37 protein-coding genes and 1 pseudogene are annotated in these 43,466 nt (G+C 59.1%); 24 read left to right on the top strand and 14 right to left on the bottom strand.

Annotation, left to right across the window (positions count from 1 at the left end; genetic code table 11):
• Nucleotides 1-267 precede the first annotated feature (267 nt).
• Genes F0169_RS16660 through F0169_RS16650 form a run of 3 tightly spaced genes read left to right on the top strand, consistent with a single transcriptional unit; the run spans nucleotide 268 to nucleotide 5,734 of the window.
• Entirely contained in the window at nucleotides 268-1,509 is a 1,242-nt protein-coding gene (locus F0169_RS16660; RefSeq protein WP_152747116.1) for an exonuclease SbcCD subunit D C-terminal domain-containing protein, read from the top strand.
• Complete coding sequence (locus F0169_RS16655; RefSeq protein WP_152747115.1) at nucleotides 1,506-5,144, top strand: AAA family ATPase; 3,639 nt, start codon at nucleotides 1,506-1,508, stop codon at nucleotides 5,142-5,144. The genes F0169_RS16660 and F0169_RS16655 overlap by 4 nt, the downstream gene beginning before the upstream one ends.
• Entirely contained in the window at nucleotides 5,141-5,734 is a 594-nt protein-coding gene (locus tag F0169_RS16650; protein WP_172979462.1) for a glutathione S-transferase N-terminal domain-containing protein, read from the top strand. The genes F0169_RS16655 and F0169_RS16650 overlap by 4 nt, the downstream gene beginning before the upstream one ends.
• A 32-nt stretch (nucleotides 5,735-5,766) precedes the next feature.
• Here the strand turns inward: F0169_RS16650 and F0169_RS16645 are convergent, their stop codons facing one another.
• From F0169_RS16645 to F0169_RS16625, 5 genes are all read right to left on the bottom strand, one after another.
• On the bottom strand, nucleotides 5,767-5,946 hold the full coding sequence (locus F0169_RS16645) for a hypothetical protein (protein ID WP_058411243.1): 180 nt from the start codon (nucleotides 5,944-5,946) through the stop codon (nucleotides 5,767-5,769).
• A 156-nt stretch (nucleotides 5,947-6,102) separates the two neighbouring features.
• Nucleotides 6,103-7,278, bottom strand: a complete 1,176-nt coding sequence (locus F0169_RS16640) for a lactonase family protein (protein ID WP_152747114.1) — start codon at nucleotides 7,276-7,278, stop codon at nucleotides 6,103-6,105.
• Nucleotides 7,265-7,561, bottom strand: coding sequence for a DUF5629 family protein (locus F0169_RS16635; RefSeq protein WP_099238320.1), 297 nt, complete (start codon nucleotides 7,559-7,561; stop codon nucleotides 7,265-7,267). The genes F0169_RS16640 and F0169_RS16635 overlap by 14 nt, the downstream gene beginning before the upstream one ends.
• 117 nt (nucleotides 7,562-7,678) lie before the next feature.
• Nucleotides 7,679-10,054, bottom strand: a complete 2,376-nt coding sequence (locus tag F0169_RS16630) for an efflux RND transporter permease subunit (protein ID WP_152747113.1) — start codon at nucleotides 10,052-10,054, stop codon at nucleotides 7,679-7,681.
• Entirely contained in the window at nucleotides 10,032-11,117 is a 1,086-nt protein-coding gene (locus tag F0169_RS16625) for a WD40/YVTN/BNR-like repeat-containing protein (protein WP_241679135.1), read from the bottom strand. Before F0169_RS16625 ends, F0169_RS16630 begins: the two co-directional genes overlap by 23 nt.
• Before the next feature lie 321 nt (nucleotides 11,118-11,438).
• On the opposite strand from F0169_RS16625, the gene F0169_RS16620 reads away from it, so the two are divergent.
• The 4 genes from F0169_RS16620 (at nucleotide 11,439) to F0169_RS16605 (ending at nucleotide 15,124) form a co-directional block, all read left to right on the top strand.
• Nucleotides 11,439-12,554 (top strand): Gfo/Idh/MocA family protein, encoded by a 1,116-nt coding sequence (locus tag F0169_RS16620; protein WP_152747112.1) that lies wholly within the window; start codon nucleotides 11,439-11,441, stop codon nucleotides 12,552-12,554.
• Nucleotides 12,555-12,648: 94 nt separating this feature from the next.
• Nucleotides 12,649-14,076 carry a nucleobase:cation symporter-2 family protein gene (locus F0169_RS16615; RefSeq protein ID WP_152747111.1) on the top strand — a complete coding sequence of 476 codons (1,428 nt, stop codon included), beginning with the start codon at nucleotides 12,649-12,651 and terminating at the stop codon, nucleotides 14,074-14,076.
• A 12-nt stretch (nucleotides 14,077-14,088) separates the two neighbouring features.
• Nucleotides 14,089-14,550: an LEA/WHy family protein gene (locus F0169_RS16610; protein ID WP_058411250.1), complete on the top strand. Its 462-nt coding sequence runs from the start codon at nucleotides 14,089-14,091 to the stop codon at nucleotides 14,548-14,550.
• A gap of 16 nt (nucleotides 14,551-14,566) precedes the next feature.
• The gene (locus F0169_RS16605; RefSeq protein ID WP_152747110.1) at nucleotides 14,567-15,124 is read left to right on the top strand and encodes a GNAT family N-acetyltransferase; all 558 of its coding nucleotides are present in this window, start codon (nucleotides 14,567-14,569) and stop codon (nucleotides 15,122-15,124) included.
• A gap of 290 nt (nucleotides 15,125-15,414) precedes the next feature.
• On the opposite strand, the gene F0169_RS16600 is transcribed toward F0169_RS16605, so the two are convergent.
• On the bottom strand, nucleotides 15,415-15,669 hold the full coding sequence (locus F0169_RS16600) for a hypothetical protein (protein WP_017848398.1): 255 nt from the start codon (nucleotides 15,667-15,669) through the stop codon (nucleotides 15,415-15,417).
• Nucleotides 15,670-15,832: 163 nt separating this feature from the next.
• Between F0169_RS16600 and F0169_RS16595 the strand changes: the two genes are divergently transcribed.
• Nucleotides 15,833-16,153 carry an ElaB/YgaM/YqjD family protein gene (locus tag F0169_RS16595; RefSeq protein WP_058411252.1) on the top strand — a complete coding sequence of 107 codons (321 nt, stop codon included), beginning with the start codon at nucleotides 15,833-15,835 and terminating at the stop codon, nucleotides 16,151-16,153.
• A 57-nt stretch (nucleotides 16,154-16,210) separates the two neighbouring features.
• Here the strand turns inward: F0169_RS16595 and F0169_RS16590 are convergent, their stop codons facing one another.
• Nucleotides 16,211-17,248 (bottom strand): Ldh family oxidoreductase, encoded by a 1,038-nt coding sequence (locus F0169_RS16590; RefSeq protein ID WP_152747109.1) that lies wholly within the window; start codon nucleotides 17,246-17,248, stop codon nucleotides 16,211-16,213.
• Between the two features lie 170 nt (nucleotides 17,249-17,418).
• On the opposite strand from F0169_RS16590, the gene F0169_RS28190 reads away from it, so the two are divergent.
• Both F0169_RS28190 and F0169_RS28185 read left to right on the top strand, forming a co-directional pair.
• On the top strand, nucleotides 17,419-20,727 hold the full coding sequence (locus tag F0169_RS28190) for a dermonecrotic toxin domain-containing protein (RefSeq protein ID WP_341869104.1): 3,309 nt from the start codon (nucleotides 17,419-17,421) through the stop codon (nucleotides 20,725-20,727).
• 5 nt (nucleotides 20,728-20,732) lie between these two features.
• A complete protein-coding gene (locus tag F0169_RS28185; RefSeq protein ID WP_341869103.1) occupies nucleotides 20,733-22,562 on the top strand; it encodes a hypothetical protein in 1,830 nt (609 codons plus the stop codon).
• A gap of 19 nt (nucleotides 22,563-22,581) precedes the next feature.
• On the opposite strand, the gene F0169_RS16580 is transcribed toward F0169_RS28185, so the two are convergent.
• Nucleotides 22,582-22,851, bottom strand: coding sequence for a PepSY domain-containing protein (locus F0169_RS16580; RefSeq protein ID WP_058411255.1), 270 nt, complete (start codon nucleotides 22,849-22,851; stop codon nucleotides 22,582-22,584).
• Nucleotides 22,852-23,003: 152 nt separating this feature from the next.
• Between F0169_RS16580 and F0169_RS16575 the strand changes: the two genes are divergently transcribed.
• The 7 genes from F0169_RS16575 to F0169_RS16545 all read left to right on the top strand — a co-directional run bounded on the left by F0169_RS16575 (nucleotide 23,004) and on the right by F0169_RS16545 (nucleotide 29,022).
• A complete protein-coding gene (locus F0169_RS16575; protein ID WP_152747108.1) occupies nucleotides 23,004-23,999 on the top strand; it encodes a FecR family protein in 996 nt (331 codons plus the stop codon).
• Nucleotides 24,000-24,365: 366 nt separating this feature from the next.
• Nucleotides 24,366-24,818, top strand: coding sequence for a hypothetical protein (locus tag F0169_RS16570; protein WP_172979461.1), 453 nt, complete (start codon nucleotides 24,366-24,368; stop codon nucleotides 24,816-24,818).
• Between the two features lies 1 nt (nucleotide 24,819).
• On the top strand, nucleotides 24,820-25,383 hold the full coding sequence (locus tag F0169_RS16565) for an adhesin (RefSeq protein WP_152747107.1): 564 nt from the start codon (nucleotides 24,820-24,822) through the stop codon (nucleotides 25,381-25,383).
• A gap of 80 nt (nucleotides 25,384-25,463) precedes the next feature.
• Nucleotides 25,464-26,132, top strand: a complete 669-nt coding sequence (locus F0169_RS16560) for a heme utilization protein (RefSeq protein ID WP_241679134.1) — start codon at nucleotides 25,464-25,466, stop codon at nucleotides 26,130-26,132.
• Between the two features lie 62 nt (nucleotides 26,133-26,194).
• On the top strand, nucleotides 26,195-26,872 hold the full coding sequence (locus F0169_RS16555; protein ID WP_152747105.1) for a C39 family peptidase: 678 nt from the start codon (nucleotides 26,195-26,197) through the stop codon (nucleotides 26,870-26,872).
• A gap of 37 nt (nucleotides 26,873-26,909) precedes the next feature.
• Nucleotides 26,910-27,659: a hypothetical protein gene (locus F0169_RS16550; protein ID WP_152747104.1), complete on the top strand. Its 750-nt coding sequence runs from the start codon at nucleotides 26,910-26,912 to the stop codon at nucleotides 27,657-27,659.
• A 52-nt stretch (nucleotides 27,660-27,711) separates the two neighbouring features.
• Complete coding sequence (locus tag F0169_RS16545) at nucleotides 27,712-29,022, top strand: hypothetical protein (RefSeq protein WP_152747103.1); 1,311 nt, start codon at nucleotides 27,712-27,714, stop codon at nucleotides 29,020-29,022.
• 63 nt (nucleotides 29,023-29,085) lie between these two features.
• On the opposite strand, the gene F0169_RS16540 is transcribed toward F0169_RS16545, so the two are convergent.
• Nucleotides 29,086-30,411, bottom strand: a complete 1,326-nt coding sequence (locus F0169_RS16540) for a sigma-54 dependent transcriptional regulator (RefSeq protein ID WP_152747102.1) — start codon at nucleotides 30,409-30,411, stop codon at nucleotides 29,086-29,088.
• A 344-nt stretch (nucleotides 30,412-30,755) separates the two neighbouring features.
• On the opposite strand from F0169_RS16540, the gene F0169_RS16535 reads away from it, so the two are divergent.
• On the top strand, nucleotides 30,756-31,016 hold the full coding sequence (locus tag F0169_RS16535) for a hypothetical protein (protein ID WP_058411264.1): 261 nt from the start codon (nucleotides 30,756-30,758) through the stop codon (nucleotides 31,014-31,016).
• Nucleotides 31,017-31,107: 91 nt separating this feature from the next.
• Here F0169_RS16535 and F0169_RS16530 read toward each other — a convergent pair whose 3' ends face one another.
• The 3 genes from F0169_RS16530 to gnd are packed head-to-tail and all read right to left on the bottom strand — an operon-like array spanning nucleotide 31,108 to nucleotide 34,432.
• Entirely contained in the window at nucleotides 31,108-31,932 is an 825-nt protein-coding gene (locus tag F0169_RS16530) for an HAD family hydrolase (RefSeq protein ID WP_152747101.1), read from the bottom strand.
• Nucleotides 31,929-33,452, bottom strand: coding sequence for a glucose-6-phosphate dehydrogenase (zwf, locus tag F0169_RS16525; protein ID WP_058411266.1), 1,524 nt, complete (start codon nucleotides 33,450-33,452; stop codon nucleotides 31,929-31,931). Before zwf ends, F0169_RS16530 begins: the two co-directional genes overlap by 4 nt.
• Complete coding sequence (gene gnd, locus F0169_RS16520) at nucleotides 33,449-34,432, bottom strand: phosphogluconate dehydrogenase (NAD(+)-dependent, decarboxylating) (protein WP_152747100.1); 984 nt, start codon at nucleotides 34,430-34,432, stop codon at nucleotides 33,449-33,451. Before gnd ends, zwf begins: the two co-directional genes overlap by 4 nt.
• Before the next feature lie 283 nt (nucleotides 34,433-34,715).
• Between gnd and F0169_RS27920 the strand changes: the two genes are divergently transcribed.
• The 4 genes from F0169_RS27920 to F0169_RS16505 all read left to right on the top strand — a co-directional run bounded on the left by F0169_RS27920 (nucleotide 34,716) and on the right by F0169_RS16505 (nucleotide 39,518).
• Complete coding sequence (locus tag F0169_RS27920; RefSeq protein ID WP_162839866.1) at nucleotides 34,716-34,877, top strand: DUF6026 family protein; 162 nt, start codon at nucleotides 34,716-34,718, stop codon at nucleotides 34,875-34,877.
• Nucleotides 34,878-35,042: 165 nt separating this feature from the next.
• Nucleotides 35,043-36,785: a phosphoethanolamine transferase CptA gene (locus tag F0169_RS16515; protein ID WP_122251630.1), complete on the top strand. Its 1,743-nt coding sequence runs from the start codon at nucleotides 35,043-35,045 to the stop codon at nucleotides 36,783-36,785.
• Between the two features lie 128 nt (nucleotides 36,786-36,913).
• A complete protein-coding gene (locus F0169_RS16510) occupies nucleotides 36,914-39,154 on the top strand; it encodes a TonB-dependent siderophore receptor (RefSeq protein WP_152747099.1) in 2,241 nt (746 codons plus the stop codon).
• 142 nt (nucleotides 39,155-39,296) lie between these two features.
• On the top strand, nucleotides 39,297-39,518 hold the full coding sequence (locus tag F0169_RS16505; protein ID WP_122251591.1) for a hypothetical protein: 222 nt from the start codon (nucleotides 39,297-39,299) through the stop codon (nucleotides 39,516-39,518).
• A gap of 101 nt (nucleotides 39,519-39,619) precedes the next feature.
• On the opposite strand, the gene F0169_RS16500 is transcribed toward F0169_RS16505, so the two are convergent.
• Together F0169_RS16500 and zapE are read right to left on the bottom strand one after the other, a co-directional pair.
• Nucleotides 39,620-40,111, bottom strand: coding sequence for a GNAT family N-acetyltransferase (locus tag F0169_RS16500; RefSeq protein ID WP_152747098.1), 492 nt, complete (start codon nucleotides 40,109-40,111; stop codon nucleotides 39,620-39,622).
• 164 nt (nucleotides 40,112-40,275) lie between these two features.
• On the bottom strand, nucleotides 40,276-41,379 hold the full coding sequence (gene zapE / locus F0169_RS16495) for a cell division protein ZapE (RefSeq protein ID WP_152747097.1): 1,104 nt from the start codon (nucleotides 41,377-41,379) through the stop codon (nucleotides 40,276-40,278).
• A gap of 366 nt (nucleotides 41,380-41,745) precedes the next feature.
• On the opposite strand from zapE, the gene F0169_RS16490 reads away from it, so the two are divergent.
• Together F0169_RS16490 and F0169_RS16485 are read left to right on the top strand one after the other, a co-directional pair.
• The gene (locus F0169_RS16490; protein WP_152747096.1) at nucleotides 41,746-42,519 is read left to right on the top strand and encodes a hypothetical protein; all 774 of its coding nucleotides are present in this window, start codon (nucleotides 41,746-41,748) and stop codon (nucleotides 42,517-42,519) included.
• A gap of 11 nt (nucleotides 42,520-42,530) precedes the next feature.
• Nucleotides 42,531-43,466: pseudogene (locus F0169_RS16485) on the top strand (lipase family protein); the annotation flags it as partial.

The following is a 43,466-nucleotide window of genomic DNA, read 5'->3' as shown; positions in this document are numbered from 1 at the left end:
CGGCGATGGCAGTGGTTCAGTCAATACAGTTGTCGACTGGCACACAGCCATCGGGAGCAAGCCCCTCCCACATTTGACCTGCAGTGTTAAAACCAGCACTCAATCTACCTGCACACCGCATACCCCCTGTGGGAGCGGGCTTGCTCGCGATGGCAGTGGTTCAGTCAATACAGTTGTCGACTGTTACACCGCCGCCAGGAGCAAGCCCCCTGTCACAGGTTTACAGGTAAACTACCCGTTCTTTTCATCTTCTTCACGGAGTTCGCCTTGCGTCTGTTTCACACCTCCGACTGGCACCTTGGCCAGAACCTGCATGGCCAGGAACGCGACTTCGAACACGCCTGTTTCCTCGAATGGCTGCTCGGCCAGCTAAAAGCCCAGTGCCCGGATGTATTGCTGATCGCCGGCGATATTTTCGACACGGTCAACCCGCCGCTCAAGGCCCAGGAGCGCCTGTACGATTTCATCATCAGCGCCCACGAACAAAACCCAAAACTCACGATTGTGATGATCGCCGGCAACCACGATTCCGGCTCACGCATCGAATTGCCTGCGCCGTTGATGCGCCACCTGCGCACCCATGCGCTGGGCCGGGTGCTGTGGCTGGATGACGGCCAACTGGATGCCGAACGCTTGCTGATCCCGCTGCCCGACGCCAAAGGCAAGGTCGCTGCGTGGTGCCTGGCGCTGCCGTTCTTGCGCCCGGCAGAAGTCACTGGCGCGCACTTGGGCGATGATTACCTGCGCGGCATTGGCCAAGTGCACGAATGGCTGATCGCCGCTGCGAATGCCAAACGCAAAAAAGGCCAGGCGTTGATTGCCATCAGCCACGCGCACATGGCCGGTGGTTCGGTGTCGGAAGATTCCGAGCGCAGCCTGATCATCGGCAATGCCGAGGCGCTGCCGGCCAAGCTGTTCGATGCGAGTATCGGCTATGTCGCCCTTGGCCATTTGCACAAGCCGCAACGGGTGAATGGCGAGGAACGCATTCGCTACAGTGGCTCGCCGATTCCGCTGTCGTTTTCCGAAATCGGCTACAAGCACCAGATTCTCGATGTGACGTTCGAGGGCGAAAAACTGCTCAGCGTCGAGCCGCGCCTGATCCCGCGCTCGGTCAACCTGCAACGCCTTGAGGCCGCACCGCTGGCGGATATTCTTAAACAACTGGGCGACTTGCCCGACATCGACTTGCTCGCCGACACCCAGCGCCAGCCGTGGCTGGAAGTGCGCGTGCGCCTTGATGAGCCGCAGCCAGATTTGCGCCAGCAAATCGAAACCGCCCTGCAAGGCAAAGCCGTGCGCCTGGTGCGCATCGCCGCCGAATATGCCGGCAAACGCGGCAACGAAGCCACCGACGAAGAGCGCCTGATCGAACTCGACCAGCTCACGCCGCAGGAGCTGTTCAGCCGCGCCTGGCAGGACAGCTACGGCAGTGAAGTGGATGAACAGACCTTGAAGGATTTCGCCGTGCTGCTCCAGGAAGTGCAACAGGGAGCTGAACAGCCATGAAAATTCTCGCCATCCGCCTGAAAAACCTCGCCTCGCTGGCGGGGCCGTTTGACATCGACTTTACCGCCGAACCCTTGGCCAGCGCCGGGTTGTTCGCGATTACCGGGCCGACCGGCGCGGGTAAAAGTACCCTGCTCGATGCGCTGTGCCTGGCGCTGTTTGGCGCCGTGCCGCGCCTGGGTGATACCGGCCAGGCGAAAATGCCGGATGCCGACAGTGATATTTCTATCGGCGACCCACGCACCCTGATACGGCGCGGCACGGGCGGCGGTTATGCCGAGGTCGATTTTGTCGGTGTCAGCGGCCGCCGCTACCGTGCGCGCTGGGAAGCCAACCGCGCACGCGACAAGGCCAGCGGCAAGTTACAGAACAGCCGGCAAAGCCTGATCGACCTCGACAGCGACCAACTGCTGGCCAGCCAGAAAACCGAATACAAAACCCAGTTGGAATTGGCGCTGGGCTTGAATTTCGAGCAGTTCACGCGTGCGGTGTTGCTGGCGCAAAGCGAGTTCAGCGCGTTCCTCAAGGCCAACGACAATGAGCGCAGCGAGTTGCTCGAAAAGCTCACTGACACCGCGCTTTACACCCAGCTTGGGCGCCGCGCCTTCGACAAGGCCAAAGACGCCAAAGACGCGCACAAACACCTGCAAGACCAGGCCACCGGCGTGGTGCCGTTGGCGCCCGAAGCGCGTGCCGAACTTGATCAACAACTGGCCGATGCACAACAACAGCTCAAGACCCAGCAGGCCCAGCTCAAGCAGTTGGAGCTTCAGCACACCTGGCTCAAGGAACTGCGCGAATGGCAGGAACGCCAGCAGAACGCGGTTGAGCAGCTGCAACAGGCCCAACAGCATTGGCACGGCCAGGGCGCGCAACGCCAGGACTTGAGCCTTCTGGAGCAACTGGCGCCGCAACGCCATCAGTTTGCACGGCAGGCTGAACTCGGCACGTTGCTGACGCCGCTCGCCGCGCACATTCAGCAACACATCGAGCAGCAAACCGCCCTGCATGCCCGTCAGGAACAGGCGCAACAACAGCAAGCCGCCGTCCAGGCGGCACTCGCCGACGCGCTGAAAAACCAGGCCGACGCCCTGCCATTGCTGCGTCAAGCGTTTGAAGAACAAAGCACCCTCGCCCACCTGACCAAAGACTTGGCCAAACGCAGCGACGACCAACAGCAGCAGCACACCGCTTGCAGCGAAGGCCAGGTGTTACTGCAAGGCTTGCAGGAAAAACACCGCCAGGTCGCCGAGCGCCTGCAACGCCTGGCCGCCGAGCTGGAGCGCAGCGCCGCGCTTGCGCCGCTGAGTGACGCCTGGAGCGCCTACCGCGACCGCCTGCAACAGCTGATGCTGATCGGCAACCGCTTGAACAAGGGCCAGGCTGAGCTGCCGCAGCTTGAGCAGCGCGCGACCACCGCCGCCGAGAAATTCGCCCAGCAACGCGATGCGTTGGACCTGTTGTATCAGGAAGCCGGTGCCGAACCGCACGCTGTCGCCGAGCAGATCCAGTTACTCGCCAGCCTGTTGCAAGAGAATCGCAAGCAACAGCGCGCTTTCGAAGACTTGACGCGCCTGTGGGACAGCCAGCAGCAACTTGATCAACAGGCCGCCAGCCTCACGCAAAAACTTGCTGAAGCGCAGCAGCAACGCGACCAACTGAACCAGACCGGCCTGCAAACCAAAGCCGAACTCAGCGTGGCCGAACATACCCTGACAGTGACCCGGCAATTGCTCGAACGCCAGCGCCTGGCCCGCAGCGCCAGCGTCGAGGAATTGCGCGAACAGTTGCAGGATGAGCAGCCATGCCCGGTGTGCGGCAGCCATGAGCATCCGTATCACCAGCCCGAAGCCTTGCTGCAAAGCCTCGGTCGCCATGACGAGAACGAAGCGGCCAGCGCGCAGAAAGCCGTGGACACGCTCAAGGAAAAACTCACCGAGCTGCGCGGCGAAGTGGGTGGGCTGATTGCCCAGCAAAAGGAATTTTTGCAGCAGCAAGAGCAATTGGCGACGCAGCAACAAGGCCTGACACCGAGCCTGGAGGCACACCCACTGTCGGCCTCGCTGTTCAATCAGGACGCCGCCAAGCGCAGCGCCTGGCTGGCTCAGCAACTGGCCCAACTGACGCAAAGCATCACTGCGGACGAACAACGCCAGGGCGCCCTGCTCAACCTGCAACAAAATGCCGGGCGTTTGCAGCAACAACTGCAAGCCGCGCAGGACGCCAGCCAAAAAGCCCGGCAATTGCTGGTGGACCAACAGCGCGAGCTGTCCAACGACCGCGAGCGGCTGGACGAGGAACTCACTGCGTTTGCCAGCCTGTTGCCCGCTGAAACCCTGGAAGGTTTACGCCGCGAACCGGCGGCAACCTTTATGCAGTTGGACCAGCAGGTGAGCCAGCGCCTGGAACAACTGGGCCATCAGCGCGATGAAGTGGCCGAACAGCAAGAGCGCCAGCAGGCCATCGAGAAACAACAAACCCACCAGCAACATCGCCAGCAGCAGTTGGACGCGCTGCAGCAACAGGTCAGCGAGTTGGCCACGCAACAGCAGGCCGCCCAGGAAAAACTCAGCGCCCTGTTGGGTGATCACGCGAGTGCCGAGCAGTGGCAACAGCAACTCGAAAGCGCGGTGCTGCAGTCACGCCAAAGCGAGGCCGACGCCAACCAACAGTTGCAAGACCTGCGCAACACCCTGACCCAATTGGCCGCCGATCTAAAGGCGCAGCAAGAGCGTCAACACGCACTGGCGGCCGAGCAGCACAGCCTCGACGCGCGCCTGGCTGAGTGGCGCGCGCAGCACGGCGAACTTGATGACGACGGGCTGACGCGCTTGTTGGCCTTTAGCGACAGCGGCGTCAGCCAATTGCGCCAACAGTTGCAGCACAGCGAAAAAGCCGTTGAACAAGCCAAGGTGTTGCTGCAAGAACGCGAGCAACGCCTGGCCGAGCATCAGGCGTTGCACAACGGCAACCTGGAAGCCGAAGCGCTCGACAGCACACTGGCCGCACTCAACCAGCAACTCACCGAAGGCGAGAAACACTGCGCCGAATTGCGCGCGCGCCAGGCCGAAGACCAACGCCGCCAGGACGCCAACCATGCGCTGGCCGAGCAGATCAGCAAAGCGTACGAAGAATGGCAGCGCTGGGCACGCCTGAATGCGCTGATCGGCTCGGCCACCGGCGACACCTTCCGCAAGATCGCCCAGGCCTACAACCTCGACCTGCTGGTACACCACGCCAACGTGCAATTGCGCCAACTGGTGCGTCGCTACCGCCTTAAACGTGGCGGCAGCATGCTCGGGTTGTTGGTGATGGACACGGAAATGGGCGATGAATTGCGCTCGGTGCACTCGTTGTCAGGTGGCGAAACGTTTCTGGTTTCGCTGGCACTCGCCTTGGGCCTGGCGTCGATGGCGTCGAGCACGCTGAAGATCGAGTCGCTGTTTATCGATGAGGGCTTTGGCAGCCTCGACCCCGAATCGCTGCAACTGGCGATGGACGCGCTGGATGGTTTGCAGGCGCAGGGCCGCAAAGTCGCGGTGATCTCCCACGTGCAGGAAATGCACGAACGCATCCCGGTGCAGATCCAGGTTAAACGCCAGGGCAACGGGTTGAGTACTGTGGAGGTCAAGTGAGCGAAGCGCTGCTGTATTCGTTCCGGCGCTGCCCCTACGCGATGCGAGCGCGGCTGGCGTTGCGCTACAGCGGCGTGCCGGTGCGCATCATTGAAGTGAGCCTCAAGGCCAAGCCGGCCGACATGCTCGCGCTGTCGCCCAAAGGCACGGTGCCGGTGTTGAGCATGGGCGGCCGGGTGATTGATGAGAGTTTGCAGATCATGCAATGGGCCTTGGCGCGGCACGACCCTGAGGATTGGTGGCTGCAAGGCGACCCGACGGTGCTGGCGCTGATTGCCGAGAATGACCAGTCGTTCAAACATCATTTGGATCGATACAAGTACGCCGAGCGCTACCCCGAACAGCCGATGGAAGATTATCGGGCCGAGGGCGAGGTGTTTTTGCAAAAGCTGGAGGGGTTATTGGCCGGACGGGAGTATTTGCTGGCCGAGCATATGACCCTGGCTGATGCGGCACTGGCGCCGTTTGTGCGGCAGTTCGCGCATGTTGATCGGGCGTGGTTTGCAGCCACGCCGTATCACCGTCTGCAAGCGTGGCTACAGCGCTTTCTGGAGTCGCCGCTGTTCATCGCCATCATGGCAAAGCCCTGAGATCCACAGTTGAACGGTCGACCCGCTCAAGCTCAGTGTTGGGTTTTGTGGTCGAGGGCGGCGTAGAAATTCGCGCTTTGTTGCAGGTATTTCTGGGTGTAGGCGCTGGTGCTGGATTTTTTACCGACAACGTCAACGCTGGCGGCGGCCGGCAAGGCCACGGTGGCAGACACTGCGGAAGCGGCGATGATCGAGAAGAGATTGAAGTTCATGGCGGTGACCCTTGTGTTCGTTGGGTTGGATGGCCGGGGAAGGCCTTGGAACCCAACTTACGCCCGAGGGCTGCACCTTAGAAATACATTGAAACATTAGCTGCTATTAATAGAATTAATACAACGAGTCAGGCCCCGCAATGCGGGGCCTGTGGCTTATTGACGGAGCAAAAACTTGAGGTCGCTAGGCGCATCGATCGGCAATTTCTGCACGGTTTTACCCAGCAGGCCGGTGTTCGGGTCACGTTCGATCACCACAATTTCGTTGCTCTTCTGGTTGGCGATCAGCAAAAACTTGCCGCTCGGGTCCAGGCTGAACTCGCGTGGGTGGTCGCCTTCTACGGTACGGCGCTGCAGTTCCGTGAGGTGCGCGGTGGCCGGGTCGATGCTGAACACCAGCATCTGGTTGGCGGTGCCACGGTTGCTCACGTAGAGGAATTTACCGTCGCTTGAAGCGTGCAACGCGGCGCCAGCCTTGTCGGACACGGGTTGCCCGGCAGCAAAGTCGACCATTTGGGTTTGCGTCAGCTTGCCGTCGTAGTAATCGAATACCGCGACCTGCGCGCTCATCTCGGTGGTCAGCCAGGCGTGCTTGCCGTCAGCGCTGAACAGCAAGTGACGCGGGCCGCTGCCACCCGGCAACTGCACCGACGCTGGGTCGGCCGGGGTGAGTGGCTGCTCGTGATTGGCGTTGGGGTTGTAACGGTAGGCGAACAGCTTGTCTGCGCCCAGGTCTTGCACAAATACATACTTGCCGTCCGGCGACGACACCACCGAATGCACATGGTTGGAGGCCTGGCGTTCCGGGTTCACGCGGCTGGCCGGGTGCGCGCTCATTTGCACCGGCGCCGACAATTTGCCCGTGGCGTCGACCGGCAGAATCGCCAGGCTGCCACCCGGGTCTTCGAGTACCGAATAGTTGGCAACGAACAGGTAACGCCCGTCAGCGGCGAGGCTGGAGTGCGTCGGCTCGTTGCCCAGGCTTTGCACCTGGTTAATCAGGGTCAGTTGATGACTGTTCGGGCTGATGCTGTAACTGCTGATACGCCCAACCGGGTCGTGCTGGCCGGGGCCGTTTTCGTTGACCACAAACAGGTGTTTCTGGTCTTTGGAGAGCGTCAGCCAGGACGGGTTTTCAGCCTTGGCGGCGAGTACCGGTTTACCGTTGAATTGGCCGGTGCGGCTGTCGAATTGCAGGCGGTAGATGCCTTCGCTGGTGCCGGCGGTGTAGCTGCCCACTAACAGCTCGAAGGTCTGTGCCGGTGCAGCTTGCACCGACATCGCACCCACACTGCCCGCCATCAGCAGGGGCCAGAATTTACGCATCATCATCTGCTTCTTCCTCATCATTATTATTGCCGGTGACGCCGTTCATGCACACCAGGCGATGCTCGCCCGAGTCACCCGTCAGGGTCCAGCTTTGCAAAGTTTGATCAAAGATCGCCGCGCGAACCTGCTCCAGGCTGAAACTCCAGCGTTTCTCGGCGCGACCGTCCATGCAAATGATCAGCAGTGTGTGTTCATCCAGGCTGAAATCGAAGGTGTGCAGCCCGTCGATTTCGACCATCTGGCAGTCTTTAAAAGCGTCGAGCAAGGTAGCAGTGTCGGCAGTCATAACCATCAATCATCAAGAGGAAAGACCGCATGATAGGGCAAATTGTTGCATCGACCTAAGGCCGCGCCATGCAAAACGCCGTGGCACAGGCCACAGCGTTTCGGCAACCAAGCTGGATCAGTGGGCAAACAGCGAATTGCCCTTCTGCCCCGCCAGCTTCTCGGGCTTGATCAAGAACCGCGCCAGCGCCGGCAGCAGCCACAGCGCGCCGAACATGTTCCACAGCAGCATAAAGGTCAGCATCAAACCCATGTCGGCCTGGAACTTGATGGCCGAGAAGATCCACGTGCACACGCCAATGGCCAGGCACAAACCCGTGAACAGTACGGCTTTACCGGTGGACTTGAGCGTCTGGTAGTACGCCTCTTGCAGCGGCAAACCGGCGCGCAGGAAGCTTTCCAGTCGGCTGTAGATATAGATGCCGTAGTCCACGCCAATGCCCACACCCAGCGCCACCACCGGCAAGGTCGCCACCTTGACGCCAATGCCCATGAACGCCATCAGCGCGTTGCCCAGCACCGAGGTCAACACCAGCGGCAACACGATGCACAGGGTCGCCGCCCAGGAACGGAAGGTGATCATGCACATTGTCGCCACACACAGGTACACCAGAATCAGAATGGTCAGCTCCGACTCTTTGATCACCTCGTTGGTGGCCGCTTCGATCCCGGCATTACCGGCGGCGAGGATGAATTCCAGGCCGTCCTTGTTGTTGTCTTTGGCGAAGTCCTGCACCGCATGCACCGCACGGTCGAGGGTTTCGGCCTTGTGGTCGTTGAGGAACACCAGCACCGGCGCCAGCGAGCAATTGTTGTTGTACAGGCCATCGGCACGCGCGATGGAGTTGTTCAAAACGTCGGGGTTGCGCGACAGGGTTTCCCATTTCAGGTTGCCCTCGTTCATGCCCTTGATCATCTGCTTGGACACCGTCACCAGCGAGATCGCCGACTGTACGCCCTCGGTGTTCTGCATCTTCCACATCAACTGGTCGATGGGCGCCATCGCTTCATAACGCGAGCAGCCTTCGGCCTTGGTTTTGACCATCACCACCAGCACGTCGGAGCTGGTGGAATAGTTGCTGATGATGAAGTTGTTGTCTTTGTTGTAGCGCGAGTCCGGGCGCAGCTCCGGCGCGCCTTGGTCAAGGTCGCCGATTTTGAGGTGCTGGCTGTACCAGAGGCCACCGCCGAAGGCGACCAGCGCCAGCACGATGGAGACAGGCGCGACTTTGCGGCTGGCAAAGTTCGACAGCAGGCGCCAGAACGCGTGTTCACGGTTTGCGTCTTTTTTGCTCCTGGCGATGGCACGCTGGCTGATGCCGACATACGAAATCGCCACCGGCAGCAAGATCAGGTTGGTAAACACGATGACCGCCACGCCGATGGACGCGCCGATGGCCAGCTCGCGGATCACGCCGATGTCGATGATCAGCAGGGTGATAAACCCGACGGCGTCAGCCAGAATCGCGATCATGCCCGGCAGGAACAGTTGCCGGAAGGTACGCCGCGCGGCGGTCAGTGCGTTGTCGGCCTCGCTGGATTGCAGGGCGATACCGTTGATCTTCTGCACGCCGTGGGAAATACCAATGGCGAAAATCAGGAACGGCACCAGCATCGAATAGGGGTCGAGCCCGAAGCCGAAGAAGTGCATCAAGCCGAGTTGCCAGACCACCGCCACCAGCGTCGTGCTCAACACCGCGATGGTGCTGCGCAGGCAGTTGGTGAACCACAGCAACAGCACCAGCGTGATGACGAAGGCTACGCCGAAGAACAGCACCACCATCACCAGACCGTCGATCAGGTCGCCGACCTTCTTGGCAAAGCCGACGATGTGGATCTTGACGTTGGGGTTCTGCGCTTCGAACTTGTCGCGGATCTTGTCTTCGAGTTCATGCGAAAACTTGCGATAGTCCAGGGCCAGCAATTTGCCCTGATCCTGCGGGTCGGGGTAAGACTCCAACAGCGGAATGTCGACGATGCTCGATTTGAAGTCGTTCGCCACCAGGCGCCCGACCTGGCCGGACTTGAGCACGTTGTTGCGCAGTTGGTCGAGGCTTTGCGGCGAGCCGTTGTAGCTTTGCGGGATCACTTCACCGCCGGCGAACCCTTCTTCGGTGACTTCGGTCCAGCGCACGCTGGGGCTCCACAGCGACTTGAGCCCCGAACGGTCGACGCCGGAAATGTAGAACACCTCGTCGTTGATCTGGCGCAGGGTCTCCATGTACGCCTGGCTGAAGATGTCACCGTCCTTGGCCTCCACCGAAATGCGTACTGTGTTGCCGAGGTTCGCCAGGTCGTTACGGTGCTCCATCATCTTTTCGATGAAGGGGTGCTTGAGCGGGATCATTTTTTCAAAGCTGGTGGACGGGCGAATCAGGGTCGCCTGCCAGAACAGAAAAACGCTCACCAGCAGGCAGATGACGATGACGGCCGGGCGGTTGTTGAAGATCAGGCGCTCAAGAAAGGTCGCTTTATCGTTGTGATGACTGCTCATGCTTGCTCCGCCTTCTTATTGTTTTGTCGGTTCGGCGCCGTCGCATGGCGACACGAACACCGCCCTGCCCGACCAGAATCAAGTTGCCATTGCCTGCCGCCGTCACGGCCGAAAGCGAAATACGGTCGGGGCGATTGAACACGCTGAAGGTTTGGCCATCGTCGTGGCTGACCACCACGCTGCCGCCGTTACCGACCACGACAATCGAACCGTCATCGAGCAAGGTCGCCCCCGACAAACCGAACTCCAGGGCGCCGCGCGTCGCGGTCAGTTCAACCTGCTCCCAAGTGCTGCCGAAATCCGTGGAGCGGTAAAGGTTGCCGCGCAAGCCATAGGCCAACAGGGTCTGCGGTTGCGCGGTGCTGATCACGCCGAACAGCGAGCCCTCGTACGGCCCTTCGAGTTTTTCCCAGGTCTGGCCGTCGTCGTTGGAGCGGAACATGCTGCCCTGCTCACCGACGATAAACAGGCCGGCGTCTTTGATCCGGGCGATGGCGTTGAGGTGGAACTGGTCTTCGTTGTCGAGGCGGTCGCTGACGTCCGCCCAGGTTTTGCCGCCGTCGGTGGTTTCGATCAGCGCACCGTAGGCGCCTACCGCCAAGCCATGGCTGGCGTCGTTGAACCAGATGTCGAGCAACGGCGCTTCGCGTTTGAGGTCTTGGTATTGCTGGGTCCAGGTGGCGCCGCCGTCGGCGCTTGCGAGAATTTGTGCATCGTGACCAACGGCCCAGCCTTGTTTGGCGTCGACGAAAAACACCGCCGTGAGCAGTTGCCGGGTCGGCACTTTGGCTTGGATCCAGGTGCCGCCCTGATCATCGGAATAGAGGATGTGCCCGCGATCACCGACCGCCACCAGGCGAGAGCCTGCGTGGACCACATCGATCATCAGGCCCTTGGCGGCCTTGGGCGATTCAATCGCAAAGGCCGGCGCTGCGCCGGTATCGCCGGCTGCCAGCACGGGTGTCGACAACACCCCCAGCAGCGAGAGCGCTGTGGCCAGCATCGCAACCCTGCGTGCGGCGCGCGGGCGGCAAACAACCCAACCCATGACAGGCTCACTCATAGACCTTTCTCCCGATTTATTATTGTTAGGTCGTCTTGCCTTTCTGGGCTCTGAAACCTGCAATCTAGAGCGCCTGGAGCAAGCAGGGGCCATCCTATCGGGGTTTCGAATCGTCTGACAATCGGCGCTACGTTATCTTTTGTTAACTGGCGGCTTTTGCCGATGGCCTGAATAGGGTGACATTACTGCGCTTGATGATCGCTCCCTTACTCTGCGCGGGAACGATCATCGATAATGAATTTTTATTCCATATCTTGAATTATGTGAATTTTTATTCCATTAATAGCCCTCCTGAAAACAATAATTCAAAGGACCACGGCTATGCGGGAACTCGGAATCGGCCTGATCGGCACAGGCTTCATGGGGCGCGCCCACGCCCTGGCGTTCAACAATGCCCGCGCGGTATTCGACCTGCCGGTGCAATTGAAACTGGCGGCATTGGCCGATGCCGACACCGAGCGTGCGCAACGCTGTGCCAAGGCGTGGGGCTTTGCCCAGGCCCATGGCGACTGGCAGGCGCTGATCAACGACCCCAAGGTCGACGTGGTGGCCATCACCACACCCAACCACTTGCACTACCCCATGGCGATGGCGGCGATTGCGGCAGGCAAGGCAGTGTATTGCGAGAAACCGCTGGCCGTGAGCCTGGAGCAGGCCGACGCCATGCGCCGCGCCGCCAGTGCGGCGGGTGTGGTGACGCGGGTCGGCTACAACTATCAGCACAACCCGATGATCAGCCTGGCGCGGCAAATGATTGCGAATGGCGAGCTGGGCGAGATCATCAGTTTCCAGGGTGAGTTCAGCGAAGACTTCATGGCCGACCCGGCGTCGCCGTGGTCGTGGCGCTGCGAAGTGGAACATGCCGGGGGCGCTCTGGCGGATTTGGGCAGCCACCTGCTGTCGATGGCGCGCTACTTGGTGGGCGAGGTGCACAGCGTGTGCGCCGACACTCAGACCGTTCACGCCCAACGCCCGGCCACGACGGGCAGCCAAACAACCCGCGCGATTGCCGTGGATGATCAGGTGCATGCGCTACTGCGATTCACCAATGGCGCGCGCGGTACGGTGAGCAGCAGTTGGCTCAAGCATGGCTACAAGAACCACCTGAGTTTTGAGATCAGCGGCACTAAAGGCACGCTGGCGTTCGATCAGGAGCGCCTGAACGAACTGCGGGTATGCCGCGTTGGCCAGGACGGCTTCCAGCGTGTGTTGGCAGGCCCCGCCCTGCCCGGCTATGCCGCCTTCAGCCCGGCGGCCGGGCACCAACTGGGTTACAACGAGCTGAAGACCCTGGAAGTCCACGAGTTGATCATGGCGCTCGCGGGGCAAGGCGCGCAGGGCACCGACTTTGAGGGCGCTTGGGCGGTCGAGCAACTCGCAACCGCGATTCGCCTGGCCGCGCGTGAAGCGCGTTGGGTCACGGTTAGCGAGGTGTAACGGGGCGCAGCGCCGCCGTGAGCGTTGAGCACCCCTGTCGACAGCCAGCACTTTCTGGCATCCTGCGCGCCCCTTTCCCTACCGGGCCTGTATTTTGTCTGACGCTCAAACCCCTCGCCCCCGCTATACATCCGACCTGATCTACGGCCTGGAAGACCGCCCGCACTTCACTGCGGCGATTTTTGCGGCTCTGCAACACGTGCTCGCCAGCTTCGTCGGCATCATCACGCCCACCTTGATCGTGGGCGGTGTGCTCGGCCTGGAAAGCGAAGTGCCGTACCTGGTGAGCATGGCGCTGTTTGTGTCGGGCCTCGGCACGTTTGTGCAGGCGCGCACCTTCGGCCCGGTTGGTTCGGGGCTACTGTGCCTGCAGGGCACCAGCTTTTCGTTTATCAGCGTGATCCTCAGCGCCGGCTTTATGGTCAAGGCGCGTGGCGGTGGCACTGATGAAATCCTTTCGACGATCTTCGGCGTGTGCTTTTTTGCAGCGTTTGTCGAGGTGCTGCTCAGCCAGTTCATCGGCAAGCTGCGCAAGCTGATCACCCCGGTGGTCACCGGTACGATTATCACCTTGATGGGCTTGTCGCTGATCAAAGTGGCGGTCACCGACATGGCCGGCGGCTTTGGTGCCAGCGACTTGGGCGCGGCGAGCAATATGGGGCTGGCGGCACTGGTGTTGCTGACCATCGTAGTACTCAACCGCTTCAGCAGTCCGTTCCTGCGCCTGGGTTCGATCGTGATCGGCTTGAGCGTGGGTTTTGCCGTGGCCTGGTGGATGGGCCGCGTCGACATGGCGGCGCTGCCTCACGTGCCGTTGATCAGCGTGCCGGTGCCGTTCAAATACGGTTTCTCGTTTGACTGGGTGGCGTTTATCCCGGTGGCGGTGATCTTTCTGGTTTCGCCGTTGGAGGCCGCCGGTGACTTGACCGCCAACTCGATGATTTCGCAACAGCCGGTTAAAGGCCCGCTGTATATCAAGCGCATCAAGTCGGGCTTGCTCGCCGACGGCCTCAATTCAGTGATGGCGGCGACCTTCAACAGCCTGCCGATGGTGACCTTCGCCCAGAACAATGGCGTGATCCAGTTGACCGGCGTGGCCAGCCGTTACGTGGCGTATTTTATCGCCGGTCTGCTGGTGCTGCTGGGGCTGTTCCCGATGATCGGCGCGGTGCTGCAACTGATGCCCAAGCCAGTGCTCGGCGGTGCCACCCTGATCATGTTCGGCACCGTGGCGGTGGCGGGCATCAAGATCCTCGCCGAAGCCGGGCTGCACCGTCGCAACGTGCTGATCGTTGCGATCTCGCTGGGCATGGGCCTCGGCGTGGCCGCCGTGCCGGAGGTGCTGCGCGACCTGCCCAAGGCGCTGCATAACATCTTTGAATCGCCGATAACCGTGGGTGCGTTCTGTGCAATCCTGTTGAACATTTTCCTGCCGGAGGAGTTCATAGCGCTGCAGGAAGATGAATTTGATCCGGAGTCTTCGACCCTTAAGGTCATGCAGGACCCGGACGTCACGCACTAGGAGCACCTTTTTATGCGCAAGCTCATGGTTCTATCGTTATTGCTGCTGACCTTGAGCGCCTGCGCGCTGTTCCCCAACCGCGACCCGGTGAACATTACCGTGGTGGGCATCGAGCCGCTGCAAAGCCAGGACATGGAAGTGCGTTTCGCCGTGAAGTTGCGGGTGCAAAACCCCAATGAAACGGCAATCGACTACAGCGGCCTGGCATTGGACCTGGACGTCAATGGGCGACCGCTGGCGTCGGGGGTGAGTGATCAAACAGGTTCTATCCCAAGGTTTTCCGAGACTGTGCTGACGGTGCCAGTGAGTGTTTCGGCGTTTTCGGTGTTGCGTCAGACGCTGGGCATTAGCCAGACGCAAAGCTTGAATAACCTGCCGTATGTGCTGCGCGGCAAGCTGGCGGGTGGACTGTTCGGCACGATGCGCTTTGTCGAGCGTGGCACGCTTGATCTGCCAAACACGGCCACTTGGTGACCAAGGAGAGTACAACTTGGATGTGCTGCCCACCCTTTACACACCTCGTCTGATTTTGCGCCCGCTGGTGTTGGATGACGCCGACGCTATCCAGCAACAGTTTGCGCATTGGAAGGTGGTGCGTTATCTCAACGTTCAGGTGCCATGGCCCTACCCGGCTGACGGCGCACGCACTTATCTTGAGCACAGCGCCTTGCCGGCTATGGATCGAGGCGAAGAATGGCATTGGTCGATTCGCCTCAACAGCGCGCCTGAGCAATTGATCGGCAGTGTTAGCCTGATAGACCAGCCGGACAACAATCGTGGCTTCTGGCTAGGCCCGCAGTGGCAAGGCCACGGGTTGATGACCGAAGCCAGCGCAGCGGTGACTGAATACTGGTTTGAGGTGCTTAAGCGCCCGTTGATGCGCGTGCCCAAGGCCGCGCCTAACTTGGGGTCGCGGCGAATTTCCGAGCGCGCGGGGATGCGGCTGATCAGGACCGATGAAGACCGGTTTGTCGAAGGCATCTTGCCGCGGGAGATTTGGGAGATGACTCGTGAGGAGTGGTTGCGCTTTAGACCCTTCGAGCGCTGAAGAGGGCTTGCTGGCGATGCAGGCGTACCGGTACATCAGGCATGCTCACTCCCTAATATCTGCGTTCGGCCATCGTGGTTTAACGGGGCGCTTTCAGATCAAAATCACGATCAAAAGCCAGATCAACATCACAAGCTGAACTCGGTCAACTGTGGGAGCGGGCTTGCTCGCGATTGCGGTGTATCAGTTGAAAAATATTTATATGACACACCGTAATCGCGAGCAAGCCCGCTCCCACAGAAAGCAAATCTGCTGTGTATGTAAAACCCGCTGACGCGCAGTGGCGTGCTTTATTTAGCCGCGGCCATCAGCTTGTTGACTTCGCTGCGCACCATGTTGGAGAACTCCGGCGGTGACATTCCGTCAAGTTCGGCACGCACCCATTCAGCCCACTTGCCCTTGCGCTTGGCACGCTCGCCGAACAAGCGCGCGGCTTCGCCCTTGGCCTTGCCCAGGTTGCTTTGCCACAGGTCATAAAGGCGCGACTTTTCATCTTCCAGCTCGGCACGTTCGGCGAGGGTCTTGTTGGCCAGATTGAAGCTCATGTTGAATTACCTGCTGCACAAATAGGTGACATCTTACACTGTAGGTCGAAATTTCCTGATTCGGATTTCACGCAGTACCGCGCCTGAGCAAAAAAACTGCAACTTTTGACGCTGACCGATACTCCATTGTTCACTGTCACATTCACTCGCAAGGAGTCACACAATGGCCCGCAAAACTGCCGCCCAAGCTGTCGAAGAGCAAATCAAGGATCAAGCGTTCAGTGAGCTGACGGCATTGATCGAAGAATCGGACAAGCTGCTCAAAAGCAGCGCTTCGCTGGTAGGCGAAGAAGGCGAAACCTTGCGCGAGCAGGTCGCCATCAAGCTCAAGCAAGCCCTGGAGTCGGTGTCCAGCGTGCGTGAGCGCAGCAAGCCAGTGGTCGACGCCACCGAAACCTATATCGGTGGCCACCCGTGGCAGACCGTGGCCATCTCCGCAGGCTTTGGCCTGGTGGTCGGCCTGTTGCTGGGTCGCCGCAACTAAGCCGTCGCAAATGAGCCGCCCCTGAGCCATTGGACCGCGCCCCGCGCGCGGTCCAATTCAACTGTTGGCCAGTGCCTGCAACTGTTGAAGATCTTTCGCGTCAACCTCGATGCCTGCTTGCAGCGACTTAGCCCGCGTGCGATGCCGCCGATCCCCCGGTAACCTTCTCAACCCCGCCGCATGCATCTGCCGCACCAGTTCCTGGCTGCGCTCGGCAAAGTTTTGCCCGGCCGTTTTGCTCGGGTCAATCACAATGATTAACTGGCCAGTCCACGGCGTGCGCGCGCCCGGATGGTCGGCCCAATTGAACTCAAACGAGAAGTTGCCACCGGTCAGTGCCGCAGCCAGCAACTCGACCATCATCGACAGCGCCGAGCCCTTGTGCCCGCCAAATGGCAACAGTGCACCGCCTTCAAGAATCGCTTTGGGGTCTTGGGTCGGCTGGCCGAGGCTATCGACCCCCATGCCGGGCGGCAGCCTCTCACCCTTGCGCGCGGCGATCTGCACGTCGCCATGTGCGATGGCGCTGGTGGCCAAGTCAAACACAATCGGCGGCCCGTCTGCGCGGGGTGCGGCAAACGCGATGGGGTTGGTGCCGAACAGCGGGCGATCGGCGCCATGCGGCACCACGCAGGTCATGCTGTTGACCACACTCAGCGCCACCAACCCTTCTTCGGCGAAGGGTTCGACATCCGGCCACAGCGCGGCAAAATGATGCGAATTGTGAATCGCCAACAGCGCGATGCCGGCACTGCGCGCCTTTTCCACCAGCAGTGAGCGTGCGGCTGCCAGCGCCGGTTGAGCGAAACCATTGCAAGCGTCTACGCGTACGAAACCGCTCGCCACGTCAGTAACCTTCGGCGTGACCTTGCCGTCGACCCAGCCGCTGGCCAGGGTGCTGAGGTAGCCAGGGATTCGGAAGATACCGTGGCTGTGCGCACCATCGCGTTCGGCGCTGGCACAGTTATGCGCCAGGATCGCAGCCACGTCCGGCGAGGTGCCGTGCGCGACGAAAACCCGTTGAAGCAATTGCACAAGCTGGTTGAAGCCGATTGACGTTGAAACCGCGTTGACTGTCGGAGACTGCGCAGACATTTGAAGCTCCGTTTTTATGATTGGCAGGGGCAACGAATGAACCTTCAGACCGTTGATTAAACACCACGCAACGCACCTGCTGTCAACGTGTGCCGGGGCTGATTATTTACCGCCGCCAGCACGTGACGCGTACTTACCCTGTGGTTCCCTATGCACGATGGAAACACACCATGCTACGCGCCACCCCGCCGTATTTTTTTGACGAATTCGTGCTGCCCCTCAGCCGCAAAACCCCGAGCGAGCGAGAACGCGCGCTGGGGCTCACCGTCAAAGATCTTGATTGGCTGCATAACCTGTACTACGCCAGTGACGCAGCCCGCCAGAATACCCAACTGCTGGGGTATCCGATGCGTGTCGAAAGGCTGCTGATCAACGTCGTGGGGCAGCCGCCCATCCCACTCGCCGGCGCCTTTTTGATCAGCCCGACCCCGGACGCTGGCAAAGCGCTTTTTTACACACCCTACGGCGGTATTCAGGTCAGTGACAGTCGTGCCTTGCTGCTGGTGGAGGTCACCGAGCAATTGGCGGATGCGGTGCAGCGCTTAGACCTGCTGAGGTTCTTGTCGATTGCCCAGCGCAACACGTTATCCCTTGGCACACCACTAACGTTGACCACCACGGTCGTCGAAGGCGCCGTTATGGAAGACCAGAAGCAGACGCTCCAGGCCTGCCAGCAAGCCAATGTGCAGGCCATGCTTGAGCACCTGCAAAAGACTCCCACGCTGCCCGGCATGCTCGATACGCTGCTCGGCATCATGGCGCGCGCGGACTTCCCAGGCCTGGACCAACGCGATACGCGGGTGAACTGTTTTATACAAAGTGGCGGATACGGCCGTCGACGCTGGGTCGATTCACTGCCATTAAGCGAAGCGCTCTTACAGTTCCATGTGACACATGCCTGGCCCAAGCAACACACTCGCGAGTATACAAACCCCAAGCATGTCACCACTGCCTTCACCCAGCCCCAGTTGAAACACGACCACCAGCGATGGGAAACGCTGGTCGAAAGAAGCTCCGAGATTCTGTCAAAGCTGCTGGACAGTCTGCTGCAGACTTACTGGAACGAGGACACAGAGCACGGGACCTCACGCCTGGAGCTTTTCGCGCAAGTCATGGCTGACAAGTTTCGCGTCGATGTGTTGCTCAAGCGCCAAGACCAAATCATCAGCGCCGACGAAAGCCATATGCTCCAGGCAATGTTCATTAGCGACCAGCCTGCTCGCAGCGCCTACGCCAAAAACCTGAGCGTGGAAAAAGTACGTATCCACGCGCCCTATGAGCACTACGTGGAGCTGGCCAGCACGCTGATGATCAGCGAGAGCCGCGCTTACCTTTACACGCAATCGCGTGGGCTACAGGTGCTCAAAGACCTGGATGATCTGAAAGATACTTTATTGAGCATGCTCAAAGCTGCGGGCCACGAAGATGAGCTACTCAACTTCCTGTCCCTGGATGAGCGCAACATTTTTATTGGCCTGAACCAAGTGAACATTGCTGCGCGACCTGTCACGGGCAGCGTTTTTACCGGCATTGTCGAAGACATAGCGCGCAAGCAAATCAACAACATGAACCATGCGTTGGCGCTTTATCGGCGCAGCGATGGCCAGGTCGAGCTGGAACCCCTGCTCGATTGCGCGCTGGATATACGCACAATGCTCGACGATCGCCTGGCGTTGCTGGCGACAGCCGGGCGTTGGACTGTCCACCCCGTGACCAGCGGCAACGGTCGCCCTTCCACGGTAAAGGCCGAGCGCGCCAAGTTGCTGCTTCAGCACCTGCAGGCGGCCGAGGATGCGCTGGCGCTCGAACGCGAAAAGCATCCGACATTGCGCAGCATGGTCGCCCTCGCACTGAACGCGCAGTTGCTAATAAAGCAACAGGACCTTAATGCGAGTGAGGTGTATATCAACACCTACGCCACGGCTGCCCAAGAGCGCGAAGCGCGCCTGCCGGTGTCATCCATCAGCATGGTTGAACACTTCATCGAGCGCCTGAGCCTTGAAGCCACTGCAGTGCCCGACTCATCCCGAACCTGGTTTTACGGTCCGCGTAGCCAGGGCGAAGCCCTGCAGTTGCACAGCATGACGCTGAAAACCTTCAACGCGATTATCGATCAAGTACTGCTGGTGTTCGCCAAACACTCGATGCGCGAACTTACGCGCTTGTTCCTTGGCAACACACGCGAAAAACATATCCACGCGATGCTCCTTGGGTTGCGCAGCGAGGCGCAACTGCGGCTACTGGGTAAAACCATGATGGCGCGCAGCCAGGACGTTATTGATGCTGTACTCAGGCCCGACAGCCTTGTGCGCTTGACCCGGCACGGTATCAACGGGTTTCTTCCGGACGCCTACGCATTGACACTGGGCACTGGCACGGCCGATACACCTCAGCGCCTTGCCAACCTGTTTGTACTGACTGAGCGCGGCGGAGTAGACCCGCTGCGCTCAGGCCAGGTGGTGCTCTGGACGCCTGGGCGCGGTCACGAGGTGTTTAGCTCGATCCACACCTTGCGCGAGGAGATAGAACAGCGTCTGCAACACCCGATCAAGCGCTTGAGCCTGCTCGAAAACCTGCCGATCGCCCTGCCCGTGCCGCATCAGGTTTATCGATGGGGCGCCCTGCAACGCATTGACGATGACGTACTTAAAAATCGCCTGAGCACCTACAACGACTCTGTGATGGGCGGCGTTGATCAGTTGCTTTCCATGGGGTTGGGCGCACGCGCCCTGCAAGACCGCCTGGACAGCATGATAGAACAGCCCGCGCCGACTAACCTGCCCAGGGCCATGGCGGTGGCCAAGAGCATGATCAATCAGCAGGCCTTGCCGGTATGGTTGGGAATGGCGCCCGCCCAGGACCAGATCCATCAGGCGGAACTTCTTGAGCAATACCACAACAATGCGCCCGAGGAAGAAGATTACCTGCAGGGCATCACGCCCATCCGCGCGCATACGTTCACAGCATTGCTGGCGCTGCTGGATGCACGCTTTCCCGGCCTGGCCCTCAACCCCGATCACATTTTGATCCCCGTTCACCAAGCCCTCGACATCCACGACTACAGCCTGACCGACTTTGCCTTGCGGCACTGGCCCAACCTGGACGCCGAAAACATCCGCCCCCGCTCACGTAGCGCCAGGCCGCTGCCGGACACTCTGAATGCAAGTGCGGTGATTCAAATGGTCCGGCAGTTGGACCTGAAAGCGGCCTACCAGAAGCTGTTGTACAACCAGCTCAACGCCCGAACCGATGAAGGCCGCCAACGCCGACGCCTGTTTTGCCGACAATTGCCCTGGCAAACGTTGCAGTTCGCCCACGAGTTAGCGCTGCAAGAACAACTGTCCGCGCAGGCACTGAGTTGGGTCCAGCAGGTTTTCGACATGCCTGACGCCGTGGCCCGCGCCGCAATGGACGGCGCAACGGCAGTGATTCGCCCGCTGGAATTGATTGCGACCGCAGGCGCACACCCGTCAAGGTAGTGGGCATGTATTTAATAGGGGCTGAAATTGCGCCCTCGGCGCCTTTGGTGCTGTACGCGCCTTACAGCGAAAACCATGTACTCAAGGAGTATGCGGACGAGCAAGCGCTGCTGGATGAAATAGACCGCCCGGGCGAACTTCAGGATTGGCTGATCAGCCATTTGGAAAACCCACAACAGGCGGTGTATCGGAACTTGCTGCAAAGCAACCATTATCGCCGCTCCGAGATTGAGCTCGCCGCGTCTACGCTACGCGGTAACCTGCTTTACCAGTTGTTCGATGACACCCGGCAAATCCTGCTCAAGATGCTGACCTGCCAATTCGAAAACGGCGCCAAGCTGCTGTGGGACAGAGTGATCAGTCTATTGGGCGAGGGTATTCCCACGGCCGTGCAGTTCATGGCCGGCAAACTCGCGTATCCGCTGGTGGTGTGGCGAAGCTATAAGCTGTTCAAGCGCTCAGCTGAAGCGCTGCAGTTACACCAATGGAGGGCTGCCCTGAGGGATTTTATCCTGGGCGTGGCTGAAATGGCCTTCCTGCGCAGTGAGCTTGAGGGGACTGCGAGCCCGCCACCCACAGAAACAGTGCTGTCGCAAGCCGACTTGTCAGACGAAACGCTGCCCACAGCGACAAGCCTGGCCACGCTTAATATCACCGCGTCTTCACGCACTCGGCTACAGCCGTTCGAGGCTCACGATATCGCGCTGAAAGACCTTGAACAGCGTACGCCGGTCTCTGTGTATGAGGACAAGGCGACCTCGAAATACTATGTACCGTTGGCAGGCAAGGTGTACTCAGTCGAGAAAGCCGCACAACATTGGCGCCTGGCCAACGACGAACACACAGGGCCGTGTGTGGGCTGTAACCCACACGGCAAATGGGTGTTGGACCTTAACCTGCACAACCCGCGTTTCGGCAAAGTGCTGTCACGCATCAAGACGCGAACCGGCGAACGCGAGGCGATTAACATCCAGGCCACGGGCATCCAGGCAATCGCTGCCCTGTCCAGTTGGAAAGCTCAGGTCATCACGGAAGCCTTGAACGTCGCTACTTATTACACCGTCAACTGCAAACGCAACATCGCTCACTTTTCAACGTTGCGCGATCCCAACAGCCGCTTGGGCATTTTTTTAGGCGAAATGTTTGGCGTGATCAGCCTGACCGCTGATCAGCTCAGCAGAATCGAACGGATCGTCGATGGAATACTTGACGCGTTAAGCGACCCCACGTTGACCGGCCCGAACTCCAACCGTTTTGTCAGTGGCACCAGCCGGCTGAATACGCAATTGAGCTACGCCTTCACGCTGCCCGATGACAGGGGCAAAACGCTGTACTTGCTGGATCGGTTCTTTGATCCATCCCTGGATGAGTATCAGAATCGCTTGAACTCACCCTTCGACGTCTCCGCGCATGCGAGAGCTGCGGTGCTCATACATGAATTGACGCATTTAAAGTTCAACACCGAAGACATCGCCTACCTTGACAGCATGCGACCTTTCTCTGACCTGGTTAACACCACCAGGCCCGGCGCTTTGGCGCTCAAAACAGACATGGACGACCTGAGCACGACGGCGCTGTCCACGCTCACACCGGCGACGATGCTGTTCAAGACGTGGAACACTGTTTCTGCGGCATGGGAAGACTACGGGCTCGCCACTTCCACCCAAGGGATTGGCCGCTCGGTGCTGCACGCCACCGGCGCCCTGGACCTTGACGATGCTCGAAAGATTTTCATGAGCAACCCCGACAAACGCATTGACACCATCTTGAGCAATGCCGACTCGGTGACGTTCCTGATTACTCACTTGGGCCGTCAATTGGATTCGGGGGCCTGAACAGCCCCCGGAGCCGCGGTCAGTCTTTCTGGTCACGCAGGACGTTGCCGGAGGCGCCGTCGATACGTGCTTCATAGACGGTGCCATCGGACTTGCGGCCTTTGACTTCCCAATAGCCATCGTTGTCTGCTTCGGCCGCGTAGACCTCGATGTACCCAGCCTTGGTCTTGGCGACTTCGATGGCCTTCTCGATGGTGATCCAGCCAGCGCCAGGCTTATCGGCCAGGGCTGCGCCGGCACTCAGCAGAGCAGTGGTTGCACACAGGGCAGCTAAGGTCTTCTTCAGCATGTTCGTTCTCCATTGTGGGAATGACGGACGCGTGTCCTCGATTTTCTGAGGCTTTCAAACGAGAATAAGTTCCAATTGATGGGCAATCGCCATGATGGCTGTTCTCGCCGTCCGTCTCGGGAGGTTAGAATGAGCGAAATCAGGATGAGCCAATGAGCGATAAGCCCCTTTCAGAAGCCGAATATGACGCCATCACCGACGCCGCCGCGCATTGGTGCATGCGCCTGCATGCGAGCGATTGCACGGCAGGCGAGCGTCAGGCGTTTGCGCAGTGGCACGATGCGCATCCGCTGCACGCTTTTGAATACGCGGCCATGCTCGAAGTCTGGGACGTGGCCGACCACCTGCCGCGCAGGGCGCCTGTAACGCCGGTGGTGCAGCTGACGCCGCGCAGGCGGGTGCATCGTTATGCGGTGGCGGCCGCGATTTGCCTCGCCGCGTTGCCACTCGCCGCCTTTACCGGCTGGCAAGCCGGCTGGCTGCCCAGTTCGTATGAGCACTTTGAAGCCAATGATGGCCTGCGCAAGGTCACCCTCAGCGATGGCAGCCAAGTCGAATTGAACCTGGGCACTGAGCTTGTCTACCGCCATTACAAAGACCAGCGCCGGGTCACGCTGAACAAGGGCGAAGCGTTTTTCAAGGTCACCCATGACAGCAATCATCCGTTTATCGTGCGGGCGGGCGAAGGGCAGGTTCGGGTCACGGGTACACAGTTCAACGTCTGGAAGTACGAAGATCAGGTGCGGGTGATGTTGCTTGAAGGCTCGGTGCAGGTCTCAAGTGACACGCTGCACGCCAGTGTGCCGCTCAGCCCTGGCATGCAAGCCAGTTATCACCCGGGTGATGCAGCGCCACACGTCGCTGCGATCAACCCCAATGACGCAGCCCTTGCGTGGCGTCAGGGCAAGCTGGTGCTCGACAACCTGGCCCTGGCCGATGCGTTGCCGCTGATCAACCGCTACCTGAGCAAACCGGTGCTGCTGGCAGACGCGAGTACCGGGACGATTCGCATCGGCGGCATCTACAACATCAATGAGGTCAACAACCTCATCCCCTCCCTGCCCAAGGTTTTGCCGGTCTACCTGACCCAGAACCAGGACGGCAACCCCGTACTCAATTCCATCCCGCGTAAAGCACCCAAAGGCTGACCGAGCTGTTTGCCGCCTCCGTTTCAGGAGGCCGGGGACAGTTCGGCCGCCATTTTGCACCGCAGTGTCCACTTCTGTTACACCGCGCCGCCCTGTATCGCCCGTGCCGCACAGGGCCATGGGTTTCTGCGGTTGAGTGTTACAGCGCTGATACAGCTGAACCCAATCTGCGCAGCATTGTCCGCGCTGACGGCCAGCAGTTTGACCAGGCGGGTGAGTGTCTCGCTGACGTTACAACAGTGCCACTACTTTGCCTTCCATTAACTTCAAACTATTGAATAATAAAGATAAATAAAAAGCGGCACGGCTTCTGCTCTAGTCCTTACAGCGCTGCTCAGGGTCAGCGCGCCCATAAGGAACGTTGCCGTGGACAGACACAATCCTAGCCTACCAAGCCTCTTGCTGATCAGCGCTGTACTGAGTGCAAGCGTGAGCCTTCCCGTGCTCGCCGGCGACGGTGTGATTGTGATTGAACGCCAGGTCCAGCCCTACGCGATGGGCCGTTCACGCGGCATCGACCCCTACCCCACTGCCGTAAGTGCCAACCCGTCGGCACAGATCATGCGCGCCGCCAACGGCGAACTCAGCGACAACGACATCGCGGGTATCAGCAGCGGCGCAAGTATCACCCGCAGTATTTTGCCGGGCGGCAACCTCCCGGGCCTGGGCAATACCGGCAGCGGCGCAGCCCTTGGCGCCGGCAGTGCGGCCGGGCACGGCAGCGGCAGTGGCAGCGGTATTTCCGGCACGATTAACGGCGCGCTCTCCAGCGGCCTTGCGCCCCTCAATAACCTTGGTGGCATGGCCGGGGGGCGATGAGATGAAGCGTTCCTGGATATTGATTACTGCGCTCGGTTGCACAACTGCAATGGCCGATAGCAATAACAACGCGGTGATCGACAACAGCGGCACGCAGTACAACGGCGTTGCCTTGATCAACCAGGTCGCCGGCGACCAGCAACAACTGAGCAACAACCTCGCCATTACGGTGGGCCGCAACGCCGCGTCGAACCTCACCGTCACGCAAACAATCAGCGGCGCGGTGGCCGACCGCTCGCTCAACGCGAACGCCGCAATCCAGGGCAACGCGTTCAGTCATGGCAATGGCGCACTGAGTGTCAACCAGTCAGCCGGCGCCCAAAACCAGATGATCAATGCCGTGCGAATCAGCGTCAGCGCTGGCCCGCAAAGCATCGACGACAGCGTCATGTCGCAACAGAACGTTGCGCTTGCAACCGACTCAGGGTTGACCTCTACCACTGGCAGCCGCCAGGTCGTGACCAGCGACCAGGCCTTCACCGGCAGCCGTGGGGTGGTGCAGGTCAACCAGAGCGCAGGGGTGGGGAACCAGGTGGCTAACACCCTGAACTTACGACTCAACTGATCAAGCTGAGTCTACGGCTACACCGTATCAACACACTTAACCACTCATTAGAAGCAAGGGGATACACCATGAAAACGACAATGGCTCTTAAACCACTGGCTTTCGCTCTGGCTGCACTGATGGCTGTTGCTGCTCAAGCGAGCGGCCCCACCACCACGTCTAACGCGACCGCGAATGACGGCCAAAACAACCACGGCAACGTGGTGCTCAATGACAAAACCGAAAACAGCGCGTCGGTTAACAACTCGCTCAACAACTACAGCGGCGTGGTCGGCAACAACACCCTGAGTGGCGATAACAATCAGGGCAAAAACGACGCTGCAATCACCTCTGGCGATGCCGATTTCGTGTTTGCCACGGTTAACTCCAAGCAATCGTCCGGCGGCAACCTGGTGATCAGCAGCGCCAGCAAAAACAATGCTTCGGTCAACGACAGTGGCAACAACGGCTCGGGCATCATTCAGTCGACCGTCGCCTCGGGTACGTCCAACCAAGGCAGCAACAGCACTGTCATCAACTCGGGCAACGGCAAAGCCGGCAGCGCCACCGTCAATGCCGTGCAAGACGTGTCGGGTAACCTCAGCGTCAACCTCAGCAGCGGCAACGCCTATTACGGCCAAAGCAAAGCCGTGGCAAACAGCGCCAGCGTGAACAACTCGTTCAACCACGCTTCGGGTGTAGTGGGTACCAACACCCTGTCGGGTGGCAACAACCAAGCTCAAAACAACGTAGCAATTACACGCTTCTGATGCAGATCGGGCCTTGGCAACAAGGCCCTTTTTATTTCCAGTGTCCAACAGGCGATTCGATCATGCGGCGCGTTACCTGCCTCCTTCTGCTAGCACTCACCGGCCCGACCTGGGCGGCGCAAATGGCTGTGGTCATGCCCAACGGTGCGGTGATCTACAAGAAAGTCGAGAGCCTGCGCGAGCGCAAGTTTGCCAACCTGGTGGAACAGAAAACCGATTTCAGCTGCGGCGCCGCCGCGCTGGCGACCCTCCTGCGCCAAGCCTATTGGATGGACGTGGATGAAGACCACGTGATCAAGGGCATGCTGGTCAACGCTGACCAAGAGCTGGTGCGCACGCAGGGTTTTTCGATGCTCGACATGAAGCGCTACCTGGAAAGCATCCAGATGCGCGCCAAGGGCTACCGCATTGAGCCGCACGTGCTGGTGACCCTGAAAGTGCCCGTTGTGGTGCTGCTGGACATTCGCGGCTACAAGCATTTTGTGGTGTTGCAGCGTGCCGACAACGACTGGGTGTATATCGGCGACCCCGTGCTGGGCAACAAGCGTTATACCAGGGACGATTTCGTCAAGGGTTGGAACGGCATCGTGTTTGCCGTCATCGGTGAGGGCTATGACAAGGCCAACGCCCTGCTCACACCGCCTGCACCGCTGACCGCCAAGGGCCAGTTGAACGCATTCAGCCCGGTGCGTGATAGCGAATTGATGGACTTCGGGTTTATCCAGAGCGACTTCTTCTAGCAGCGCAACAAGGGGCAGGACGCTCCAGGAGCAGACGATGAACACCCAACGCTGGCTGACGCTGATGTGCCTGGCCACCTGCGCACCGGCTTATGCCGCCTCGGCATTCAAACCGATCGAACTCAAGGACGCGGAAATGGCCGAGCTGCGCGGACGTTATGTGATGCCCGGGCGCATTATCAGCTTTGGCATTGTGATGAGCAGCACCTGGACCAACGCCGCTGGCGCCAGCATGACCGGCACCGCCAACATGCAGGTCAACACGACCACCGTGGCGCCGCAGTTTTATGTGCACGTCAGCGGGCACGATGGCACAGGTTCAGCCAAGCAACCCGATGGCACCGGCACGGTGGTGGGTGGCGCAGGCCTCGGCACGAGCCAAGGCGTGGTGCAAAGCGTGCGCGCGGCCGGCGACGGCAACAGCGCCACCAATGGCGTCGACATCAACGTGACGCGCAATGGCCTGGCTCCCGCCAACTATGTGCAGTCCGGGCAAGCGCTGGTGGCTGGCCAGCCGATTACCGGCAGCACGGCTGCCGGCCAAGTGACGGTAACTGCGCAAAATGGCGGGCTGCAACTCGCGCTCCAGGCCAATAACAATCAGGGCAGCGTGTTGCAGCAGATCGGCGGCGGCGCCGTCAGCCAAGGCACGATTATCAAAGGCGATTTCAACGCCATTGCAAACTCGACCCAACTCAATGTGGTACTGGGCAGCAACGGTTTGAACAGCCTCACGCAGAACCTCAACCTTGAGCAACTCAAGGGCCTACGCCCTTCCGGTTACTGAACTACGTTGAGCCACCACACTTACGCATTAAAAAAATGGGACGGCTTATTTCATGCATCGATCTTTATCGTTACATGCCGCTATATGTTTAAGCACGCTCCTGCCCGCATCCGCTCTCTACGCAGCCCCTGATGCCGATATAGAAACCTTGAAACGCGAGCTGCTTGAGCTCAGACAACGCTATGACATGCAGCAAAAAGCACTCGCCGTGCTGGAGCAACGTGTACGCCAGGTAGAAGACCAACCCGCCGCACCCTCCCCTAAACGCTTGGTCAAGTCACCCGCCGACTTTCAGAAAGGCGGCACCGCCGTGGCCGGCCATACGCCGGGGGTGGGCGCGGCAGCGGCGTCGGGCGGTGCCGCCGGCAGCAGCTCCTACGGGCAAAGCCTCAAGGACGATTCGGCACCGGCACAAAGCGTGAGCAACCTCTATAACGAGGCCAGTGGCTTTTTCGGCAATGGCCGGTTCAGCCTGGAAACCGGCATCACCTATTCCCGCTACGATGCGCGCCAATTATCACTCAACGGCTTTTTGGCGCTGGACTCGATCTTCCTCGGCAATATCAACCTGGACCGGATCAAGTCCGATAGCTGGACGCTGGACCTGACCGGGCGTTACAACCCCGACAACCGCTGGCAATTCGACGTGAACGTGCCGGTGATCTACCGCGAGTCGACTTACCAGTCCGGTGGTGCCAACGGTGACTCCACCGCAACCTCCGAAGCCTCGGTCACGCGAGACCCGACCATTGGCGACGTGAACTTCGGTGTCGCTTATAAATTTCTGGATGAAAGCGCCAACCTGCCGGACGCCGTGCTGTCGGTGCGGCTCAAGGCGCCGACCGGCGAAGAGCCGTATGGCATCAAGCTGATTGAACAAGCGCAGAACAATAACCTCGCGGTGCCGGCCAGTTTGCCGACCGGTAACGGTGTGTGGTCGGTGACGCCGGGTATCTCGCTGGTGAAAACCGTCGACCCGGCGGTGCTGTTCGGCTCGCTGTCGTATACGCATAACTTCGAAGAGTCGTTCGGCGATATCAGCCCCAACGTCAACCAGAAAGTCCCCGGCAAAATCAGCCTGGGTGACAGCCTCCAGTTGGGCCTGGGGGTCGCTTTTGCGCTCAACGAGAAGATGAGCATGTCGTTTTCCGTGTCGGACCTGGTGCAGCGCAAAAGCAAGATCAAACAAAGCGGTCAGGACTGGCAATCGGTGGTTTCCAGCGACGCCAACGCTGGTTATTTCAACGTCGGCATGACGATTGCCGCCACGGATAACCTGACGGTAGTGCCGAACTTGTCGATAGGCATGACCGATGACGCACCGGACTTTACCTTCAGCTTGAAATTCCCGTACTACTTCTAAGCCAGCCACACGCAAAAGCCGCGCAACGATCAGCGTCGTTGCGCGGCTTTTGGTTTACCGGCGCTAGCGGATCTGGTGCTTGTGCAGCAACCGGTAGAACGTCGGCCGCGAAACCCCCAGCACACGCGCCGCGACACTTATGTTGTCGCTGTGCCGGTTGAGCACATCGCACAGCGCCTGACGCTCGGCGCAGTGCTTGTAATGTTCCAGTGTCGCCATGGGCAAGGCGATTGCGCGCGCGCCTTGCAAGCCCAGATCCGCCGCCTCGATCTGCCGCCCTTCCGCCAGCACCAGGCCACGGCGCACACGGTTGGCCAGTTCGCGCACATTGCCCGGCCATGGGTGCTGCGCCATGGCGACCAGCGCATCCTCGCTGAAACTGCGCGGGCGCCGGCCGGTTTCCTGGCTGTAGAAACGCGAAAAGTGGTTGGCCAGCAGGGCCACATCGCCATGCCGCTCACGCAGCGGCGCCGTCATCACTTGCAGCACATTCAGCCGGTAGTACAAGTCTTCGCGGAAGCTGCCCTTTTCGACCGCGGCTTCGAGGTCGACGTGGGTGGCCGCCAGCACCCGCACATCCACCGGGATCGGCTGGCTGCCGCCAACACGTTCAATGTGTTTTTCTTGCAAAAAACGCAGCAGATTGGCTTGTAATTCCATCGGCAAATCGCCGATTTCATCCAGGAACAGCGTGCCGCCGTTCGCCGCCTCGATGCGCCCGATCTTGCGCTGATGGGCACCGGTAAACGCGCCTTTCTCGTGGCCAAACAGCTCGGACTGAATCAGGTGTTCGGGAATGGCGCCGCAGTTGATCGCAACGAACGGCTTGGCGTGCCGCTGGGATTTGCGATGCAAGGTCTTGGCGACCAGCTCTTTGCCGGTGCCACTGTCGCCGCGAATCAGCACCGGGGATTGCGTGGGCGCCAGTTTGGCGAGCAGTTTGCGCAAGTCGCGGATAGAGCGGCTGTCGCCGAGCAATTCATGTTCGGGCTCGTCCACCTGCGTGTGGCCTTTGCCGCGCAGGCGCGCCATGCCGAAGGCACGCCCCAGCGTGACCTGCACACGAGACACATCAAACGGCAGCGTGTGGAAGTCAAAAAACCATTCGCAGACGAAATCGCCGACGTTGTGCAGGCGTAAAACATCCTGGCTAAGCACCGCGATCCATTCGGTGCCACTGCGGCTGATCAGCTCTTTGACCGCCTCCGGGCGTTCAAAATGAAACGGCTGTAAACGCAACAGGCCCACATCACATGAGCGGTCACCGACCGCACTGAGCGCGCAACTGTCCACTTGCCACCCGGCGGTGCGCAGGCCGGGCAACAACGCGTGACAATCATCACAGGGGTCAACCACAAGCAGACGGCGCTGGACAGGTGTAGTAACCATGACTATTCCTTGGCGCCACTATCGTTAAAATTATTTATAAACAATGATTTGTAGTGCCTGCGGCTCACACTATCAAGATATTGACGCGGCCTATGTACCGTTTCGCTATAAGTGCGGGCAAAAAGCCACCTCCGGCGATTTTCGGGAAAAAAGTCGAGGTCGATCGACACCTGAATTGCGCCGCTAAAACAGCCGCTTAGATGACTTCAATCACGCGAGCTTGAAATTTCTTGCTCTAACATGTGACCCGTACCCCGCCATCGTGCATCAGTACAAGTAACTCGCCGTGCGGCCCGCCCAACCGACGGCACTCACTTGATTGGGCAATTAGAGAGAAGAACCACATGAACGCCCCGCTCCGCATCAACGAAGCTCTTTTGATCGCAGACCGTGCTTTCCAACCCTTTCAGTGCGTGGCCTGGCACGATGGCAACGGCGCACTCAGCCTGAGCGTCATCGACCGCACCAATACCCGTATCGGCAGCAAACAGCTGTCTTCGAGTACCTATACCGATGCAACCCAACTAGAAGATTTGTTGCTGCAGGCGCGCGCCGAACTCGACAAAGACGGCTATCAGTTGCAGTCGTGGGCAATGCCCAAGTAAATCGATGCAGCCACTTCCGATCATTGCCGTTGTGCAACAACAATGATCGTGTGCAACAACAATGATCGGAAGAATGACCGGAAGTTAGCGCTTAGTGCGCGGCCAGAATAAACCGCTCGATGGCTTGCGCAGCACCGTCCTCGACATTACTGCCGGTAACGACGCTGGCTTGACGCTTGACGGCTTCTTCAGCCTGGCCCATGGCAATCGAGAACCCGGCGACATTAAACATCGCCGGGTCATTGCCACCGTCGCCAATCGCCGCCGTGTGTTCCAGCGCGACACCAAGGTGCGCAGCCAGGGTTTTCAAGGCATCGCCCTTGTTCGCTTGCATCGCGGTCACGTCCAGGTAAATCGGTTGCGAACGCGAGACATGCGCCAGCCCCTGCACCTTGGGTTGCAACTGCGCCTCCAACGCGACCAGCAACGGCGCGTTACGACTGGCCGCGACGATCTTGTCGACCCGATCCAGGTACGGCTCAAAACTCTCAACTACCTTCGGCCCGTAGCCCAGGCCAGCCGCTTCGACGGCAACCATCGGCCCCGGCGGATCACGGCGCAGCCAATCACCGTCGGCAAACAACCAGACTTCAACGTCCGGCTGCCCTGAAAACAGCGCCAGCGTCACCAGCGCCGCCTCGGCCGGCAGATGGTGCGCCAACAGCACGCTGCCATCCGGGTTGATCAACGTACCGCCGTTAAACCCTGCCACGGGCACATCGATGCCGAACGCCTCGACCATCTGCAACATGGCCTTGGGCGGGCGCCCGCTGGCCAGGCTGAAAAACACCCCGGCGGCGCGCAAGGCACGCACCGCGTCGAGAGTGCGCTGGCTTGGCAGGTGATCGGGACCTAACAGCGTGCCGTCCATGTCACTTAATACAAACTGGATGGGATGCACCGGAACGTCACTCATCCGAGGCTATGCCACGTGCGACCATCGCGGGCGAGCAAGGCATCGGCAGCGGCCGGGCCATCTTCACCGGCTTTGTAGGCCTGAATACCGTCATCCTGCTGCCAGGCATCAAGGAACGGCTGCACCGCACGCCAGCCATTTTCGATGTTGTCGGCACGCTGAAACAGGGTCTGATCGCCGGTCATACAGTCGTAGATCAAGGTTTCGTAACCCGTCGACGGCTGCATCTCGAAGAAGTCCTTGTAGTCGAAGCCCAGCTCGATATTCGCCATTTCCAGGGTCGGCCCAGGCTTTTTCGCCAGCAGGTCGAACCACATGCCTTCGTTTGGCTGGATCTGGATTTTCAGATAGGTCGGCTTGAGTTCATCCACGTCGGTATCGCGGAACTGCGCGTACGGCGCAGGCTTGAAGCAGATCACGATTTCAGTGTCGCGAATGCTCATGCGTTTGCCGGTGCGCAAGTAGAACGGCACGCCGACCCAGCGCCAGTTGTCGATCATCACCTTGAGGGCGACGAAGGTTTCAGTGCTGCTGTCAGGCGCTACATTCGCCTCTTCACGGTAACCGGGAAGCTGCTTGCCGCCAATTTCGCCAGAGGTGTATTGGCCACGTACCGAGTTGGCCCGCGCATCTTCCAATGACCAGGGGCGGATTGCACCGACCACCTTGGCCTTTTCACCGCGCACTGCGTCGGCGCCAAACGCCGCCGGCGGTTCCATGGCCACCATCGCGAGCAACTGGAACAGGTGATTGGGCACCATGTCGCGCAGCGTGCCGGTTTTTTCGAAGAAATTACCACGGGTCTCGACGCCGACGGTTTCCGCCGCCGTGATTTGCACGTGATCGATGTAATGGTTGTTCCAGAACGCTTCGAACAGCACGTTGGAGAAACGGCTGATCAGAATGTTCTGCACCGTTTCCTTGCCCAGGTAATGGTCGATGCGATAGATCTGTTTCTCGCTCATGACGTTGAGCAAGCTGGCGTTCAACGCCTCGGCGGTGGCGAGGTCCGAACCAAACGGCTTCTCGATCACGACGCGGCGGAACGCTTCATCGGTTTCATTCAGCAAACCGGCGCTGCCGAGGCGCTGCACCACTTCACTGAAGAAGCGCGGTGCGGTGGCCAGGTAGAACACCGCGTTGCCGGTACCGCTGTCGGCGATCTTTTTGCCGATGTCGGCGTAGGTGCTGTCGTCGAGAAAGTCGCCCTCGACGTAGCTGATACCTTTGGCCAACTGCGCCCACAGCGCTGGGTCGAGCGCGTCTTGGCCATTGCCCTTGACCTTGCTCGCGGCTTCGGTGCGAATAAAGTCTTCGAGTTTCTTGGCGAAGTCGGCGTCACTGATGGCGTTGTGATCCACGCCGACAATGCGCAGGCCGTCGCCCAGCAGCCCGTCGCGACGCAGGTTGTAAAGCGCAGGCATCAGCAAGCGCTTGACCAGGTCGCCATGCGCGCCGAACAGGAACAACGTGGTCGGCGGTGCGGTTTCGGCTTTGGGTTTCTTGCCGTTAGCGGTCATTTTTTGGAAGTCTCCACGTGGCCGCCAAAGCCGAAGCGCATGGCAGACAGCATTTTGTCACCGTAGGTGCTTTGCTGACGGGAACGGAAGCGTGCAAACAACGACGTCGATAGCACCGGAACCGGCACTGCCTGCTCCATGGCGGCTTCGATGGTCCAGCGGCCTTCGCCACTGTCAGCCACGGAGCCGGAGTAACCGTCGAGTTTCGGGTCGGTGGCCAAGGCGTCGGCGGTCAGGTCGAGCAACCACGACGAGACCACGCTGCCACGGCGCCAGACTTCGGCGATGTCGGCGACGTTCAGATCGAAGCGCTCGTGTTCCGGCAGGTTTTCCGAGTTTTTGGTCTTGAGAATGTCGAAGCCTTCAGCGAAAGCCTGCATCATGCCGTACTCGATGCCGTTGTGGATCATCTTCACGAAGTGCCCGGAACCCGCTGGGCCGGCGTGGATATAACCGTGCTCGGCGCGGGTATCAGCGCTGGCGGGACGGTCCTTGGTGCGCGGGATGTTGCCCAGGCCAGGGGCCAGGCTGGCGAAGATCGGGTCGAGGCGCTGCACGGTTTGGACGTCACCACCAATCATCATGCAATAGCCACGCTCCAGGCCCCAGACGCCGCCGGACGTGCCGACGTCGACGTAGTGCAGGCCTTTTTCCGCCAGGGTTTTGGCGCGGCGGATGTCATCTTTATACATGCTGTTGCCGCCGTCGATGATCACGTCACCGTCTTCGAGCAGCTCACTCAAGGCAGTGATGGTGTCTTCGGTGGGTGCGCCGGCCGGCAGCATTACCCATACCGCGCGCGGCTTTTGCAGCCCGGCTACCAGAGCCTCAAGGTCGGCGACGCCGGTGGCGCCCTCTTCGCTCAAGCCTTTGACGAATGCTTCGTTACGGTCATATACAACGGTGGTATGCCCATTGAGCATCAGGCGCCGTGCGATGTTACCGCCCATGCGGCCTAGTCCGATAATCCCCAGTTGCATGTGCTGATGCTCCTAACTACGTAATAAATGTGTGACATAGTTTATAGCGCAATGAGGCTAATGAGGGTTAGTCCAGAGCGGATCCGTGTAGTTTCATGACAAAAAAGTCGAACGTTTCAGCAACACCCTGCAAAAAGTCACAGAGACAATCAAAAATAAAAAAGTTCCATTGGCTCAAAAAAGAATTCAGAATTGCTTCGACTGTTGCCGAAAACCTCGACTAAAGCGTTTCGGCACCGCGATTTACCGGCTATTTGCGAGGTAAGCAATGAGCACAGCACCCATGACACGCCCGCCACAGACGCTTTACGTTACCGTCCGTCGCGATGAATTGCGCCAGTTGAAAGACCAGCGCGATCAGCTTCAGCAAGAGGTCCTGCGCCTGCGCTCACACCTCCAGGCCCAGCTGGATCAGCCCTCAGGCGCACACCCTGCGCTGTGTTGAAACCGGCACCTGAGCACTTTGTAAGATAACCCACACAAAAATCTCACAAAGTTTTCACATCTACCTCCCGATACTCCCGCCCTCAAAGGCTACCCCATGCATGGGTGGCCTCTGTTGCGTGCGCTGTTGCGCGTCAACTGCAAAATGATCGGGTTGGAGCACTGGATGGCGATGTTCAAACGCAGCACCAAGTCTGCGAAAGGTTTTGACTGGGCAGGCCTTGGCTGGCTGTTCATGTTTTTCTGGTATTTCTCGGGTATTACCCAATTACTCATCCAACTGACCGGCACCTCCGGCTTCAGTGGCTTTCGCCAAGCCTTCTTCCTGAGCGCGCTGTGGTTGGCGCCGATGCTGCTGTTCCCGCGCCGTACACGCTTGCTCGCCGCCTTGATCGGCGTGGTGCTGTGGGCCTGCTCGATGGCCAGCCTGGGCTATTTTTTCATCTACCAGCAGGAATTTTCACAAAGCGTCATCTTCATCATGTTCGAGTCGAACATCTCTGAAGCCGGCGAATACGCGACCCAATACTTCGCCTGGTGGATTGTGCTGGCGTTTATCGCCCATACCGCCTTGGCTGTTTGGCTGTGGAGCCGCCTGCGCCCGGTGTACCTGCCGCGCGGCCAGTCGATCCTGGCCGCCACCGCAATCGTTTTGGCGGTGGTCGGTTATCCACTGGTGAAACAGATCGCGACCAACCCGACCATGGCGCTTGCCATCGACGGTTTTGAATCCCGTGTTGAGCCCGCAGTGCCCTGGCAGATGATCGTCGCCTATCGCCGCTACACCGAGCAGCTCAACAGCATGCAAGGCATGCTCACCAGCGCCAGCCAGATTGCGCCCTTGAAAAACCTCAAGGACAGCATGGCCGGCCAGCCAGCGACACTGGTGCTGGTGATCGGCGAATCCACCAACCGCCAGCGCATGAGCCTTTACGGCTACCCGCGCAACACCACGCCGGAACTGGACAAGCTGCGCGACCAACTGGCGGTGTTCAATAACGTCATCACCCCGCGCCCCTACACCATTGAAGCGCTGCAACAGGTGCTGACCTTCGCCGACGAAGAAAACCCGGACCTTTACCTGAAAACGCCGTCGATTGTCAGCGTGATGAAGCAGGCCGGCTATAAAACTTACTGGATCACCAACCAGCAGACCATGACCAAGCGCAACACCATGCTCACGACTTTTTCCGAACAGGCCGACGAGCAGGTGTACCTCAATAACAACCGCAACCAGAACGCTCGCCAATACGACGGTGACGTGCTGGAGCCTTTCGCCAAGGCACTGGCCGACCCCACCGAACGCAAGTTCATCGTGGTGCACCTGCTCGGCACTCATATGAGCTACCAGTACCGCTACCCGCCGACCTTTGACACATTCACCGATCGCCAAGGCGTACCGGCTGGCGTGAGTGACGAGCAACTGGCCACCTACAACAGCTACGACAACGCGGTGCGGTACAACGACTTCGTGGTCTCCAGCCTGATCAAGGACTACGCCAAAACCGACCCGAATGGCTTTTTGCTCTACCTCTCGGACCACGGCGAAGACGTGTTCGACTCGCCAGGCCATACCACCCTTGGGCGCAACGAAGGCAAGCCAACGGCGCCGATGTATACCATCCCGTTCATGGCCTATGCCTCACCGAAATGGCGTGAAACACATGACTGGAGCTTCGCCAGCGACCTGCAGCGGCCTTACAGCAGCGCGCAGCTTATTCACACTTGGGCAGACCTCGCCGGGCTGAGTTTCGATGAATGGGACCGCAGCAAAAGCCTGGTCAACGACAGCTTCAAGCCGCGCCCGCTGATCATTGGCGATCCGTATATAGCCCAGAAAAAGGGGTTGATTGATTTCAGCCTGATCAAGCCGAAGAAGGCAGATAGCGCCGAGGTAGTCGCCAAGTAGTCACGGCTCTGAAACATACAGATAACAACAATTCTCGTTTAGACCTAAAGTCACCCTGCTCCTTTCGTCTTTGATCCATGGCCTTCCCTTTCCGGGGTGGCTTCAAAGACGACAAGGAGCTTGCCCCGATGTTTGCGCCTTTTACCCGTTCCATGACCTTCACCCTTGGCCTGTTCAGCGTCACACTGAGCCCTGAGCTACTGGCCGAAACCGACCCCGAACACACCCCGACCAACGCCCTGCAATTGAGCAGCACGCGCATCACCGCCGAAGGCCTGGGCGCGAATACCGAGCACACCGGGGCCTACACCACCGGTTCGATGAATACCGCGACCAAACTGAACCTGTCGATCAAGGAAACCCCGCAATCGATCTCGGTCATCACCCGTCAGCACATGGACGACTTCAACCTCAATACGCTGACCGAGGTGCTGCGCCAGACCACCGGTGTCAACGTGCAACACTATGACTCCGACCGCGCCGCCTATTCCTCGCGGGGTTACGGCATCAGCAATTACCAGATTGACGGCATGCTCAATACCTTCGGCTACATGAAGTCGGATGCCGACACCATCATCTACGACCACATTGAGGTCGTACGCGGCGCCACGGGCTTGACCACCGGCGCCGGCGACCCCTCGGCCACGGTAAACATGGTGCGCAAGCGCCCCACCGCGCAGTGGCAGGCAAGCACCGGTGTGAGTGCCGGCAGCCATGACAATTACTACAGCTACGTAGACGTGGGCGGCCCGCTGGCATTTGACGGCCGGCTGCGCGCGCGCACCGTGCTGGCCTACCGCGACAGCAAGTCGTACCGTGATAACTACGCGCTGCAGCGGTCGGTGGGTTACGGGATTCTGGAAGGCGACATTTCCGACGATACCGTGCTGGCGGCAGGCTTTGATTACCAGAACAAGCAGGTACAAGGCACCACGTGGGGCACCGTGCCCTACTGGAACAGCCAGGGTGGCAAGGCCGGGCTCTCGCGCGCAACCAACATGGCGGCAGATTGGAGCTCCTGGCCGCTGACCGACAAGACCGCGTTCGCCACGCTGGACCATCGAATCGCCGGCGACTGGCATCTCAAGGCGGCTTACACCCATCGGCAAAGTGACACCGACGGCAAGGTGTATTACGGCGGCGCGGGCTTTCCCAACCCGGATCGCAGTGGCATGCAAGCATGGTCCAGCCATATGCTCGGCACCTCGAAAATGGAGGCCGTCGACCTCAACCTTGCCGGCAGCTACTCGCTGCTGGGCCGCGAACACGCAATGATGATGGGGTATGGCGAAGCCGCGCAACGCGATGCCTCACCCTTCCTGCGCAGAGGCCCAACACCTGACGGGTACAGCAACATTGAAGACTGGAAATACATGGGCGGAATCGGCAAATTTCCCGACACGGTCACGGGCCTGAAGGGCGAACACAGCAGCAAAAAACAGAAAGCCGGCTACCTGGCCACACGCTTGAGCCTGACGGACCGTTTGCACGCCGTGCTCGGCAGCCGCTATGGCAGCTGGGAACTGGAAAGCGCAACCCCCGAATATGATGCCAACGACCAATTGACCGCGTCCGACAAAACCCGCCAGGTGCACAACGATATGTGGACGCCTTACGCCGGGCTGCTCTACGACATCACGCCGGAGTACACGGTTTACGCGAGCTACACCGATATATTCAAGCCGCAAAGCGCGCGCGATGTCGACAAGAAATACCTCGAGCCAGTGGTGGGCAGTAACTATGAGGTCGGCCTCAAGGGCAGCGTGCTGAACGAGCGCCTGAACCTTGCGGCGGCGTACTTCTGGAGCACCCAGGACAACGTCGCCGAACTGGACGACTCGGTGCCGCCGAACCCTGTCACGCGTGAGGAGTACTACACATCCGGGGGTAAAGGTAACAAGGTCAAGGGGTTCGAACTGGAGGTCGCCGGCGAAGTGATGCCCGATTGGAACTTGACCGCCGGCTACACCTACACCCACTCGGTGTACGGCTCGGGCAAACGCAACAATACCCAACAGCCGCTCAACCTGCTGAAGGTCTCCAGCGCTTACCGGCTGCCAGGCGCGTGGCGCAAGCTGACGGTGGGCGGCGCGGTGAACTGGCAGAGCGATGTGTATGACTTCAGCAATCGGCCGACCGGCGCGCGGGACGACAAGGGAAACCTGATCACCACGCGCGCCAAAATCACCCAGCAGGCCTACACCGTGGTTAACCTGATGTCACGCTACCAATTCGACGAGCATGTTTCGGCGTCGGTTAACGTCAATAATCTATTTGATAAAAAATATTACGAACGTGTCGGCTTTTATAACGGCGTGTATTGGGGTGACCCGCGCTCCGTCACACTTGCGCTGGACTGGAGGCTTTAATTAGCCGCCTTGAGGTTAACAATATTGTTAACCTCAAAGCCTCTTTGCGTTAACTCCCACTTAATAAGGTGCCTGCAGACTCGCCCCATGAATCTGATCAAGGACGAGGCGGATACCGATCACACTTAATGGGAATACCTCAATGAAACTCTCGACGTTGATGCTTGCCACCTTGATGACGCTGACCTCTGCCGCCGCCTTTGCAGAGGGCGGTTCAGAGCGCTCCAAGGAGTTTTACAACAACTTCGCCTTCATGCAGCAAAAGACTCACGGCGCGACTGATCCAACGGCGCTTGCCGATGGCAAGACTGTTAAGCCGAACACTGTCGAACAACCCAGTGCACAACAACAGCCTGCCAGCTAATTTAATCGTTAGTTAATCCGCATCACCCTTCGCCATTCCGCTCCGTTGGCAAAGGTTAACTTGGCGCCCTTAAGTGGCGCCTTTTTTTTGCGCTTTATTTATTAAAGCGGTTTACTCCAGGACAGCATGCGCCCATGGGCCGGATCAAAGATCGACTGATCAAAACCGAACTTGCGATACGCCGACTGTGCCACATCATTGCCCTCAAGCACCTCCAGCGTGATCTTGCAGCAACCGCGCTGACGGGCGATTTCCTCAACCTTCTGCAGCATCTTTTGACTCAACCCAAGGCCACGAAACCGATTCACCACCGCCACGTCGTGAACGTTGATCAACGGGCGGCAAGCGAACGTCGAGAACCCTTCAAAGCAATTGATCAGCCCTGCCGGCTCGCCGCCGACAAACGCGAGCACGCTGAACGCGTGGGCGCGCTTGGCCAGTTCCGCCGGCAGTTGCCGCAAAAGGTCGGCAGCCAAGGGGTGACCGCCACCCATTGGATCTTTAGCGTATTGGTTAAGCACCAGGCCGATGGCCTCAGCGTGCACGGGGTTGGTGTAGCTGGCTTGCAGCACCAGAATGTCCGGGGTGTCCATTGCCTTCCTCAATAACCACAACAAGGGAATCGGTTCCCTTTGAGGCACACGATTGTAAGCCTGCAGTCGGCGCCGAATGAAGCAGATTAACGACAAATGCCCGACTGAAAATACAAAGAGTGTGCGTATCCAGCGCTGACATTCGGCGTGTACGACGGTTTTTCCTACGTACCGAAGCGTTGCAGCTGCATCTCTTGCAAGCGGCTCAGCGTGCGCCGGAACGCAAACTCCAGGTAGCCTTCGGTGTAGAGATCTTCCAGCGGCACTTGGGCCTCGATGAACAGCGGCACCTTGCGGTCATAACACTCGTCCACCAGCGCAATGAAACGCCGCACACTGTCATCGTGCACCGACAACTGCGGCAACTCGCGGTCCCCGGCCACCACGTGCTGGGCAGCGTCTTCGGTGCCACGCGCGATCCGCCCCGGGCGCTGTTGCGCGCTCAGGCAGGGCACCTCCCCGAGAAGAAGCGCCTTGAAGCGATCGCACAGCAGCATGAAGTCCATGGCCGCCAGCGGCTGCTCGCACACGTCGGCATATCGACACCAAAGCAGCGTATCGCTGGACTGCACCGCCACAATCGAGCGAAAGCCGACACTGACCGGGCCGCGACTCACTGGCTGCCCTTCGCTTAAGGCATTGAAAATCGCACCCAGCGCATTCGGCTGCCGCACCCAATAGCGCTGCACTGCCGCACCAGGGTGCAAACGATGATCTTCATCGCCGTCGACCGCCACCACCTGCATATGCTGCTTGATCGCCTGAATGCCCGGCAGAAAACGCTCGCGATTAAAACCGCCGGCATACAACTGATCGGGAGGCTGGTTCGAGGTGCAGACCACCACCACGCCCTCCTCGAACATCACCTGAAACAAGCGCCCCAGAATAATTGCATCGCCAATATCACTGACGAACAGCTCATCGAAACACAGCACACGCACTGCCTGGCTGAGTTCCCGCGCCAAGGCCTGCAACGGGTCCTGAATGCCGCTGAGCTGAAATGAACGCTGATGCACCCAGCCCATAAAATGATGAAAATGCTGACGCCGCGCAGGCACACGCAGGCTTTGATAAAACTGGTCCATCAACCAGGTTTTACCGCGCCCCACCGGCCCCCACAGGTAAACGCCGGTTGGCGAACGGCCTTGGTGCAAGGCCTCGTGACAGTTTTGCAGGGCTTGCACCGCCCGGTGCTGGGCCGCGTCGGTGACGAAGCCTTGCTGGGTGATGGCGTGTTGGTAGGCAGCGAGAGGCGAGTCAAAAGTCATGCGTGCGATTATGGCTTACCGAGCGATAACCTGGCCGTAAAATCTTGCCTTGCGCGCGCAACAGGAACAGCTGCCCCAGCTTGGCGGGGGCAAAAAAGGTATTCGAAGCACAAGGTGGCCGTTGTTGATGAGGGAAACACCGACGATTAAGTGCTCCCACCCTGGATCAGAGAAAATTCCACTTAGATATAGGAAGTTTCCTGCATATTTTCGTTTTGTATCTTGTTTAACCTGAGTTTTAGCCTGCTCCCGCTCACAGGCGCGTGAGTCCGGCAACTACAGGTTCGACAAGGAACAGGCGGATGTTAATGAGCAAATTTACCGCGTTGCCTACAGCGATAGGTCTGTGCACGTTAAGGCCTCGCTATGACACCTGTGTTTAAAACGCTTTTGCTGGGGGCCAGCGTAGTTCTGACAACAGGCTGTGCTACCGGAAAGTCGGAGAGCTTCACCTTCACGGCCGACCTGCCTCCAAACTTCGCTTACTCCGCTGTAGTTAAGTATGCGCCCGCCAAAGGAGAGACGTGTACGGTCACTCTTGATGACAACCCATACCTTGCCTTTAACAGAAAGTGGCGCACGGAGTATAAGCCAGAGTCCGAAGTGCCAATATACCGAACAGTCAAAGGCTGCAGACTGGCTATTTATCGAATCGACTTGGAGATTAACGCGACCTATGGAAAAACCCGCGGAGACTTTAGCGGGGATACAACCGCTGTCATTATTAGAGAGCAACTGGAAGAGCAATACAAAGGTACTTTTGATGCTGCTGGTGAAAACGTTATAAATGGTCAGTGCCAATGGCTGTTTCGTACTATCGGGCCTGAACGTTATATTTCGAAGGGGCTCGTGTGCAAAAAGATTGACGCTAAGGGCTCGTTGACGAAAGGGCGTCCTGTAGGGGCGTACACCTTGGATCAACTACCCGGTAAAACCGTAAAGCTGAAGATCAAGTTGGCTGAAGAAGAAAGGCCAGGCTGGGGTGATACATGGGTCAAAGTCCCCAATGGCTGGAAACGTTGTATGGGAAAAAGCTTTGAGGATCAAGATGCGTATTGCTTTGGAAACCACAAAGACTTCAGCAGTTTTAAAATGCCCGATGGGCGTAGCTGTACCATTTATCCCGGCTGTACAGAATAAGGAGCACTTCAATGAGCGCATTGGATGATGAGCTGAAGCACCCGTTAAATAGCCGCATGTTAACCTGCCCGATCCGAGGTAAATGGACGAGCTTTCAGTTGGTGGATGAAAATGGCGATGGGCAACCTTACGCAGGACTGCCCTACAGCGTTATTGATGCAGAAGGCTTTAAATATAAAGGTACGCTTGACGCATCAGGCAATGGCAAAGTTGAAAACCACTTTGCCGGACCCATTGCATTAACTCTTGAGGACGAATATCAAGGGCAAGAACTGACCTACATACGTCGAATACAAAGGCCTCACTACCCGCTCCCGATAACCGAACTGCAAGTTCGCGCCGAGCAAACCCGCTACCTTCATAAAGACGGCTCGCGCACTGCAACAAACCCTGCGCAAGCGTGTGCAGACTTTTTCTTCCAGGTCGAAGTTCGTCATTTCGTCGACCATATTGCGCATTTACCGCCTGAAGTCGAGTGTCAATACCCGGCCATGCGGCGCTGGGCTTCACTGATGGGCGAGCATGGAAAGCGTGGGGTCTGCTTGCTTGCCAGTAAGCACACTGTATTGGAAGTTCGCCCTTTACGCGCGCTGTGTCCGATGCTGTCTACTGACCCGCAGTTCTGTGCACTGAACCTGTATCAGCTCGCCATTATGGCCACCTTGAGCTACCACCCGTTTGGGCAGGAGCCCGGCAAGGCGCCCATCAGAGACAAAAAAGTAAGTTTCCCGAGCACACCAAGCATGGGTAACTGGTTCGGTGATGCGTTGGCCAAATTCGATGAAATCTGGACAGTGGACCCCTCCCAAACCACCGCGTACTACCCGCTATACGAAGACGTGCCGTACTCAAAACGCCTGGAAATCGTACCGTTTGACCCTGATCTGTACCCAGCGAACAGCCCGGATTTAGAAACGGATCAAGAAACCCCGGCCAGCATTCACTTT

The sequence above is a fragment of the Pseudomonas kitaguniensis genome, assembly GCF_009296165.1.
Lineage (GTDB): Bacteria > Pseudomonadota > Gammaproteobacteria > Pseudomonadales > Pseudomonadaceae > Aquipseudomonas > Aquipseudomonas kitaguniensis.
The sequence above is the reverse complement of the archived record's forward strand: the minus strand, read 5'-3'. Positions and strand labels throughout refer to the sequence as shown.

Bases quoted from the DNA above. Each gene is read 5' to 3' on its own strand.
- F0169_RS16515 (WP_122251630.1), top strand. From the start codon at position 35,043: ATGGCGATGTTCAAACGCAGCACCAAGTCTGCGAAAGGTTTTGACTGG.
- F0169_RS28190 (WP_341869104.1), top strand. From the start codon at position 17,419: ATGCTACGCGCCACCCCGCCGTATTTTTTTGACGAATTCGTGCTGCCC.
- F0169_RS16575 (WP_152747108.1), top strand. From the start codon at position 23,004: ATGAGCGATAAGCCCCTTTCAGAAGCCGAATATGACGCCATCACCGAC.
- zapE (WP_152747097.1), bottom strand. From the start codon at position 41,379: ATGACTTTTGACTCGCCTCTCGCTGCCTACCAACACGCCATCACCCAG.
- F0169_RS16530 (WP_152747101.1), bottom strand. From the start codon at position 31,932: ATGAGTGACGTTCCGGTGCATCCCATCCAGTTTGTATTAAGTGACATG.
- F0169_RS16540 (WP_152747102.1), bottom strand. From the start codon at position 30,411: ATGGTTACTACACCTGTCCAGCGCCGTCTGCTTGTGGTTGACCCCTGT.
- F0169_RS16580 (WP_058411255.1), bottom strand. From the start codon at position 22,851: ATGCTGAAGAAGACCTTAGCTGCCCTGTGTGCAACCACTGCTCTGCTG.
- F0169_RS16545 (WP_152747103.1), top strand. From the start codon at position 27,712: ATGCATCGATCTTTATCGTTACATGCCGCTATATGTTTAAGCACGCTC.
- F0169_RS16500 (WP_152747098.1), bottom strand. From the start codon at position 40,111: ATGGACACCCCGGACATTCTGGTGCTGCAAGCCAGCTACACCAACCCC.
- F0169_RS16635 (WP_099238320.1), bottom strand. From the start codon at position 7,561: ATGACTGCCGACACTGCTACCTTGCTCGACGCTTTTAAAGACTGCCAG.
- F0169_RS16630 (WP_152747113.1), bottom strand. From the start codon at position 10,054: ATGAGCAGTCATCACAACGATAAAGCGACCTTTCTTGAGCGCCTGATC.
- F0169_RS16610 (WP_058411250.1), top strand. From the start codon at position 14,089: ATGCGCAAGCTCATGGTTCTATCGTTATTGCTGCTGACCTTGAGCGCC.
- F0169_RS16590 (WP_152747109.1), bottom strand. From the start codon at position 17,248: ATGTCTGCGCAGTCTCCGACAGTCAACGCGGTTTCAACGTCAATCGGC.
- F0169_RS16560 (WP_241679134.1), top strand. From the start codon at position 25,464: ATGGCTCTTAAACCACTGGCTTTCGCTCTGGCTGCACTGATGGCTGTT.
- F0169_RS16625 (WP_241679135.1), bottom strand. From the start codon at position 11,117: ATGAGTGAGCCTGTCATGGGTTGGGTTGTTTGCCGCCCGCGCGCCGCA.
- F0169_RS16600 (WP_017848398.1), bottom strand. From the start codon at position 15,669: ATGAGCTTCAATCTGGCCAACAAGACCCTCGCCGAACGTGCCGAGCTG.
- F0169_RS16595 (WP_058411252.1), top strand. From the start codon at position 15,833: ATGGCCCGCAAAACTGCCGCCCAAGCTGTCGAAGAGCAAATCAAGGAT.
- F0169_RS16620 (WP_152747112.1), top strand. From the start codon at position 11,439: ATGCGGGAACTCGGAATCGGCCTGATCGGCACAGGCTTCATGGGGCGC.
- F0169_RS28185 (WP_341869103.1), top strand. From the start codon at position 20,733: ATGTATTTAATAGGGGCTGAAATTGCGCCCTCGGCGCCTTTGGTGCTG.
- F0169_RS16645 (WP_058411243.1), bottom strand. From the start codon at position 5,946: ATGAACTTCAATCTCTTCTCGATCATCGCCGCTTCCGCAGTGTCTGCC.
- F0169_RS16555 (WP_152747105.1), top strand. From the start codon at position 26,195: ATGCGGCGCGTTACCTGCCTCCTTCTGCTAGCACTCACCGGCCCGACC.
- F0169_RS16565 (WP_152747107.1), top strand. From the start codon at position 24,820: ATGAAGCGTTCCTGGATATTGATTACTGCGCTCGGTTGCACAACTGCA.
- F0169_RS16550 (WP_152747104.1), top strand. From the start codon at position 26,910: ATGAACACCCAACGCTGGCTGACGCTGATGTGCCTGGCCACCTGCGCA.
- F0169_RS16535 (WP_058411264.1), top strand. From the start codon at position 30,756: ATGAACGCCCCGCTCCGCATCAACGAAGCTCTTTTGATCGCAGACCGT.
- F0169_RS16490 (WP_152747096.1), top strand. From the start codon at position 41,746: ATGACACCTGTGTTTAAAACGCTTTTGCTGGGGGCCAGCGTAGTTCTG.
- F0169_RS16640 (WP_152747114.1), bottom strand. From the start codon at position 7,278: ATGATGATGCGTAAATTCTGGCCCCTGCTGATGGCGGGCAGTGTGGGT.
- F0169_RS16510 (WP_152747099.1), top strand. From the start codon at position 36,914: ATGTTTGCGCCTTTTACCCGTTCCATGACCTTCACCCTTGGCCTGTTC.
- F0169_RS27920 (WP_162839866.1), top strand. From the start codon at position 34,716: ATGACACGCCCGCCACAGACGCTTTACGTTACCGTCCGTCGCGATGAA.
- gnd (WP_152747100.1), bottom strand. From the start codon at position 34,432: ATGCAACTGGGGATTATCGGACTAGGCCGCATGGGCGGTAACATCGCA.
- F0169_RS16655 (WP_152747115.1), top strand. From the start codon at position 1,506: ATGAAAATTCTCGCCATCCGCCTGAAAAACCTCGCCTCGCTGGCGGGG.
- F0169_RS16505 (WP_122251591.1), top strand. From the start codon at position 39,297: ATGAAACTCTCGACGTTGATGCTTGCCACCTTGATGACGCTGACCTCT.
- zwf (WP_058411266.1), bottom strand. From the start codon at position 33,452: ATGACCGCTAACGGCAAGAAACCCAAAGCCGAAACCGCACCGCCGACC.